This is a genomic window from Providencia sp. PROV182, from assembly GCF_028480325.1.
Classification (GTDB): Bacteria; Pseudomonadota; Gammaproteobacteria; order Enterobacterales; family Enterobacteriaceae; genus Providencia; species Providencia hangzhouensis.
Window position 1 is genome coordinate 1 of record NZ_JAMPOL010000007.1, and the last position, 57,671, is coordinate 57,671.

50 protein-coding genes and 2 pseudogenes (1 of these 52 running past the window's edge) are annotated in these 57,671 nt (G+C 39.3%); 23 read left to right on the forward strand and 29 right to left on the reverse strand.

Annotated elements, in window-relative coordinates:
- The 9 genes from tssD to PR834_RS06075 form a co-directional block, all read left to right on the forward strand.
- On the forward strand, positions 1 to 232 hold a 232-nt coding region (gene tssD / locus PR834_RS06035; protein WP_272536516.1), incomplete at its 5' end, for a type VI secretion system tube protein TssD.
- 84 nt (positions 233 to 316) lie between these two features.
- Positions 317 to 2,458 (forward strand): type VI secretion system Vgr family protein, encoded by a 2,142-nt coding sequence (locus PR834_RS06040; RefSeq protein WP_272525562.1) that lies wholly within the window; start codon positions 317 to 319, stop codon positions 2,456 to 2,458.
- Between the two features lie 10 nt (positions 2,459 to 2,468).
- On the forward strand, positions 2,469 to 3,527 hold the full coding sequence (locus tag PR834_RS06045) for a DUF2169 family type VI secretion system accessory protein (protein ID WP_196725207.1): 1,059 nt from the start codon (positions 2,469 to 2,471) through the stop codon (positions 3,525 to 3,527).
- A complete protein-coding gene (locus PR834_RS06050; RefSeq protein WP_272536517.1) occupies positions 3,517 to 8,403 on the forward strand; it encodes an RHS repeat-associated core domain-containing protein in 4,887 nt (1,628 codons plus the stop codon). Before PR834_RS06045 ends, PR834_RS06050 begins: the two co-directional genes overlap by 11 nt.
- An 8-nt stretch (positions 8,404 to 8,411) precedes the next feature.
- The gene (locus PR834_RS06055; RefSeq protein WP_165879831.1) at positions 8,412 to 8,927 is read left to right on the forward strand and encodes an SMI1/KNR4 family protein; all 516 of its coding nucleotides are present in this window, start codon (positions 8,412 to 8,414) and stop codon (positions 8,925 to 8,927) included.
- A 374-nt stretch (positions 8,928 to 9,301) separates the two neighbouring features.
- Positions 9,302 to 9,715, forward strand: coding sequence for a hypothetical protein (locus PR834_RS06060; RefSeq protein WP_272536518.1), 414 nt, complete (start codon positions 9,302 to 9,304; stop codon positions 9,713 to 9,715).
- Positions 9,716 to 9,745: 30 nt separating this feature from the next.
- Positions 9,746 to 10,144: a GAD-like domain-containing protein gene (locus PR834_RS06065; RefSeq protein WP_272536519.1), complete on the forward strand. Its 399-nt coding sequence runs from the start codon at positions 9,746 to 9,748 to the stop codon at positions 10,142 to 10,144.
- 23 nt (positions 10,145 to 10,167) lie between these two features.
- Positions 10,168 to 10,374, forward strand: a complete 207-nt coding sequence (locus PR834_RS06070) for a T6SS immunity protein Tdi1 domain-containing protein (RefSeq protein WP_272536530.1) — start codon at positions 10,168 to 10,170, stop codon at positions 10,372 to 10,374.
- An 18-nt stretch (positions 10,375 to 10,392) separates the two neighbouring features.
- A complete protein-coding gene (locus tag PR834_RS06075) occupies positions 10,393 to 10,572 on the forward strand; it encodes a GAD-like domain-containing protein (protein ID WP_144140139.1) in 180 nt (59 codons plus the stop codon).
- A 501-nt stretch (positions 10,573 to 11,073) separates the two neighbouring features.
- Here PR834_RS06075 and PR834_RS06080 read toward each other — a convergent pair.
- Genes PR834_RS06080 through tssB form a run of 16 tightly spaced genes read right to left on the reverse strand, consistent with a single transcriptional unit; the run spans position 11,074 to position 32,413 of the window.
- The gene (locus PR834_RS06080; protein WP_272536520.1) at positions 11,074 to 12,810 is read right to left on the reverse strand and encodes a type VI secretion system baseplate subunit TssF; all 1,737 of its coding nucleotides are present in this window, start codon (positions 12,808 to 12,810) and stop codon (positions 11,074 to 11,076) included.
- A complete protein-coding gene (locus tag PR834_RS06085) occupies positions 12,803 to 14,146 on the reverse strand; it encodes a VasL domain-containing protein (protein WP_272536521.1) in 1,344 nt (447 codons plus the stop codon). Before PR834_RS06085 ends, PR834_RS06080 begins: the two co-directional genes overlap by 8 nt.
- Positions 14,147 to 14,191: 45 nt before the next feature.
- Entirely contained in the window at positions 14,192 to 17,740 is a 3,549-nt protein-coding gene (tssM, locus tag PR834_RS06090) for a type VI secretion system membrane subunit TssM (protein WP_272536522.1), read from the reverse strand.
- On the reverse strand, positions 17,740 to 19,188 hold the full coding sequence (gene tssA / locus PR834_RS06095; protein WP_272536523.1) for a type VI secretion system protein TssA: 1,449 nt from the start codon (positions 19,186 to 19,188) through the stop codon (positions 17,740 to 17,742). Before tssA ends, tssM begins: the two co-directional genes overlap by 1 nt.
- 5 nt (positions 19,189 to 19,193) lie before the next feature.
- Positions 19,194 to 19,844 (reverse strand): type VI secretion system-associated protein VasI, encoded by a 651-nt coding sequence (gene vasI / locus PR834_RS06100; RefSeq protein WP_004256010.1) that lies wholly within the window; start codon positions 19,842 to 19,844, stop codon positions 19,194 to 19,196.
- A gap of 1 nt (position 19,845) precedes the next feature.
- The gene (locus tag PR834_RS06105) at positions 19,846 to 20,634 is read right to left on the reverse strand and encodes a helix-turn-helix domain-containing protein (RefSeq protein ID WP_004256008.1); all 789 of its coding nucleotides are present in this window, start codon (positions 20,632 to 20,634) and stop codon (positions 19,846 to 19,848) included.
- Positions 20,631 to 23,252 (reverse strand): type VI secretion system ATPase TssH, encoded by a 2,622-nt coding sequence (gene tssH, locus PR834_RS06110; protein WP_206277517.1) that lies wholly within the window; start codon positions 23,250 to 23,252, stop codon positions 20,631 to 20,633. Before tssH ends, PR834_RS06105 begins: the two co-directional genes overlap by 4 nt.
- 8 nt (positions 23,253 to 23,260) lie before the next feature.
- Positions 23,261 to 24,016 carry a type IVB secretion system protein IcmH/DotU gene (gene icmH / locus PR834_RS06115; protein ID WP_196725215.1) on the reverse strand — a complete coding sequence of 252 codons (756 nt, stop codon included), beginning with the start codon at positions 24,014 to 24,016 and terminating at the stop codon, positions 23,261 to 23,263.
- The gene (gene tssK, locus PR834_RS06120; RefSeq protein ID WP_004908045.1) at positions 24,009 to 25,367 is read right to left on the reverse strand and encodes a type VI secretion system baseplate subunit TssK; all 1,359 of its coding nucleotides are present in this window, start codon (positions 25,365 to 25,367) and stop codon (positions 24,009 to 24,011) included. The genes icmH and tssK overlap by 8 nt, the downstream gene beginning before the upstream one ends.
- 1 nt (position 25,368) lies before the next feature.
- Positions 25,369 to 25,920, reverse strand: coding sequence for a type VI secretion system lipoprotein TssJ (gene tssJ / locus PR834_RS06125; RefSeq protein WP_004908047.1), 552 nt, complete (start codon positions 25,918 to 25,920; stop codon positions 25,369 to 25,371).
- A 1-nt stretch (position 25,921) separates the two neighbouring features.
- Positions 25,922 to 27,187, reverse strand: coding sequence for a type VI secretion system-associated FHA domain protein TagH (gene tagH / locus PR834_RS06130; RefSeq protein WP_004908049.1), 1,266 nt, complete (start codon positions 27,185 to 27,187; stop codon positions 25,922 to 25,924).
- 5 nt (positions 27,188 to 27,192) lie between these two features.
- Complete coding sequence (gene tssG / locus PR834_RS06135) at positions 27,193 to 28,230, reverse strand: type VI secretion system baseplate subunit TssG (protein ID WP_036957881.1); 1,038 nt, start codon at positions 28,228 to 28,230, stop codon at positions 27,193 to 27,195.
- Positions 28,194 to 29,969 (reverse strand): type VI secretion system baseplate subunit TssF, encoded by a 1,776-nt coding sequence (gene tssF / locus PR834_RS06140; RefSeq protein WP_272536524.1) that lies wholly within the window; start codon positions 29,967 to 29,969, stop codon positions 28,194 to 28,196. The genes tssG and tssF overlap by 37 nt, the downstream gene beginning before the upstream one ends.
- A gap of 7 nt (positions 29,970 to 29,976) precedes the next feature.
- Complete coding sequence (gene tssE, locus PR834_RS06145; protein WP_094960750.1) at positions 29,977 to 30,408, reverse strand: type VI secretion system baseplate subunit TssE; 432 nt, start codon at positions 30,406 to 30,408, stop codon at positions 29,977 to 29,979.
- A 5-nt stretch (positions 30,409 to 30,413) separates the two neighbouring features.
- Positions 30,414 to 31,892 carry a type VI secretion system contractile sheath large subunit gene (tssC, locus tag PR834_RS06150; RefSeq protein ID WP_036957880.1) on the reverse strand — a complete coding sequence of 493 codons (1,479 nt, stop codon included), beginning with the start codon at positions 31,890 to 31,892 and terminating at the stop codon, positions 30,414 to 30,416.
- A gap of 20 nt (positions 31,893 to 31,912) precedes the next feature.
- Positions 31,913 to 32,413 carry a type VI secretion system contractile sheath small subunit gene (tssB, locus tag PR834_RS06155; protein ID WP_004255987.1) on the reverse strand — a complete coding sequence of 167 codons (501 nt, stop codon included), beginning with the start codon at positions 32,411 to 32,413 and terminating at the stop codon, positions 31,913 to 31,915.
- 1,045 nt (positions 32,414 to 33,458) lie between these two features.
- On the opposite strand from tssB, the gene PR834_RS06160 reads away from it, so the two are divergent.
- From PR834_RS06160 to PR834_RS06180, 5 genes are all read left to right on the forward strand, one after another.
- Positions 33,459 to 34,142, forward strand: coding sequence for a hypothetical protein (locus PR834_RS06160; protein ID WP_187367839.1), 684 nt, complete (start codon positions 33,459 to 33,461; stop codon positions 34,140 to 34,142).
- A 204-nt stretch (positions 34,143 to 34,346) separates the two neighbouring features.
- A complete protein-coding gene (locus PR834_RS06165) occupies positions 34,347 to 34,625 on the forward strand; it encodes a GNAT family N-acetyltransferase (protein ID WP_409373453.1) in 279 nt (92 codons plus the stop codon).
- Between the two features lie 27 nt (positions 34,626 to 34,652).
- Positions 34,653 to 35,546: a pirin family protein gene (locus PR834_RS06170; protein WP_096864199.1), complete on the forward strand. Its 894-nt coding sequence runs from the start codon at positions 34,653 to 34,655 to the stop codon at positions 35,544 to 35,546.
- Positions 35,547 to 35,737: 191 nt separating this feature from the next.
- On the forward strand, positions 35,738 to 36,496 hold the full coding sequence (locus PR834_RS06175; protein ID WP_110591491.1) for a YnfC family lipoprotein: 759 nt from the start codon (positions 35,738 to 35,740) through the stop codon (positions 36,494 to 36,496).
- A gap of 16 nt (positions 36,497 to 36,512) precedes the next feature.
- Positions 36,513 to 36,941, forward strand: a complete 429-nt coding sequence (locus PR834_RS06180; protein ID WP_004255976.1) for a TOBE domain-containing protein — start codon at positions 36,513 to 36,515, stop codon at positions 36,939 to 36,941.
- 50 nt (positions 36,942 to 36,991) lie between these two features.
- On the opposite strand, the gene PR834_RS06185 is transcribed toward PR834_RS06180, so the two are convergent.
- Entirely contained in the window at positions 36,992 to 37,660 is a 669-nt protein-coding gene (locus tag PR834_RS06185) for a Crp/Fnr family transcriptional regulator (RefSeq protein ID WP_181489573.1), read from the reverse strand.
- A gap of 135 nt (positions 37,661 to 37,795) precedes the next feature.
- Between PR834_RS06185 and add the strand changes: the two genes are divergently transcribed.
- Together add and PR834_RS06195 are read left to right on the forward strand one after the other, a co-directional pair.
- Positions 37,796 to 38,824: an adenosine deaminase gene (add, locus tag PR834_RS06190; RefSeq protein WP_196725223.1), complete on the forward strand. Its 1,029-nt coding sequence runs from the start codon at positions 37,796 to 37,798 to the stop codon at positions 38,822 to 38,824.
- A 311-nt stretch (positions 38,825 to 39,135) separates the two neighbouring features.
- The gene (locus PR834_RS06195) at positions 39,136 to 39,426 is read left to right on the forward strand and encodes a putative quinol monooxygenase (RefSeq protein ID WP_004255970.1); all 291 of its coding nucleotides are present in this window, start codon (positions 39,136 to 39,138) and stop codon (positions 39,424 to 39,426) included.
- A gap of 65 nt (positions 39,427 to 39,491) precedes the next feature.
- On the opposite strand, the pseudogene PR834_RS06200 reads toward PR834_RS06195, so the two are convergent.
- Both PR834_RS06200 and PR834_RS06205 read right to left on the reverse strand, forming a co-directional pair.
- Positions 39,492 to 39,894 (reverse strand): annotated as a pseudogene (locus PR834_RS06200) (NAD(P)H-dependent oxidoreductase); the annotation flags it as partial.
- Between the two features lie 27 nt (positions 39,895 to 39,921).
- Positions 39,922 to 40,106, reverse strand: a pseudogene (locus tag PR834_RS06205) (LysR family transcriptional regulator); the annotation flags it as partial.
- A gap of 322 nt (positions 40,107 to 40,428) precedes the next feature.
- On the opposite strand from PR834_RS06205, the gene PR834_RS06210 reads away from it, so the two are divergent.
- The 5 genes from PR834_RS06210 (at position 40,429) to fdnI (ending at position 46,088) form a co-directional block, all read left to right on the forward strand.
- Positions 40,429 to 40,695 carry a DUF2798 domain-containing protein gene (locus PR834_RS06210; protein WP_094960756.1) on the forward strand — a complete coding sequence of 89 codons (267 nt, stop codon included), beginning with the start codon at positions 40,429 to 40,431 and terminating at the stop codon, positions 40,693 to 40,695.
- Between the two features lie 63 nt (positions 40,696 to 40,758).
- On the forward strand, positions 40,759 to 41,082 hold the full coding sequence (locus PR834_RS06215; protein ID WP_004255956.1) for a YnfA family protein: 324 nt from the start codon (positions 40,759 to 40,761) through the stop codon (positions 41,080 to 41,082).
- A 411-nt stretch (positions 41,083 to 41,493) separates the two neighbouring features.
- Entirely contained in the window at positions 41,494 to 44,541 is a 3,048-nt protein-coding gene (gene fdnG, locus PR834_RS06220) for a formate dehydrogenase-N subunit alpha (protein ID WP_137019095.1), read from the forward strand.
- 10 nt (positions 44,542 to 44,551) lie between these two features.
- Positions 44,552 to 45,439, forward strand: a complete 888-nt coding sequence (gene fdxH / locus PR834_RS06225) for a formate dehydrogenase subunit beta (RefSeq protein WP_272536525.1) — start codon at positions 44,552 to 44,554, stop codon at positions 45,437 to 45,439.
- Complete coding sequence (fdnI, locus tag PR834_RS06230; RefSeq protein ID WP_004255903.1) at positions 45,432 to 46,088, forward strand: formate dehydrogenase-N subunit gamma; 657 nt, start codon at positions 45,432 to 45,434, stop codon at positions 46,086 to 46,088. Before fdxH ends, fdnI begins: the two co-directional genes overlap by 8 nt.
- 91 nt (positions 46,089 to 46,179) lie before the next feature.
- Here fdnI and PR834_RS06235 read toward each other — a convergent pair whose 3' ends face one another.
- Together PR834_RS06235 and PR834_RS06240 are read right to left on the reverse strand one after the other, a co-directional pair.
- Complete coding sequence (locus PR834_RS06235; protein ID WP_196725224.1) at positions 46,180 to 46,734, reverse strand: GNAT family N-acetyltransferase; 555 nt, start codon at positions 46,732 to 46,734, stop codon at positions 46,180 to 46,182.
- Positions 46,731 to 47,177 carry a GNAT family N-acetyltransferase gene (locus tag PR834_RS06240; RefSeq protein WP_272536526.1) on the reverse strand — a complete coding sequence of 149 codons (447 nt, stop codon included), beginning with the start codon at positions 47,175 to 47,177 and terminating at the stop codon, positions 46,731 to 46,733. Before PR834_RS06240 ends, PR834_RS06235 begins: the two co-directional genes overlap by 4 nt.
- A gap of 221 nt (positions 47,178 to 47,398) precedes the next feature.
- On the opposite strand from PR834_RS06240, the gene agp reads away from it, so the two are divergent.
- Both agp and PR834_RS06250 read left to right on the forward strand, forming a co-directional pair.
- Complete coding sequence (agp, locus tag PR834_RS06245) at positions 47,399 to 48,652, forward strand: bifunctional glucose-1-phosphatase/inositol phosphatase (RefSeq protein ID WP_164455791.1); 1,254 nt, start codon at positions 47,399 to 47,401, stop codon at positions 48,650 to 48,652.
- A 90-nt stretch (positions 48,653 to 48,742) separates the two neighbouring features.
- Entirely contained in the window at positions 48,743 to 49,237 is a 495-nt protein-coding gene (locus tag PR834_RS06250; protein WP_226617109.1) for a GNAT family N-acetyltransferase, read from the forward strand.
- Between the two features lie 194 nt (positions 49,238 to 49,431).
- Here PR834_RS06250 and PR834_RS06255 read toward each other — a convergent pair whose 3' ends face one another.
- The 8 genes from PR834_RS06255 to mdtG all read right to left on the reverse strand — a co-directional run.
- Positions 49,432 to 49,869 (reverse strand): universal stress protein, encoded by a 438-nt coding sequence (locus tag PR834_RS06255; protein WP_004255887.1) that lies wholly within the window; start codon positions 49,867 to 49,869, stop codon positions 49,432 to 49,434.
- A gap of 198 nt (positions 49,870 to 50,067) precedes the next feature.
- Positions 50,068 to 50,637: a tetratricopeptide repeat protein gene (locus tag PR834_RS06260; protein WP_272536527.1), complete on the reverse strand. Its 570-nt coding sequence runs from the start codon at positions 50,635 to 50,637 to the stop codon at positions 50,068 to 50,070.
- Positions 50,638 to 51,151: 514 nt separating this feature from the next.
- Entirely contained in the window at positions 51,152 to 51,559 is a 408-nt protein-coding gene (locus PR834_RS06265; RefSeq protein WP_004255881.1) for an acyl-CoA thioesterase, read from the reverse strand.
- A 207-nt stretch (positions 51,560 to 51,766) separates the two neighbouring features.
- The gene (locus PR834_RS06270; RefSeq protein ID WP_004255879.1) at positions 51,767 to 52,123 is read right to left on the reverse strand and encodes a hypothetical protein; all 357 of its coding nucleotides are present in this window, start codon (positions 52,121 to 52,123) and stop codon (positions 51,767 to 51,769) included.
- 110 nt (positions 52,124 to 52,233) lie between these two features.
- On the reverse strand, positions 52,234 to 53,652 hold the full coding sequence (locus PR834_RS06275) for an NAD(P)/FAD-dependent oxidoreductase (RefSeq protein ID WP_004255876.1): 1,419 nt from the start codon (positions 53,650 to 53,652) through the stop codon (positions 52,234 to 52,236).
- Positions 53,653 to 53,926: 274 nt separating this feature from the next.
- Entirely contained in the window at positions 53,927 to 54,715 is a 789-nt protein-coding gene (locus tag PR834_RS06280) for a PhzF family phenazine biosynthesis protein (protein ID WP_272536528.1), read from the reverse strand.
- A 153-nt stretch (positions 54,716 to 54,868) separates the two neighbouring features.
- On the reverse strand, positions 54,869 to 56,398 hold the full coding sequence (locus PR834_RS06285; protein WP_004255871.1) for a peptide MFS transporter: 1,530 nt from the start codon (positions 56,396 to 56,398) through the stop codon (positions 54,869 to 54,871).
- A 383-nt stretch (positions 56,399 to 56,781) separates the two neighbouring features.
- A protein-coding gene (gene mdtG, locus PR834_RS06290) for a multidrug efflux MFS transporter MdtG (protein ID WP_004255869.1) crosses the window boundary here: on the reverse strand, positions 56,782 to 57,671 show its 3' portion. The gene runs 337 nt beyond the window's last position; only the last 890 of its 1,227 coding nucleotides appear in the window; its start codon lies off the right edge, out of view; the stop codon is at positions 56,782 to 56,784.

Sequence of the window (57,671 nt, forward strand, 5' to 3'; positions counted from 1 at the left end):
GAAATGGTACCGCACCTCAGTTGAAGGTAAACAAGAGCATTTCTTCACCACCACGTTAACCGATGCAACCATCGTCAATATTGACTGCCAAATGCCTCACTGCCAAGACCCTGCGAAAGCCGATTTTACGCAGTTAATCGAAGTATCTCTGTCTTACCGCAAAGTGGACTGGGAGCACACGGTTGCAGGCACATCGGGTGCTGATGACTGGCGCGCACCGCTCGAAGCGTAATACCTTTTTGACGGGCTCTTTTGGGCTCGTCATCGCTTTTATTTCGTTCCCCGCTTCTTATCCATTTTGTCATGGAGACTAGTGATGTTTAGCAAAGACCCCAAAAAAACCACCATTGACCCCGTTTCTATTGTCAAAGATGAAGCGGTAAATCAAGTTAAAAATAAAGTGCAATCTAAAGTCAATGAGTTGGTGTCCAGTAAAGTACAAAAAGCGGCAGCATTAGCCCAGCAAGGGGGGGCTTTGGTATCAACAGCGGCATCTATGGCAACTCAGGCGACATCCCAATTGAACAGTGTAGCCAATAACCCGCTTATCCATGGCGGTGGATTTGGTGGTGGATTAAAACTTGGTGGTGGACAAACTTTTTCAGAAAGTCAGGCATTACAAGCCGCTCACGGGGCATTGTTAGATGCACTAGGCATGGGAAGTCTGGAAAGTGGCTTGGTGTTTACATGCTCAATTGCTGGGCTACCCGATGAAACTTTTCAAGTTACCGAATTTAATTTAACGGAAGGGTTGTCTTCGTTATTTTCCCTTTCGATTAGTGCTGTTAGTGCCTTACCGTTTATTGATTTTCAGAAACACCTTGGCGTCGCCTCTTCTTTAACCGTCAAGCGTGATGGTGTCCAAGTCCGTAAAGTGAATGGCATTTTAGCCGGGGCGGTTCAAGGGAATACGGATGACGTAAAAACGTGGTATCACTTTGATATTCGTCCAGAAATGTGGGTGATGACCCTTAATCAAGATAGCCGTATTTTTCAAAATCAAAACGTACCGACCATATTAAAAACCTTGCTGGACGAAGCGCATGTGAAATCGGACTGCAAGTTTTACCGTGATGACTTACATCCCAAACGTATTTACACCACCCAAAAGCGAGAATCCGCCTTTGATTTTTGGTGTCGTCTCGCCTTTGAGGAAGGGATTAACTTTTGGTTTGAAGAAAACCAATTGTTTTACAGTGACGAACACATGGGGATGACGGCGGGAATTAACCTGATGTATAACCCGCAAGCGGATACGGATATCAGCGACAGTACCGCCATGACATGGCAGTATGGTGAATACTTGTGTGTGGATGAAACCATTCATAAAGACAATAATTTCATTCGCCCTTCCTACCCACTTCAACATGAAAATAAATTGGAAAAGGGTGGGCAGCACAGCATCTTTGAAAGTTACGGCCGTTTTCAATTGGATGAAGAGGGCAAACCACTCACCCAAATTCGTTTTGAACAGTTACGTAATGGGAGCAAGGTGGGTAGTGCCACAACAAACTGCTTTGCCTTGATGCCGGGTAAAATCTTTACCTTATCGAATCATCCGTATCTTCCGATGAATAACAGCTGGCAAGTCATTAGCGTGAGTCATCATGGTGTCCAGCCTCTGGCAGATAATGGTGGCGGAGAAGGTACTCAGTTGTCGAACAGTGTTTCTTTTATCCCTGGTACGCAAGAGTGGCGGCCACCTTATCGTTATAAACCCACCGCGGATGGTGATGAAGTTGCGACTGTCGTGGGCCCTCCGGGTGAAGAAATCTATGTCAATGAACATGGTGCGGTGAAAGTCCATTTTCACTGGGACAGACGTGGAGAGCCTGACCACAGTGCTTCGTGTTGGGTGCGTGTTGCGATGGGCTGGAGTGGCGGCGGCTATGGTTTTTCTGCGGTACCACGCATCGGAACGGTCGTTCAGATTAGTTACCTCAATGGGGATATTGATAGGCCGATTATCACGGGCTGTACTTATGATGGTCGCAATGCGACTCCAATCAGTTTTCCTGAAAATAAAACCCGCACCACGTTTCGGACGAAAACCCATAAAGGGGAAGGATTTAACGAGCTGCGCTTTGAGGATGAAAACGGCAAACAGGAAGTGTTTATACATGCCCAGAAGGATATGAATACCAAAGTGTTGAATAATCGGACTACGCATGTGCTTCATGACCATGTAGAGGTTATTGATAACAATCAAGCCATGCTGGTCAAAGGCAATCGAACTGAAAATATTGATAAAAATAATACGGAAACGGTGGGGCAACACAAGAGCATCACGGTGGGGAATACCCTATCAATCAATGTGGGCGATGTGATTGAACTGCGTTGTGGCGCAAGTGTTCTACGTATGGACAGTGGCGGTCATGTCACGATTAATGGCACGGAATTTAAGTTCGAAGCATCAGGCCCAGTGCAGATTACGGGTAAAGATGTGGATATAAATTAAGGAATAACCGATGTTTGAGGTGATGAATTATACGCCATTCCCACATTTGCTTTATCAAAAATACGGTAAACAAGCTGCGTTATTTAATGTACTGGCGTTTCGGCAAACGTTTCGACTTAAAACTGGGGGACATTATTCCGATTTAAATAATACACAGTTTCCACTCGTTATGGCGGATGATTACTATCATACTTCGGAAGACAGCAGCCTTATTGATGAAACTGATTTAGTCCTTGGGCGTCCTTGTACTAATATTCACATTCGCGGTGTGGCAAAACCTAAAGATGGTATTCCTACAGAACAATGGAGAGCGGGAATCAGAGTCAAGGATTTTTCTCGTACATGGACTTTAACGGGCCCATCCTATTGGCAATATGAAAAAGATAATTGGCAGTTAACCGCTCCTTTATTGACTGACGGAGTAAGTTTGCGCCATGAAATGGCATATGGTGGTCGTTGGATAAATACCCAAGGAGAAACTGACGCTTACGCAGCAAATCCGGTTGGAATAGGTTTTTATCCTGATATTTCCGCATTAGATAAATCTAAGCGATATCCAGCTCCGCAAATTATTGAGGACACTATAACGACACCAAGAGAACATCACGTCATTAATGAAGAGCAATTGACATTGGGTTCTGGCCCAGTATCCCGTTGGTGGATGGGGCGTCTTGAGTATGCTGGAACCTATGATAAACATTGGGAAGAAACGCAGTTCCCTTTTTATCCTGATGATTTTGATGAGCAATTTTTTAACTCTGCACCTGTCCATTTACGTTACCCCGGTTTTTTAGCGGGTAATGAACCCATTTTATTGGAAGGGTTGTTACCCGAATCTTCAACGGTCGTCACAGCTTTGCCCGATTACCAGTACCTTGTATTGCTTCAGGATATTGAGGGGGAGTTGTTTCCTGTTACACCTTTACTCGACACGTTAACCATTGACCTTGATAACCGATTTATTTCGGTCGTTCGTCGGGTGCGCATTCCTGCTGAATACCCCATAAAACAAGCTGTCATTTCAGTTGTTGTCCCTTCACAGACAAAAGGAGCATGTCATGTCGGATAAACACATAGGTGATGCAGAAGGCGGTTTTAAAGCAGTCAGTAGTGCGCCTGATGTTTGTAAGGTGGGCAATGCCGTAGTGCCGTTTGATAGCTATCAAAGCCTCAATCATATCAAAAAATTTGCAACATCCGTTAGAGCTAGGGGGGCTCTCACGTTAAATGTGGGCTCTATCATTGCAGGCTCTCAAAGTAATGCGGGCTCAGGAGTGATGTCTGGCACATCTCAAGGGAGTGGTGACTGCATAATACTGACGGGTAGTACTTCCGTACGTATTGAGGGGCAGCCAGCGGCGATGCATGGTTCGCTTGTCGCCATGAACAATAAAAATACGTTAGGGACATTAATCACGAATGAAGCGTCCCCTGGTAATCCTGTTGAAAGTAATAAAATACCGTGTAATGACCCCCCAGTAATTTCTGATTTATTACGAAACTTGGTCACGGAAAAAGAAGCGCTACAGCAAAGCTTTGTCAGTCAAGCAATAGTTGCAAAAGAGAATGCGGTTAATCAGGCGGATAAATATCTTGATGAGAAAATTGACAGTATTCGGTCTGAGCCTGTTGAAGGATGGGGATGGGCGGGGGATGCGTTTAATTTTTATCGGGATGTTAGAGATGGAGCAAGGCGGGCTACGCTAGGGCTTGTGAAAGACACGGGTATCGGTTTAGTACATATGTCTGATGCTATCCCAATAAACCCCATTCAAATGGTTAAAAATGCTGAAAATACACTAGATGCTTTAATCCTTCTCGAAAATACTCGTTTAGGCAATGTTTGCCAAGAAAGTATGTCTGAGAGTGCTAAAGAGGCATGGGAAAATACCAAAAAAGCAGTAAGTGACGCGATGGAGCGTTTGGAGAATAAATGGGATAAAGGCACCAGTGATAAAGCGGAGATCGTGTCCCGAGGAATATTAGAAATTGCGACAATATTATTACCTGCGAGCAAAGCAGGTACGGTAGGTAAAGCTGGGGAAGGTATAAATGCCATCAAAGGGGCTAGGGCTCTTGACGCGGTGGCGGATACGTCAAAAGGCATTACAACCCTGAAGGAGCTAAGAGCGGCTGAGGCCGCTATTGCCGCAAAAGAGGCGCAAGTTGCTGAAAAATCAATTCAAGCAATCACTGAGATCGCGAAAGATGCGGAACGAGCATTACCTGCGCCAGGACCCCGTATTTCACCGAAGGTTGAGGCTGCAGCTGAAAAACCATTAGGGACACCTAAAAATACCGATGTGAAAGCTGAAAACCCCGCACCGAAGAAAAGTGATGATGTAGGGGGGACTTGTACTGCTGGCGCAACATGTAAAGGTGAACCTGTTAATGTTGCAACAGGGGATTTTATTCAGCAGTGGCAAGTTGTTCGTATTCCCGGGTTATTACCCATTATCTTGCATCGAACATATCAGTCAACATCTGCTGCCAGTGGTCTTTTTGGTCCAAAATGGACGGATGAATGGTCACGTTGTTTACGAATTGACAACGACAAAATTATTTTTAAAGACAGCGATGGCGCTCAATTTGATTTTATTGCTAAAGAAAATACCGTTCGCTCCCGAAATACTCACGCACCGCATTATTTGTTGACGGGGTCTAAAAATGAATCATTGACGATTTTTGATAGCATACAGCAACATACCTTATCTTTTGCTCACATTGACGGTGACTATCGCCGTTTAAGTGCTATCACGGATCGGAACCAAAATAGCATTCATTTTATTTATAATGACACTCACCAGCTAGTCGAAATAAGAAGAAATGATGGCTTCCTTTTAGAGCTTGAATATCAAAAAGGTCACTTGCAGCGTATCATTGGAGGCAAACAGAAACATGAGCAGCATGTTTTTGCTGTGTGTGCGTATGATCCCCAAGGGTATTTATCGGAGTGTGATGCCTATCAACAAAATCACCTTTGGCACCGCTATACCACTGATGGCTTAATGGTTCAGTGGGGGGATACCGATCAAACTGAATTAACACTCACTTATGATGATAAAGGCCGTGTCATTACAACTCACTCCTCTTCAGGGTATTGGCATGATCGTTTTATCTATGATGATACCCAACGAATGACCACCTATATTGATGGAGAGGGCGGCTATTCACGCTATTATTATAATGAAGATAATCTAGTTACTCGGGCGATTGACCCTCTTTGGCGTGAAACCCATACGCAGTGGAAGCAGCGTCAAAAAAAATCAGAAATCAATTCATTAGGTGAGAAGACAGAGTATGGCTATCATTTTGATGGCCAATTGGCTTACCTGTTCCTTCCTGATGGGCGTCATGTTTATTATGACTATAATGAGATGGGGCAATTGATTTCCTACACGTCGCCATCGGGAGAAAAATGGCTGCTTGATTATGACACTCAAGGTAACCTAACGACCCTCACTGACCCTCAGGGTCACATTCAAGCCTACGAATACAGCCAACACGGTGAACTGCTTAAAGCCATTCACCCCAATGGGGCGCAGTGGCAATATGAATACAACAGCACCCATCAATTAATCAAAACAACGAATCCGTACCAAAACAGCACCGAATATCAGTTTGATGAGCTGGGGCGCTTGCAAGAATATACTGATGCACTGAAACACACGACGCGCTACCACTATAGCCAAGAGCATGCCAGTGAAAACGGCAGTGTCAGTGATATTCTTTTACCTGACGGTGTTCACCAACATATCGAGTACGACAGCGAACGCCGTGTGGTTGCTGTCACGGACGGTGAAGGCAAAATCACCCGTTATCGTTATGGCCCCTTTGATTTACTGCTGGCGATGGTACGTCCCGACGGTACAGAAGTCCGTTTTGAATATGACTCTTTGACGCGTTTAAAAGCGGTGATTAACGCTACAGGGGATAAATACACCTACGAGCGTGACCGCGCGGGGCAAATTATTCGTGAAACCGACTTTACAGGGCGAGTGCAAGAGCACCGTTATGATCAGTTAGGTCGCCGAATAGCAACACGTTATCCAGACCAACACGAATTACGTTGGCGTTATGATGTATCTGGGTTGGTTGTTGAACAAAGTGAATGGCTGGATAATGGCGTTGAAAATAAATGTTTATCGACCACGACCTATGAGTACAACGCACGTTTGCAATTGGTGAAAGCCACCAACCCCGATTCAGTGGTTGAATTTGAATATGATGAGCAGGGGCGTTTAACGTGTGAGCGAATCAATGGTCAAGAAATCAAATATGATTGGGACAGCGACCATTCGACGTTAGCGCGTACCACTTTCGGTGATCGTGAACTTCATTATGCCTTTGGGCAGCTCGGCGAACTCACCTCACTACAAATCAACCAACATGTGCCACTGCAATACAGCTACAATGCGGTCGGGCAAGAATACCTTCGCCGCAGTGACGCGGGGTTTGTCAACTCTAGCCATTACACCGCCACCGGGTTACTCGCCCATCAACGGGCGGGGCGTGGCAGTGAAAACTTCTTGCAATCACTGCAACAGAATCCGCAGCAGCCGCCATTTTGTACTGATGTGCATCGTTCTTATCAATACGACCGTGCACACAATGTGGTGCGTATTGAAGATGACCGTTGGAAGCAAACAACTTATCGGTATAACGCGAACGACCAAATCACCGAAACCCAATACAGTAACCAAATTGGCAATCGTGATGAAAAGTTCCTTTATGATGCGAACCTGAATCTCACCGAGCACATGACATTACCGTCGGATGCGCAAGGGGCGATGTTGCAGTTATTCCAGCAACAACAAGCAGGACGTGTTACGCGGCGGGATACGGCAAGGGGGTATCAACTTTACCATTACGATGTCAACGGGCGGTTAGAGAAAAAGGTTGTTTATGAACATGGCTATCGACCAAAAGAGTGGCGCTATCTGTGGAACACTCAAAACCAACTGACCGCATGCTTCACACCAAAAGGGGATTGTTGGCGCTATACCTACGATGCGTTTGGGCGACGGCTGAGTAAAACGCAAACCGTGGATAGCCAAGCGGCGCATGTCAATCCACTGTTTCCCCAACTTAAGCCCAAAGTGACGGCATGGCACTATTTGTGGTCGGGCGACCAAATGGTGGAAGAAACACCGATTTATGCGGATGGGACAATCGCTTATGACTCGCAAGTGCAATGGCTGTACGAACCGGGTGCTATCACACCGACGGCGCGCTATCAAAATGGCAAATTGCATTATGTGGTGACTGACCACCAAGGCACGCCCCGAGAGATTTTTACCGAAGCGGGCAAGGCGAGCTGGGCAGGGCGGCTGAATACGTGGGGACAGATGCAGTTTTGGCAATCCCGCGATGGTCTTGCTGACAATGACCCCAATTATACGGAGTGCCACTTTCGTTTTGCGGGTCAATATGAAGACCGAGAGACGGGGTTGTATTACAATCGCTTCCGCTATTATGATAAGGACAGTGGGCAGTATATTAGTCCCGACCCGATAGGGCTACTGGGTGGTGTGAATCCGTACGGGTATGTGCACTGTCCGACAGGTTGGGTTGATCCGTTTGGGTTGGTAAGGGAACCAATTGTTTTTTTACCTGATGGTGGTGATGTACTACACCCTAAAACAATTACACCTCAAAATCCTGAAGGGTTGTTTACAATAAAAGCAACAGGTACTCATGCTGGTGATAAATTAGCACTCTATGAAGCAGCTGGAATTAAAGAGCCTGTAACAGCAAAATGGATTAGCCACCATGTTAGTTATAATCCAGCAACGAATGAAATGACAATGCAGTTGGTAAATCCAAACTATCATTCATATCCCCATGTTGGAGGTGTTCATGAGTTTGAAAAGCAAACAGGTCTAAAATATAATACTGATGAGTCTATATCTGCAGCAAATAAATTAAACTGTAAGGGTAAATAGGTGGTTAAATGAAAATTTCAAAGCTATTTCATGATAGTAATTTAGTTATTGAATATTCTTTACCAGGAATATCTGAAGACGTGTTTAAGCAATGTTTACCTTTTGATTTTTTAGGAAAAAATGAGCTATTTAATTTATATTCATCAATGAATGGCGGATACTTTAGCAAGGGTGCATATTTTTATCGTGATATTTTTTATGACATCCCTCATGGTTATTATAATGCAATGGAAATTGAAAGTTTTTATTTTATTCCTGAAAAAAATCTGTACTCAGACGCTCTTAGATCTATACCTGAAGTTTGGCAATTACGGAAAAACAATTTAAGTGCCATTACGGATTTTTATGATTGTCGCATTCCGTTTGCTGGTGATGCTGGAGATCATGATTTTTGCTTAAATATAAACTCTGGGAAAATAGAGTATTTTAAGCTAGGCCTTAACAAAGAAGAAGATGAGTGTGTAATTGTAGCACCATCTTTTCGTGATTTCTGCACGAACATACAATCCACTAGAAGAAAATAATATTTATATAGTAGCCAAAAGGTCTTTAAATCTTCTGGCATCTTCGTTTTTAAGAGCCGCTCAGTTCCGCTAACATACTCCATCATCAGCTTGCGTATCGCGTACCATATGGAACTCAGTTGCGCTTGCTGTTGTTGGTTCTGCTGCTTTATTGCTCTTATGTCTTTGCTGTCGGGTATCAAGACCAAACAGCCGTTTAAATCATCACGGAGAACGTGAAACCTATCTCAAAAACTGCGTCTTTTAGCCACTGCCCTTTAAGGTGAATTGCGGGCGGTGGGCTGGTTTTTCTGAGAGTGAGCCTTGTCCATCGATTAAATCTAGCCATTACACCGCCACCGGGTTACTCGCCCATCAACGGGCGGGGCGTGGCAGTGAAAACTTCTTGCAGGCACTATAACGGAGAACAATGGATTCCCTGTGGCTTTCCCTCCAATGAACAATTAAGCGCCGTGCTGTGCGCGCTGGATGGTTATGTGTATATCGGTGGTGAAGGCAGCAGCTTATGGCGTGGTCGTAAATTTCAATGGGAAAAATTGTACCACGGTGGCTCGACGATTTTACTGAATCAGCTGCGCTGGTTTGAAGATAAAGTTTGGGCTTGTGACGACTACCGCTTGCAATGTTGGGACGGCAATGAAATGGTACGCCCGATGGATGGTGATGAAACCGTTCTTCTGTCTGGTCATATGGATGTGCGTGATGGCATTTTAGTGGTAGCGGGTGATTATAGTGTAGACCTTTATGATGGGACGGAATGGCATAAGATTGTTAGGCCTTATAGTTAATAGAAGTCTGCCGAGGAAAAGGAAAATAAGATGCGCGATGAAGCTTTTGAATTATTTGTTGAAAAATTTGGAGAAGCCACTATATCTCGTTTTGTTTCTGAGGAAGAAATCGATAAGTGGCGAGGAAAGTTACCTGAATTACTTTTGACTTATTGGCACAATGAAGGATGGAGTAGTTATTATAATGGATTATTTACAATTGTAGATCCTGATGACTATGAGGATATTGTCGATGAGTGGTTGGAAAACACCTATTTAGAGGAAATTGATAGTTTTCATGCGATTGCCATTAATGGATTTGGGAATATCTATTTATGCGGTGAAAGAACAGGTCATTGTATAGATATAAGTTCAATTTATAATACGATTTTTGTGCAGAAAAAACGATCAATAATATCAATACGGAGAAATTTAAAAATAACACAATAGAGTCACTATTTGTTTTATCTGAAATTGATGACTATAACAAAAAAGGCCTATTTGAAAAAGCGGTAAAAAAATTTGGGCCTCTTGGTGATAATGAAATATTTGGTTTTGAACCTGCGATTATTTTAGGTGGGGAACTTGATATTAAATACATACAAAAAGTCGATGCACGTATTCATTTGTCTATTTTAGCCCAATTGGCTGAACCAGAAATTAATGAAATTAATATTTAGATTCAAAGAGAAAATATAATGAGAGATCTTTACTTCGCATCAATAATCGATAGTCTTGGTGAAGCAACAACTTCTCGTTATGTTTCACCTGAATATATTGTGAGATGGAAAACTATTTTACCCGATAACTTACTTAATTGTTGGGTAAATGAAGGTTGGAGTCGTTATCAATATGGTCTTTTTTCTTTCTTTAGTTGAAAAATATGGGGGATTAAATGAAAATGAAATTTATTGCTTTGATCCCATTATCCAAAAACTAGAAACATTAAATTTTAATGCATCTAACAAAGTAAATGCTATTGATTATTTATTAGAATTAAGGAAAATAATTACACCTGTAATCAAGTTTATCTAAAATATCATTCTTATTTTCTATGATATATTTACTGAAATAATATAAATTAAATAATAGACTGAGTTCTTGTGATTGCGAGCTGAACAATGAGTTTGGGCAAGAATACCTTCGCCGCAGTGAGATGGGTTTTATGAATTCTAGCCATTAAACAGAGATAGGATTATTCGCCCGTTACAACAGCGAGTCACTGCAACCTTGAAACTTTAAAAGCAGGCAACGCTGCCTCATAGGTTCATGGGGTGGGGATGCAATTGAAGCGTTTTTGCGCCACACTTTTTATGCTCCCCTTTACTATATTGAGGTAGTCTTTGGGATACTTTAATTAGTTACTCATTAAGAGATAGTTAAATCATCGACTTATGTCCTTTTAGGGGGGATGGGGATAAATGCCACCTTGTTTTTTTCTCGTTATTCAGTGTCACCGACATCTCTAATAACATATTCGCGGATAGGCAAAATGGGAAAAAGTGATAGAGGTGAGTGGTAAATACAAAGGCTTCACCTTCGCTTTCATATTGAGCGTTATCAAGTAGTAGAGATAAAGATAAGCACCGGTAGGGTTTACCTTTTAAGATATGGTCATATAAATGTGTTTTCAGCTCAATGAGCCCAGATAATAATCGCTCACATCTTCGTGTCACTTGCCTATCTGTATCTCGATAGAGAATATAATCAGCAATTAAGTGTTTTACGCTTTCTAACGACATTAGCATTGAGGCATTAGCACTGTAATGGGATAGTAATTGCCAAAAATGGTGGTTATTAACGATGGGAGGATAGCAAGGTGACAATAATGTGATATTTCCTGTTTTAATTCCGTCAGGCATTTTTTCACTGTGTTGGTTTAATAAGCCAATTTCGTTTTTTTGGTTACGTTCAAAGCCTATATAAACACATGAAAAATGTAAGCTGGGCGGTGTTGCCATAGGGGCGCCTTTATTATCAAAAAAGTTTAAATAATAAAGGGTATGCCCCGTGATATTTTTCTCCATCGTTAAGGAGTAAAAAAGGGTTTTATGGTATTGAGGCATAAGGCGTGAAGATGCCGTCAATTCTGTCGTAGGATAAAAATGACAATATATGCCTCTCTCTTGTTCATGTGGCTCAAGTGAAAGTTGAATTTCAAAGAGGTCAGCCAAGTAGTGATGGCTAGGGATAGGAAGCAAATAACTTGATTTATTTTCTTTAAAATCAATTAGCAAGGTGTGTTGTGCTTCGGTATCCATTGCCGGAGCACAGTTTAAATAAAAGCTATTTTCACATTCCTCTTGTGTCAAAGGAAGCTGTTGATTGAAATAGATGTTAACTGTAAAACGCCTTTCTTGCTCCCAATCTAACTCAGTGACAACTTGGGGAATATTGAGCTCAACAAAATGATGAACATGAGGTAAATAAAGGCCTTCCAATAATTGCTGTGGAGCACTGAGTGATGCATTTTCTTGTGGGAAAATTTTATAGGGTTTTCCGATTTTGGGCTCGAAAGCGTAGTTAAGTGGATCTCCCTCATAGCGAATATGATTATGGACGACTTCAATTTTTTCAAAATACTGGCTAAATGCGAGTAGTAAGGTTTCTGATATTTTTTTATTGGCTCCTAAAAAAACATCAAGTGAACTTGTTGAATGAAATTTAGTTTCACCTCGATACTGTAATTCAAGTGAAATACAAGAACGATTTGGGTGCTGAATCACTTTTCTAGCGAGAAGGCTATAGGGTGCTACGACGAATTCATGACAAAAACTAAAGCGAGCCCCATTATTACCTAAGACAAGATGGTCTTTATTTATCTCTACTGGAAAAGAAAGCAATTCACTTTGGTCAATTTGTACAATAGTCGTTGCTGGAAGCCCTTTTATAGCTTGGGAGTCTAGTCGTTGCAGTAGGGGCAATGTAATTTCAGGAAATGCATCGTCAATTTTATCCTGTAAACGCGCAGATAAAAAAGCAAACCCTTCTAATAGGTAGCTTGTCTGCGGATCTTGAGGATCTAATACATCAGCTAAATGTGGCTTTTTATCTGCATATTCACTGTATAGCTTTTGTAAGTATTGCTTTTCTTTAATATATTTTATTTCACTCATGACTTAATCCAAAAGATGAATATGAGCTGGGTTTTAAACCTTTTTGCTCTGCTTGTTTTTGTAATTCATAGTAACGAGCTAATAATCCATTAATTTTATTATCAATATTGATGAGTGTGGCAGGGGGAACCGGTTGCCCATTTTTAATTTGTAGCGATAATTGACGGAGCTTTTCTTCAATAGGCTCCACTTTATTGTGCTGCTTTTGAATGTCATAGATGGCAGTTTTTAAATAGGATAATGTAAAACTACCTCGGTTTTTTTCTTGTTGAATAATTTTATTTGAAAGTTGCTGCAACAACATTGCTGTTTCAGACCAACTATCATTAATAGGCATATTTTCTAAACGCGCCTCATATTGGTTTTGCCAATTTCGGCTGAAGTAAGCCTGATCAGCATCCGCAGGCCAATAAGATTTTGCTTTTTCTTGCATGTTCTCGATCAGTTTCAAGTTAGCGAGAGGGGAACGCTTTTCGAGCAAAGCTAAATGATATTCATAGGTATTTATTTCGGGTTTAAATAACCATTTGGCAACAGCACCTTCAGGAATGGACGTTATAGCCTCCATCTCATGTTTAAAATAAACATAGGCGCTAAATCCACTGACTAAAAAGAGTGCACTACTGAGCACACAACCCCATATAAAACCACGGGTAGCGCTCATTTTTTTAGTTGTTACTGTTAATGTTGATGCGGGCTCTGGGGGTTCAAAAATAAATGTTGGTGATGGTTGCTCTACCTGTTTAGCAGGTTGTTGGATATACACTAAAGGCGGGAGCGTGACAGATTCGGATGTATTCTGTTTTGCATATTCTTCCTGTTTTTCAAGTTGTTTGGCTAAATTTTGAAAGAACCATAACAAGTTTTCAATTTTAGGCAGTTTTTCCCACGTTGTTTTAGCCAGTTTATCAATGATTAATTGTAGCGCGCGTTCTGAGCGGTAAACCAAACGGAGGTCTTTTGTTTCATAGGTTTGCTGGCGTAGTAGGGCGCTAGCCTTTGTATTAAACCAGTTGAGTGCTTCTGTTCGTTGATTCGGTTTTTCAGGCCATAACGCATCCCAATGAGTAACAATAACATTCGCTAATAATTCGCAGCCTTCAGTAAAGCCACTGAGTCCATGGCGTTGTAGTCGTGCAATTGTGTAATAAGCACCGCTTTGTAGGTCAATACCATGATTTTTAAAAAGAGACAAACAAAGTGATTCAATAAGCGTCCAACTGACCTCCGGACGTGCAGGATGACTTAACTTGTTAAATTCTGTTTTAAGAGCAATAAATTCAGGAGTATCTAAAGGGGAGCTCCCGATTTTAATGACTAAATGTTCTGATTTCATCTCGTTGAATATCCTATGCCCCCACATAAACTGGAGGCAATCACATTAGTAAAGGGTTTCAGGTAAACGGAACTTTGTGAATAATCCTCCGAAGAAAGGATTATTAGACTCATCAACGAGTACTCGATAAGTCATATCTCCGCTATCAATCGTGAAACGAATATCGAATGAATTGGATTTGATATTCATTAACTTCGCACTGTCGACTAAGCGCATTTGTGCCCACGGTCCTGAGAAACTAATTGAACGAGGCGATTTATCGCCGGAAAGCGGAACTAGAGTCAGTTTACTTTCAATATTTGAACGCATCGAGTTTGGCCAAACGAGATGCGTGACATGGCTGCGGCTATGGGCATAATCAATAAGCTGACCGTCAAGATTTAAGATACTACGGCGTTTATTGCCACTTAATGAAAGGGGTTCAACTGCAAATTGTGCTTCTAAATTACCTTGTGCATTAAAGAAGGTTTCTCTTATGCGATTTGCAGTTTCAATTTGCGCTAAAACATCAGAGCGGATCAGTGATTGACTATCCCTATTATCGACTAAGTTATTTTCAACAAATAAACGTAAGTTCTGTTGATAGAAGCTATCGAGTGTGCCATTAGGTTTAAAGAAGCGTTCGAACTCACTTAATGGAACATCTTGTTTTGAGTTTGGATTAAACGGATAGCGACCAGCAATATAGGTATTATATTGTTTTACAACATTTTCATTCCATTCAACTTCCATATGTCGAATAGCTTCTTTCTGGACAACATTCCAGGCTTGTTCTGCAAGTTCATCTACCCAACGATTGAGCGGTTCAGGCAATGTTTTAGCCATTTGTGATAGTTCAAATATGGCATCTTTATTATTATCATTGAGTCGCATGGAAACTGCTTTAAGTGCCGCTTTGCCCGGTACTGGAGAGTTTTGTATTCCCAACAAATATCGATGCAAATCATTCAATTTTTGATTGAGATTCTGTAAGTTTTCTCCTTGATTACTGACCAGTATTTCTGTTTGGGGTGTGAATTCTCTATCTAAACGTGTTAATAAACGGTAAGAAGGTTCTGCCATCAAGGCTTTTTGTTTCTCAATAGGTAAGTTTTCATCAATGGATGGAATGACCGTATTATCACGCAAAACTTGTAAGGCACGACGTAAAGGCTGCTCTCCGCTGATGATTTGTTCAAGAGCGATGATTTCATCTTGGATTGAGTCAAATTCACGAATTTCTAAATTACTCATTCCGTTACGCCATTGAGCGATATAATCACTGATATATTGCTCACTGATTTGACGTTGAATTTCTTTACGGTCATTCTCACTATATTGGGTATTTGATGTGAGATTGAGCACCCAAGCATCAAGCAACGTGAGTTCAACTAATTTGTCATTTTGGCGAATAAAATAGTTTAATAATCCTGAACGTGTTAAAAACTGTGGGATTTCTAATTTATCCTCATCAATAGCGGTAAAAACAGTATTAAAACTTGGGCCTATCTGATATTGCAAATTTAAAGGCGCTGAAAGTTCTTGGTTGGCTTTTAGCCGTAATGCCTGGTACACACGTTGATAAAGCGATAACACACTGAGTTCTTTCTGGGCATTTTTAATGGGGATCGCAAAAGGCGTGAAGGCCTTAATCGCAGTCATCAGACCGTTGTCTCGTTCCGCTTTCCAATCCGTGTGTTCAAGCGCATAACGTAAGTGTGCTTTTAATAGCATTTGTTTTTCACGTTGCCCAGTGAAGAGATGGCTCCAATAATTCGCCATAAAGTCTTCAACCATGCCATTATTGCGCCCTGTTTTATCTTCTAACATGCGCATAATGCGTAAAATTTCGAGTTTATCTTCACTGCCCTTATCTGCATTATTAAGTTCAATTAAAAGCCCTGACATAATTGCGGGTAAGAAACGTTCGGTCAGTAATTGCAGATAAACTTGCTCAACTTGTGGGCCGACTTTTTGGCCTTGATACAGCCCCATATCAGAAAACAGCGCATTTTTATCGCGGTGGTTCCCATAGGCAAGTGTCGCTTCACGCAATGGGTTGAGGACGGGAAGTTGTAAGCTACCATCAGTATCTTTTTGGACGTTATTATCTATCGTTCTAAAGGCTTTAACCTCATTAAGCACACTCTCACCGGCGCGGTAGTTTTTATCATAATAGTGATTCCAACCACTCCAAAGCGCAATTAAACCGGCAAAACTGGCCAGTGTTGTGACTAAAAGACGAGAACGGTGTTTTTTGACCCAATATTGATTTTCAGCTGCTAAATTGGGCTCACTGAAAAGGACTTGGTCAAATAAATTATGTGTAAAGTAAGGGTGGCTATCATTGATTGGCCAAGTTGTTAGTGGGGCTGTCGGTAAATGGTATTGCACGGATGCCGTTTGGCTAAAGACATCGTCTATTTGGCCAATCTGTAATGCAGAGGTGAGATAAACACCCCTTAAACAAATGTTATGTTGTTCGTTATTAATCAACAGTGCATTAATTAATGTTATAACGTGGCTCTGTAACCCTTCTATTTGACGTACAAAGCTGAATAAATCACTACGTTGATTACCTTCCGCTCGTTGTAGCATCATTTCAGGTAGTGCGCTATTCATTTGGTTAACCCACTGTAACCAGAAGTGCGTTAAACCCGTCTTCCAATCTTTTTGGGATTTAAGGTCGAAAGAAACACCCAATACTTGGTTACGTTGTTGCGCATCCAATGACTGGTACATTGAATCGAAACCACGTAATAAATCGAGCTTCGTTAATACGATATATAATGGTAGTTGACTATTAAAAGTCATTCTAATTTCTTCAATACGCATTTGCAGGTCGGCAATCAATTGGCTATTTTGCTCTTTCGTATTGGTGAGTAGGGATAAGGTATCTACCGTTAAAATAATCCCGTTCATGGGTTGTCTTGAGCGATTAGTCTTTATCCAATTAAGTAACTCTTCCCACAACCGATGATAGAGTTGAGGTTTCTCATTATGTTCATTTGGTTGAGTCAATAGCTTGCCGTTAGGAACAAAAAGAACGGCACTATCCGTTAACAAGCACTCAATATTTAAAGGCAGCTTTTGTTCATTAACGATATTGTCACTTGGCGCGATATCCAATGGATTCAGCGTATTTTTCAATAAGCTATGTTTTCCGCTTTGGTTTGCACCTAAAACAAAATACCAAGGGCGCAAATAAACAGCCTTAGAATGGCCATTTAGGTGACGAGTAAATTGAGATTTCCAATAGTCTAAATAACGATTTTGGAAGTCAATATCCTGCCTAACGGGGTCAACAACGGCTAACTCAACATCGAGTTTTAACGCTTCAAGTTTTTTTACTCGACGCCATGTAACTAAACCTATCCAACTGACGACAAGCAAAATAATAATTAGCGTAGCAAGCCAGCGTGAGGTGAGTGTACTAAATGGCATTGAGTCTTGATAAGTGAATGTTGGCCCCCACCACCAAATCCACACAATGACGAGCGCAGGGAGTAACGCTAATAAAAATAGGAAAAAGGAGGCAATTTTTGGCCTATCAGCAAAAAACAGTTTTTTTACCGAATTGGTTATGTTTGAAATGGAGAAAAACGGTAATTTCATTATTGTAGATCCCTATCCATAGTCATTGTTGTTTCTGGTATTTTGTCTGTTTTTTGAACGAGTTGTCTTACGAGGCTGGGTTCCCAATCCTCGAGTGAAAAGTGTAAAGTAGCGGTATAAAGTTGCTGATATAAGTGGGCCGCCATATAGCCCATTCCTGAGAGCTCGAATAGTTGCGCTGACAATAATTGCCCATAAAATTTATCTCTAGGCTCTATTGCAGCTACAAGGCTTGATTCAATGAGCTTCAATGCGGCTTCAAGCCCTTGTTGTTCATAGCACAGTAAAACGTCTTGCTGTAATAATGTGGTATTTGAATGAGATAATTGGCCACTCTCTGTTTTGCGACAATCTTCTAACCATTCTTTCACGCTGTCGGGGACGAAAGGGCTCATATCAGAAAAATGCAAGTTGACGAGGTTTGGAAGGCGAGCTAAAAAAAGACGTAACTCTTCTGCGATACCATCCGCGACTTCTGAATAACCCAGTTTAGCTGCTGCTTGTGCTGCGAGCATGTGGCCTTCTAGCCAATAAGGCGATAGTGATAAGCTTTGCTCTACATTATTTAATAGGGAGTTTGATGGTTGAGAAAGTTGGGCTCTGTAATCCATTATGCGATCCATCGAAACCGGCGCTAAGGGGGTTTTACCTTGACGATCGGCTTGGGGCAACATTGTAATGGAATGCCAGATAGCATAACGTCGTAAGCGATAACCAACTGAACTTTCAGGCATTTGTAAACAAATAACTTCTGAAACTTGGAGTAGCGTTTGCTTCCATTGTCTTTCGTCATGCTGATTTATATTGATTGCTGGCATGACAAAGCTATTTGCTGGTGGTTGTACAGTTTCAGTAATAGGCATTGCGGCTTCTTTTGGTGCTGAAGCTAACACTATGGGCTGTTCGCTTTCTTCAATTCGCTGATAACCTCGGCTCAATGCATCAATTTGTTCAGAAAGTTCGGGGCTCTGTTCATGCCAAAATTGAGCTAAATAGGCAAAAGATCCCAGGATATCATCACGCATTTTGCTATTAGCAGAACGGCAAAAAATATCGTTTACTGACTCGAAGCGTTTTATAATTTGGTTCGCTAAGCGTAGCTTGAGCTTAATATTCGTTGGATAGCAGACATGCCAATACTGGCGCGTAAAATCAGAAAGGATCTGCGCTGCTAAAACTAATTCTTTAGGTTCACCTGCATGCTGTAAGGTACGTAATAAGTGAACGATTAAGCGGAAATCCTTTGTCTGTGTTTCAAGCAACCGCAAACACCGACGTTGAATTTCTTTAACATCTAATTGGCTGTGACTGAGAGAGCCGAATTTTATCATTTCACTATCGATATACTCCCAGTCGGGGTCACTATCGTTCACAGCACTACACACCAGCTGTTCATCAAGATGGGCAAGTAACTGTTCTTTCCAAGAATAAGGGGTATTGTTTGTCATTATTTTTACCAGTGGCAAGCGGCTCTTAATGGTTTAATTTCTTGGGACATCCCTGAAATATTGAACGTTAGTTTTTCGTTATTAGTTAATTTTAAAGTCAATTTTTCGCCATTTAATAAACGCTTGATTTCATCTATGCCAGGTAAACCACGGCTTGATTCCAATACATAGCCATTTTCGCGTAAAAACCATTCTGCAGTGAATTGCGTTCTATCAGTCGAGACCATGACACTGCCTGCATCTTGTTTATTGGGTAAAATAATCTGCATACGGGTAATGTTGTCGATGCAGCTCAACATGAGAACAGGGCGCGGAGGTTGAAAACCAATGGCAGGGATAGTCATAATGACGGGGTAATCACCATTTTCAGGTACTGAGACTAAGAAACCCGCACTATTTTCGACACGTTTCATTTCGTGTTCATAAGCTTGGCGCCAAGTTTTCCCCATTTGAGCAATATTAGGTGAAGTATTTGCTGCAGGCGTCGAGGACAGCGCTATTTTGTCATAGCAATCTAAGCGAATAAGCTGAGAAGATTCTAGACGACACTGGGTGAGTTCTTCAGCGATCTTCTGGCTAATATTGCTTTCAGCTTTTCCAGACAAAGCGAAGAAAACTAGCATCAAAGAGCAAAAAAAGAGTTTCAGTATTTTCATTTTATACTCCGTACTTCTTCAATTTATATATCAGCGCACGCTTAGATATGTTGAGGTGTTCTGCCATTGCGTTGATATCTCCCTTTAGCTCACGCCGCTTGTTTAATAAAATTTCTTTTTCATAGCTCTCTACAGCAGCCTCTAAATCATTAATATCTTTTGGGTTATTTGTTATTGGTTCCATACTTGTGATTGATGCCGTTAATATGTTTAAGGCCTCATTGAGGCTTACTTCCTTTTCTTTCTGCAACTGATTGAGATATTGCAAGTGCGAAATTTTTTGTTGCGTATTTGCCAATTCAAGAATGCGTTTTAATTGCTGATGAAAGAGCTCGCAATAAATAGGGAAAATGCCTTGTTCGAAATTTTCTAACTCTTTGGCCTGCCCTAAAAGAATAATGGCACCGCATGGTTTATGGTTCAGATCATGCAGTGGTAAGCTATACAGCCCAGTATTAACAGGAAGCTGCGAAATAAAATCACGTAATGACGCGTTATTAATGTAGCTACCTTGCTGTAAATTCTTCCAAAATGTGGGTTCACCCTTTAATACAAGTTGAATTAAAGGGTGATCGGCATCAGTAATATCAGTGTCTAAAAAATGGCTTTGAACTTGGAGTGAGTGGTCAATGTTCCAGCTTTCTAATCTATTTTCGGTTTTATTGACCAATGAAATAATTAGCCCGCTGAATACGCTACGCGAAAAACTATATGTCAAAAATTGAACGGCTAGCGCTTCTACGTCACGGCACTCAAGAAGAGCAAGTGCATTTTTTAGTCTTGCTTTCATTTTTCTTTGTTAACCTCCGCAATAAATTCATCATTTTCCGTTGTTAAACGAATATGGGAGATGGTTTCATTACGGGCACTGAATTGAAGGAGCAACAAAGAAAGAGGCGGTAATAAGGCACCGTCAATAATTGATTCTAAGATACGAGCACCATTTTCAGCGCGAGAAGCTCGACGTAAAATTTCATTAGGGACGCTATCTTCTAACTGGATTTTTGCATTAAAACGTTGTTTCAATAAGATCATAAGACGCGTCAGCTTACTATCAACAATTTGCCGTAAAATATCAGCCGAAAGAGGTAAATAAGGAACAATTTCCATGCGGGCCAGTAGGGCGGGTTTAAAAAATGTGGTGAGCTCAGGATAAAGTGCATCTTGCAGCTCATCAGGCTTGTCCGCATACGCGGTAATCACATGGTCACCTAAATTAGACGTTAGGAAGAATGCGATATTTTTACAATCAATGACTCGTCCTTCACCATCGGCTATCTCGCCTTTATCAAATGCTTGATAGAACAAATTTAGAACGTCTGGATGGGCTTTTTCGACTTCATCAAGTAGTACAACAGAATAAGGCTTCTGACGAATAGCTTCTGTTAATATCCCCCCCTCACCATAGCCGACATAACCTGGTGGCGAACCGATGAGACGAGATACCGTATGCTTTTCTTGAAACTCAGACATATTAATAGTCGTTAGGTATTGAGTTCCACCAAACATTAATTGTGCAATTTGGATCACGGTTTCTGTTTTACCGACACCACTTGGCCCTGCCAATAAAAATGCACCAAGAGGGCGACCTGGGCGGCGTAAATCAGCGCGTGCCGTTAACAAATGTTTATGTAAGCACTGTATTGCTAATGATTGCCCTTTAATGCTTTCTTCTAAATAGCAGGGAAGGTCTGTAACAATAGATAAAGCATCTTGCGATAATCGGTTTAATGGTACGCCTGTCCATTCTGCGATAACGGCTGCAATTTGTTTTTTATCGACGTGTGGCGAAACAAGCAAATGTGTTTCATGTAGTTGAGCAAGTTGCTGGTCTAATGTTTGCAATTCCTGTTTCAGCTCATCAACTTGGCAAGTTTCTTCAGATTGGGGCTCAGTATTCTCATCGTCTAATAACGTTGAGCGCAAAGTAATAATTTGCGAAACAAGCGCTTGTTGTTGTTCCCATGCTTGTTGTATATCGGAAGCTTTTTGCTCAATCTCATTTGCTTTTGATGCTAATTCCTCAAGGCGTTCTGAGTGATTATCCAAGCCAAGATGATGTTCTCTTTTTAATATCGCTGTCTCCATCTCTATTTGCTGGAGATCTGTTTTTAATGAAGAGAGCATTTTTGGCGGCGAAGATAAATTGATCGCTGCCCTTGCACATGCAGTGTCTAATACGTCAATGGCTTTATCAGGTAATTGACGTCCTGAAATATAACGTTCACTGAGTTCAGCGCTAGCTCGAAGTGCCTCATCATCGATAAAAACATTGTGTGCTTTTTCATAAATAGCGCGTAAACCACGCATAATGATAATTGCGTCTGCAGATGTGGGTTCTTTAACTTGAACTAACTGAAAACGGCGGGCTAGTGCAGCATCTTTTTCGAAGTATTTTTTATACTCACTCCAGGTGGTTGCGGCGATTGTTCTCAATTCACCGCGCGCTAATGCAGGTTTCAATAAATTGGAAACATCTAGGCCACCCTGTTGATTACCTGCACCAATCAATGTGTGCGCTTCATCAATGAATAGAATTATGGGGTGAGGAGATTGAGAAACTTCTTGCATGATGCCTTTAAAGCGTTTCTCAAATTCACCTTTAACCGCTGCACCAGCTTGCAATGCACCTAAATCTAAGGTTAGAAGTTCACATCCTCTTAATTTTTCAGGGATTTCACCGGCGATAATACGCAATGCGAGGCCTTCAATAAGCGCGCTTTTCCCAACGCCTGGTTCCCCAACGACGACAGGGTTATTTTTCCGACGGCGGCAAAGGATATCAATCATAAGGTCGATTTCATGATCGCGACATAAAACAGGGTCGAGCTCATTATTTCGAGCTTGTTCGGTCATGTTTTGCGTAAATTTTGCTAACAATGAGTCCGACGCGATTTTGCCGTTATTTTGAGGTGCTTGTTCGTCAAAAGGCGATTCAGCAGATCCTTCTGTCCACTTATCAAAACTGAGTTTTAATTGCTCTCGATTAACTTGCGAAAGCATGTCTGCAACCGGTTTTGGGAGGTAACGTAACGGCATTTGTAATAATGTGAGAAAGAGAACTCCTGAGCGAAGTTCACTGTGGTTGAATTCTGTTGATGCAAGTAACCAGCTGTCTTTCATCCACTCTACCAATAAAGGAGAGAAGCTCGGATAGCTCTGTGTAATGGCTTGATGAGGTGGAATTTGAATATCTAATAATTCTGACAGCTTATTAATATCCAAAGTGCTCTTCTGGCTGATTAGGCGAATGTCAGTTAATGGCGTTTCAATGAGTTTCTGAAGAAACTGAGCAATCGTAATTTCAGGTTGTTGATGGCTTACACAGTAGGCTGCTGCGCTTTCTAACGCATGCTTAGCAATCGGGTGTAATCGGTTAACAAGTGTTGAGAGATCAATTTGGATCATAATGCGTCCTAGCCGAGTAAAGTATTAAGTTGTTCCACAATTCTGAGTGTTTGGTAATTCAGTTGGGATGAGTAAATCTGATAAATAATAAATGCTAATATTACCGCACCAATGATGATGTAACGTACGCTTAACCGCTTACCTAAACGGTAACGGCTCTGCTTGTTATCCCCTTTTTCAAACAGGATAATCGGTTTTGCATCGCCTTTAAGTTGTTGTATTTGTTTTTGTAAGCGTCTAAGCAAATGGTTGAATTCATCATTTTGCCCCGCAGATACTTTGTAACGACCTCGGTATCCAAGACAGAGACAAAGGTAGATAAACTCAATGAGGTCGAGGTAACGTTTGGGCTCACCTAATAATCTTTCAATTAAGATAAAGACCTTTTCGCCACCCCATGACTCATTATGAAAGTGGACAAGTAATGACTGTTTTACCCAGCCATTTTCTTGATCCCAGCCCAATCCAAGCGCTGTTTCATCAATGAAAGTGCACAAGACATAACGAAACGAAACAATGGCCCCAGGCTCGTAACCTTGTATTTGCAGTTGCTGTTCAATAGACGTGATGTCCATGACCACTTGCTGGTAAAGTTTCTCTGAAAGTGGCGTTTCAGACATCGCTTTCATTCGTAAAACCATACCTAAAAGTGGCGTTGCAGCATCGATCATTGGGTTAATGTTGTTACCCCTAAGTGGGATTTGGTAATTCTTCTGTGAAATACCGCTATCAACATCGTGATTAAGCAAAATATTATCAGTCATAGAGTGCTCCATCTCTTATTGCCCATAACTGAATATCTAAATCAGGGAAATTGCCAGAAACGTGGAAGGCGATATTGCCATCCTGCTGGATCCCCTTCCATTCATTACCTTGTTGATCAAAATGGAAGTAGTTATACCCAGAATGATAAGGTAATTGCCGTGGAGCAGTTGAAAGAGGGGATAAAGGGACTCCCGGTATTTGAACACTGACCAAGCTACGAATATTATTTACCGTGGTCACTTTAGTTTGCTGTGGGAACTGCCGGCGTAGTTGTTCCTGTGGCATCTGTGACTTAACTGCAATAATAAATTCCGCTTTTTGGAGTAGTTGTTTGTCATGAATAGTCGCCACTCGAATACCGTGTTCTTGGATTTGTAACGGAATAGGAATTGCACGCGGCGTCAAGACAACACTTAATGCTTCACGGATACTTTTTATTAATGGGAGAAAACTATCTGTTAAATCAAAGTGCTTATATTTTGCAATGGTATCGGGTAAGCGAGACGAATTCGTGAATGTTTGTAGCTCGCCACAAAGTTCCAATAAATCCCGAAAAAGCTTTTCAGGGTGAATGACTGGCTCTTGCGCATAATGTGAATAAAGTGGATAGGTACGGTTGAGTACTTGTAGCATCATAAATTCAGCGACATCCGCAACACCTTGCTGGCCAGGGGCACCAATTCGGGAGGCTATTTGTTTACCTCGTTCATACAAAGTGCCTTCAATCTCAGTAAGAAATTCATTGAGTAATAGCGATGCCCGAATATTCAGGAGGCTTGGAATATAATCGTTATCAAGCGTTAAGCTTCCGTTGGCATTACGTTCTCTAATACGGCATATGGGCAATGCCACGTAAGCGTCTAAGCCACTTTTACCTTGCTTGAGGATAGGGTTTAATCGTGCAACGTGGATAGTACTTAAATCACCATTTTCAGTATGTAAATCACGAACATTTTCTGTACTTTCACTATAACGTGAAAGTAAACGGCTCCCATTATGCTCATTTGAGATTTCACCAACGTTCCCATTAGCTAAAGGAAAGGCAAGGTAGATGACATTACTATCACTATCAGTAATGTTTTTTATATCAATTGGTTGTGGTGATAAATCTTGGTTTGGAATAGAGAAAATTGTGCCGTCTGGCATAACGCCAGAAGCTTCTTGAATACCAATACGACCTAACGAATATAAATCGTTACTTAACGATAACGTACTGAATCCCCAAAAATGAGAGATAAAGCTCTTTAAAATACTTTCAGTAACGTAATCTTGATGACGTTGCTGTTGCTGAAAATGTTGAGGTTTGATAAATAGCCCTTCACGCCAAATTACTCTATTTTTAGTCGACATATTAATCATCCTCTTCTTGTCTAAATTCGATTTCGTTTTCTCTAATGTGAGCTAAAATAAAGTAGTGTCGTCCTTTTCCTCGGGCTTTAACTATTTTTTTCCATTCCGCATTATCAGGGTCTGAATAATAGGCAATAATGCCGATATAACGATTAGATGCCTGTAGTGTCATCGTCGGGAAGGGCTTATATTGGCCCGGCAAGATAGTGTAATCTTGGTGGTCTATATAATTTTTCTTCAGAACTTTCTCTAAGTCCCCATCTTTAGCTTCTATCTGGTCATGATCTAAAGAGCCAAATAAAGAATCTTCATTAAGATAAACAATTTGGATATTTATCGGTGCAGCTTCATCTTCCTGATTAGGATTAATATAGGGTTCAGCGAGGATGGTTAAATCAACAGTGGATGGCTGATCTTTTGGATAGCCAACGGGAATCGACGGGTCCAATAGAATTTGCCCCACTTTTGACGCTGTCTGTAACGTTTTACTGCACCCACTCAAAATGAAAAATGAGGCAAATAACAGTAACACTGAGAAAGTTCTAAGCTGCATTTTAAGCTTCCTCTAGGCCTTTTCTTAATGCTCGGTCATAAGCATGGGAATAAACTTCATAGAATAATTTTTCAAAACCCTGCTGCCGCGATGAAGAAAGCTCTTTGTAATAGTTACTGTACATTTCCCATGCCCAGCCATCAGTCATTGGCGTGTTATCTGAAGCACGTCGGTATTGGGAAAAACGGTTTAATAAATGTTCTGGAGAAAAAGCCGCAAGCATTGTTGCTAAAGCTGTCGATATCGCTTCTTGATTTGCATGGTAATGTAACTGCATATTGTGCAGACTTTCAGTGACGGCGGAAGGTGCTGAAAGGTGAACAGGGCTACGTTCATCTGTAAACATCAATTTCATCGTATCTTCATAACTACTGTTTAGACGTAGCGGGTTATCTTCAATAGGGCGAAGTTGCTTATCCTGTAAACTCTCCTGCTGTTGCTGCAAAGCGAGTAAACCTTCAACAGCAGCTTTCATTGTTTTACCGAGCTCTATGAGAAAGTCATTAGCTTGTTGAGAGCTCGCTAAATTAAGATGGATACCTAAACCATTCATGAGAGGGTTAATGGCAACATGATCAATATCGGTCATGTGTTCATCTTCGAAAGGTGTAATTTTGGGTAAATCAATAAATTCTTGTACCATGGTATTCTCTTGATTATCTGATATCGCAAGGGCAGGTGAATAAGAGAGTGGGTCACTCAATAAAGAAGGTTCTGAGACGACGGATTGACTCTTAGAAATTAAACTGAGATTTTCATTTTCTAGCGCTTGTAAGGGATCTGTAGTGAGAGCACCTTGAACAGTTGGAACAAATGGGGACTCTTTGTTTTCATTATTTACCGTATCAATATCAAATAATGAATCTAAAGGATTATGATCTTTTGCAACAATAGATTGCGGTGTCGCTGCCATCATATTTTGTACAGGCTGCCCAGTTAAACTAATATTGGTTGTAATAACCAGTTTGCCCACTCTAATTTGATCTCCTTGGGCAAGCTTCACCGCATCAAGATGTAACGGTATAATCGCGTGATTAATGTAAACAGAGCCTGAGTTTACTTTTAAGCAAAAATGCTGATCTTTCCAGAAAACAGTAAACTGGCTGGCAGAGATAGCACCATCACCGTCTTGAATTTTCCAGTCACATTGATTGCCACTACCAATTAGGCCGCCATGTTGGGTCAATGTTGCACTCGGTAGGTAACCACTTTCTAGTTGTTCACTATTCGTTATGCTAAATGAAATTGTTGGCTGATGTTTATCCATGTCTTTTATTCCAATACCGTAATGGTGACACTTGGCTTTTTAGCCGGTTTCCCTAAAAAGCTTTGCCAACCTAATTGGTTATGATTTTTTTTACCTAAACAGAAACCTTCAGCTTGATCTTCGGCAATACTAAGACGTAAATCCCAAGCTAATTGCTCATGAAAAATGTAAGAAACGAAGGCGACGAGAGGAGCGAAATCACTACCGTTAGGTAAAAAACGCATATAACGCTCTATAGTTAACTCACTGATTTCTATAGTGCATTTTCCGTTGCAATCATGTATATGAGATCCAAGACTAAAATTTTCACCTAATAACATTCGAGGGCGAGATTTTTGTCCCGGTTGATGAGAAATAATACCTAACTTATTTTGTTGTGATTCTGGGATAGGAACACGGCGCGTTTCCCAACCAATAACCGATACATTTTCTAAGTCAAAACAATGGGATATTAGACTGCTAATGACATCTGCTGAACGGCTCGGACTCGCTAAAAGCCCTGCATAAGCGAGCATTTTGCTGTGATTGATTTTAATCCGTCCGCGATTAACTCCATTTCCTAAACCAACAAGAGAAAACATATATTGGGAGAAGGAATCTTGGCCTTCATTCTCAAAACAGATGTAGTAGCGATATTTTCGCCAGATACGATAGAGCAATGAGAGCAATCGATGATTAAAGATATTTAAAAAATCAGAAATCCCTGGGATTTGCTGTGCATCTTCCCAAGCAAATTCATCAAGGTAATAACCAGGAAGTGGTGACTGGCTTCCTTGTAGCCCGAGAAAAGCAACTTCTAGCTCATATTGATGAGTGGCATTTTTTTCAAAAGACACGACATCTCTCGTTGGGAACGCAACATTAGAGTGTGATTTAAAGCGAATAATATCGCTACTATCACGAGTGATATCCATGTTTTGATGAATCATTTTATTTAATAATTCAACAAGTTGATAAAAATTATACTCTGTAACCGATGGGCCAGCTTGTTCCAGCCAGCGATCGATTATTTCAGTATGTGCTGGTTGATTTGTGCTGGCCACTGATAAATTTCCTTATTATCAAGGTTAAGAACCTCTAACTCATGGAACATATTAATGCTGGTATACAAGGTAAAAAATTGAGCAATAACAGTGCAAAACAAGAACAAGCTTCCCTCAGAAAGAAAAGCGTTCTGACGTACTACCAAGGTTGTTTTTAAACCACGAACTGGCAGCCCTTTGTAGATACGTTCGATATGCTCTGAATGTAAATCAACTAATGCATCTAAACGCTTTTGGGATTGCCTTGCGGTCTGCTTGTCATAAACTGAAGGTAAATCATAAAGTTGTAATATTTTTTTTAATGAATCTAGGTTCAGTAAAGATTGATAATTTAGGGATAAATTAGTTAGTTCTGACCAATACAACGTTTTATCGAGCAGTGGGTATAAGGGAACTGTTGGTTTGAATAAATTTTTAGCTGATAAAGGCCCATAAGGCATAAATGAACGGTCTAAATCAATTGAGCGTGTAGATAACTGGGATGCGATATAGCGATTAGTACAATTGAGCGAAATCGAAACCGTTTCTTCGCATTGTTGTAATTGGTGTTCGTGTTGACGAACAAAAGAAAGCCGATGGGCGTAACCATAGGTACGCTCTTTTTGAGTTATTTTTAAACGATAATATCCATCATTTTGCTCGTGATGGTTTTGATGATAAAAACTTTCAAATGCGGTATAGGTGACCGGGTAAGCTTTAGCTTCAGATGGATAGCGTAATCCATAAACTTCATTAACGGAAAAAATATCAAAACAGTGGGCGTATTGGTAATTAGGGCTTAATACATATTCCTCATCTTTTCCTGTGAGATTGATTGCTTCACTGTCAGCACGGAATAAATTCACTATGGGAGTGCAATTCAGTTTAATACTATCGTTATGAAGAATAACCCCATCGGGGATTTCTTTATTAAAGTTAATAACAAGTTTGAATTGCTTGGTTTGGATAGCTAAGGGAATATCATCCATTCCTTGAATATCCAAAAATAGAAAGGCTTCAGGAAAACAGAAAAACTCTTGTAAGATGCGGTAGCCATCATAACTATTTTTTGGGTAAGGGAGTAATGCATCCTGTTTTTGAAAACCTACAGGTTTCACTGCAAACTGGTTAAGTGGCAATACATGCTCATCTGTGACTAGTGAGGCATTCTGTATATGCTGACTTAATAAAAAATAAAGCTGATTTGTTGTAAATGGAGAACCATTTAAATAAAAACATAATTTATTTAAACCAATGTTTGCGAGAGGTTGTATTCCATCCAATTCAAATGTTATTTCAATGGCGGTTGTTCTTTGTAAAGTTTGCGTAATTTTCGCTGGTATTAACCAGAGATCACGACTTTGGCTAAATCGACATTGAAATAAAGTTTCTTGGTTGGTATTTTCATTTTGTACATAAATAGGTGTTGCATTAAAGAGTTGGCCTGCTGAAATTTTTATCGCGTGGTGGCATTCAGAATAATTAGGCTGGTATTCAACAATTGTCATACTAGGCACAGGACGTGCGTAATTTGGCCATAGCATATTTGCTAAGCTATTGGTTAATTCAGGGAATTGCCTATCGATTTGCTGCCGTAAATTACCCGATAAATATGATAATCCGTCGATAATACGGGCACTATCAGGATCTTGAATTTTATTGGATAACAGATTAACAAGCTGCGGTTTTTCTTGCGCAACTTGTTCTGCCAAATCCTTTAAGTATTCTGATTCATTCGTAAAATAGTTTTTTGATGACATAAGAGTGTTACTTTAACTGATATCTACGATTACTATCCAAATACATATTAAACTCAATGAGTTGCTGTTGATTATCTAAGTCAATACAAGCATTAATACTGAATTGTAAAGATAAACTATCTGCATCATTTTCAATGAATTGCACATCAACACTTGTGATCCTAGGTTCATAAGTGAGGATACAACTTGCAATGCTATTCTCTAATTCGGTTTTAAAATCAACCGCAGATTGAGTCGCATCATTTAAATCAGGTATCCCTAGACATGGTGAGCCTTGGCAACCATTCGGCCGACTATTCAGGACATAATTTAAATTTTGTTTAATTGATTCAATGAGTGTATTTGTGCGTGAACGAGAGGAAAAACTCGCATTTTTCCTCTTAATTCGATCGAATAAGCTGGCTCCGCTGTTAGGGGACCAGCCATGATTGAATGACATCACTGTTACTCTTTATCAAGGCGACCAACAAGTGATAATTCAAAGTTTGCGCCCATATATTTGAAGTGTGGACGAACTTGAATTGCGACTTGATACCAACCTGGATCACCTTCAACATCAAGCACTTTAATTTCAGCTGAACGAAGAGGGCGTTTACTACGAACATCTGCTGGCGGGTTTTCTTGGTCCGCAACATATTGTTTAAGCCAGATATTCAGTTCACGCTCAAGGTCTTGGCGCTCTTTCCAAGAGCCAATTTGCTCACGTTGTAGCACTTTAATGTAATGAGCTAATCGGTTGATAATAAACATGTATGGCAGCTGGGTTCCTAACTTATAGTTAGTTTCTGCCATTTTACCCTCTGGGGTATTTGGGAAGGTTTTGGCTTTTTGAACTGAGTTTGCAGAGAAGAATGCCGCGTTATCACTACCTTTACGCATTGTTAGGGTAATAAAGCCTTCTTCTGCCAGTTCAAATTCTCTACGATCAGTAACTAAAACTTCGGTTGGTATTTTAGTTTGTAACTCACCCATCGCTTCGAACATGTGTACAGGGAGGTCATTGACGGTACCGCCACTTTGTGGGCCAATAATATTTGGGCACCAACGGTATTGTGCAAAACTATCATTGATACAGCTTGCGAGTAAGAATGCGGTATTACCCCATAAGTAGTGCTCATGGTCTTGTTTAACATTTTCGGAATAGTTAAACATTTTCACTGGGTTTTCTGTTGGGGAGTATGGTAAGCGTAATAAGAAACGTGGTGCCGTTAATCCTAAGTAACGCGAATCCTCTGCTTCTCTCAGAGAGCGCCACTTCGTATGTGCAGGGCCTTCGAAGACAGATTTAAGATCTTTAATCGCAGGTAATTCAGCATAACTATTAATGCCGAAGAAATTAGGGGAAACAGATGATAAGAATGGCGCATGTGCCATCGCTCCGACAGTGCTGACATATTGCATTAACTTCATATCAGGCGCTGTGTTGTTAAATGCATAGTTCCCAACAATTGCTGCAACTGGCTCGCCGCCAAATTGTCCATAACCTGAAGAATAAACGTGCTGATAAAAACCAGACTGAACAATTTCAGGAGAAAATTCAAAATCTTCTAATAACTCTTCTTTTGTTGCATGAAGAATATTGATTTTGATATTTTCTCTAAAATCAGTACGGTCAACGAGTAATTTCAGGGAGCGCCATGATGCTTCAATTTCTTGAAATTTAGGCGCGTGAATAATTTCATCAACTTGGGCGCTTAGTTTGTTATCAAGCTCAACCAGCATTTTATCAATTAATAATCTATTGATTTGTTGGTCTTCTGATTCATTTGCGAAAAGATTACTAATGAAAGCTGCAACGCCTTGCTTTGCAATATCATACGCTTCAGTCTCAGGTGACATACGTGACTGAGCCATGATTTCATCTAAAAGAGAGCCGTTAGATGCTGGGGCTTGTTGGCCTAGAGCTTCTGTATTTAGTGACATGAAATAATCCTCTATAAACATTATTTTTGATTAGCGGCAATATCGAGTTCTTTTAGAAGTTGTTCGCGTGTTTCTTTATTTTCAAGTAATTCTTGAAGACGCTTTCTAAAAGCAGGGACATTGCCTAGAGGACCTTTTAATGCAACTAAAGCTTCTCGTAATTCAAGAAGTTTGTTTAACTCAGGAACTTGGCGAGCAATATTATCTGGTGAAAAATCTTGCAGAGATTTTACATCTAGATTGACATTAAGCTCAGAATCATTGGTGTTTTCAAGTGTATTACGGACGTTGATATTTAAATTAATACCTGCACTTTCCATAACTGAATTGAAATTGTTTTGATTAATTGAAATTGCTTTTCGTTCTTCTATTGGGGTATCTTCAGTTTTACCTGTCATATCACCCACAATCAGCATATTTAAAGGAAGTTCAACTTCAGCCTGAGCTCCACCTGTATTAGGTGTATATTTGATATTAATTCTTTCTTTAGGGGCAACACTACCGAGATTTTTCTTACTCATTTAAGTGAATCTCCTTGTATGAGTATACGATAACTTCATTCCATAAATTCAAATGCCTAAATTAAAAATTAATAATAAATTTAGAGCATACAGTTCCCTACACAGAACAGATTCTATGTTAAGAATTTTTTTCCCAGAAAGGTGTTTAAACTATCAAATTTTTATGTTGTATTTTTTAGTTTGTTAATAATATACAAATTTAACTTAGGATCAACATGTAAATTGTTATTTGAATATAATTTCGTGATATTTAGTTTGAAATGTATTCTATTTTCATGGGGTATTTTAGTTGAAAATTTTACTCATAATCTAATAATGCGTATTCATAGTGTATATGGCGATTTTTTTATCAGAATAATGATAAGTATAAGTATTTTTGCACGCTAGATAAATCTTGTTTAAGAAAATTAAGTATGAAAAGTCTGTGATGTAAATCAATTTTTTACAGCATGTAACATATTCATATATTTTTCTTACATAATTTAATTTGATTATCTATTTAATTTTATTAAAGAGAAATGAGATTTATTTTTTTACAAAATTAATATGAAATTTATAGGGGGATCATCTTATGTTTTTATATGAAAAGTTTGAAAATGAACGGAAGTATTAATGTTGACATGATGAAGTCATAATTACCTCTTGATTGAGTAAGAAATGAAATTGTAAATCACATAAATTAGGATGATTGGGAAACTCTATGAGGTAAAAGACAAATTTCAACAAGTTATAAAAATAAATATTTTATTATTTGTAACAAACCCTATTCAGCCAATGGAAGAGCCTGGACTATAAATTCAATAACTCTTTTTTTTTTAACACCTTAAGGTAAATTTATTATCACAAATGATTATCATAATCATTTGTGGGCAATGTATCAGTTCTATTATTGTAGTTGTCGGCTTCATTAAAATGGAAAAATTTCAAAGTGAATGATAAGCCGAAGGTTTCCTATCTATTAGCTAGCAGGAACATAATTAGTAACTTGTTGAAATTGTTTTATAAAGATAATATTTAATATCTTAATGCCATGGATTTTATCAAGATGAATAAATTATTAGTTCCAGTTTTTTGTATTGTTTCTTTATCTGGATGTGCAGTGACTGAGTATAACTATGTTCCTGAATCACAGAAAATTAGTGAACCCCGAATAGGTCAGGTGAACCATATTACAGTAGGGCAACCCTTAGTAAGAGAAGGCAACATTAGCGAAATAGACGGAATTAAAATATTAAACCCTGTGCAGATAGATTTGGCTTACAAAATTATTCCAGGTGTATTCAAAAAAGTGGGGTCAAGTGATAAAGGCGATTTTTATATGCCAGACCAAATAGTTGACTCTGGTTCGGTCGTTGTTGAGGTTTTAGGGCAGCCTTGGAATTCACTTTTAATTAAAAAAGACTCTACTCCTAATGAGATTTGTATCGTAACAGATGTTAATGTTGCTGTTTGTAGTGATAAAGCACAAATCGAACAAGTAAAACTAAATAATACTGATGGTAACTCATTTGAAGAAGCCTTAATTTTCAATGGGATAAATGGCCATGTTGTTGATGTTAGTTATCAGAAAATAGGTTCGAATATTGAGAATCAAGGGTTTGGCGATACTATTCAGTATAACCTCAAGAATAGCGATATTATTTCTTATCGAAATGTAAAATTAAAAGTTATCGATAGTTCAGAAAACTCATTAACCTATACAGTGATAAGTAATTTTTCTGAAAACTAATGTGATGAACATTAATTAACCAATTGAAAAACAGCGTTAAACTAAATTTAATCTCTAGTTAAGCGCTGTCGCAACATTTTTTCTCCTTTTATCCACATTCTAACTTCAAAATATTTGGATCACATCGACAATTGTAGAATATTGTCTTTTTAGCATACGTTACATACTCTAAGTTAAATTGATTTAATTTAGAGGGCGTTATTTATGATGAATATCCAATCTGATCACCATAGCTTTTTTATTTTATCTGATGACAAGCAAACTCGCATTGCTGAGATAACCTTTGTTTATACTGGCGATGAGCTGGTGATTATTGACCATACAGTGGTTGATGAAAGCTTAAAAGGACAAGGCATTGCAAAGTTACTAGTTGCTAAGGTTGTTGAGCGAATGAGAGAGGAGGGTCGAAAAATTATTCCGTTATGCCCTTTTGCAAAAGCAATATTCGATAGAACACCTGAATACAATGATATCCGCCAATAATATTTACTAATTACTGATGAGGTCAGCATGAGTATTCAAAATAATGATAAAATACTTAATTTACAGTTAATTACAGCACGCTCAAAAGATGTTGGTGGGCTTCCTGTTGCACGAGTTTTACCGACAAGAGAACGTAGACTAATAGGTGCTTGGTGCTTTCTTGACCATGCTGGACCTACGGTTTTTAAAGGAGATTCAGAGGGAATGAAGGTATCACCTCACCCTCATACCGCTTTACAAACATTCACTTGGATGATTGAAGGTGAAGTATTACATCGAGATAGTCTTGGTTATGAACAGGTTATTCGGCCAGGACAGGTCAATTTAATGACGGCAGGTTATGGGATCAGCCATTCCGAAGATACCTACGGAGAAAGTCGCCAATTACATGCTGTACAACTGTGGATCGCTTTACCGGAAGCAGTTAAAGATATTTCTCCACGTTTTGACCATTATCCTACGCTACCTCGATGGTCTGAAGGAGAAATGCATTTCAACTTATTAGTTGGGGAATATGGTACTTATAAAGCACCAACACTGACATTTTCCCCTTTGGTCGGGCTCGATATTATTGCTAAGAAAACCGCTCGACAAGTTTTAACGTTATGCTCTGAATTTGAATACGGTATTTTTGTTGTAAGTGGAAGTGCCGTTATTGAAGGGCAGCAAGTGAATAGTAATGAATTAATTTATTTAGGCAAAAGTATCACTGAAATTTCTGTAGAGCTAGCTTCAGATAGTCATATTTTATTGCTCGGTGGTGAGCCTTTAAATGAATCTGTACTAATGTGGTGGAATTTTATTGGTCGAACTAAAGCTGATATTCATGCTGCTGTTGAGGAATGGAACCAAGGAAACCCACGTTTTGGCCGTGTTTTTAATGATGAACGCAACCCTACACTGGCTCCAATTATGCCATAATCAATTTAAGTAACTTCTTTGTTATTTATTTTAAGCAAACCGAGAATGGCCTTAAATTTAATTTAAGGCTCGTTTTTAGTACTAAGTTTATGAGTTCATAACCTGACTTTTATCGAAAAACTGATAATATGTATACAAAAGGCTATTTTTAAGTCAAAACAAGCCGTAGCCGTTAGAGGTAGACGATAAAAATGAGTAAAAAATACCTATTGGGAATCATTTATTTAAGTTTATTCCCTGTTTCTTTTGCATCATTAGCGTTTCAAGAACAGCAATATAACCCAGTGGTGTTTAATCTGGCTCAGCTTTATGATTTCAATCCTGTTAGAGGTGCTGTTAAGCAAATAAAATCAGTTGTTTATAATGAGGATAAATCAATTAATTATGAATCAATGTTAAAAATTGGTCATGATGGTTGTGTGGAAAGTTTTTCTTTTGATCAAAAGAAAGATGAGTATTTAAATGGTGCTCATAACTATCTTTTTGTAAAGCGAGTTAAAAATAAATTGATTGGTCGAGATGTTAGTGGGCCTGTCGAAATGGTGATAGGTGATAACTGTCAAATAATGTCTAAAAAAGATTCGAATGGTGAATTAATCTACCAATATAACCAAGATGGCATTATTGCTGGCTCACTGCTTGCTGACACGAAAAAACAATATAGCAAAAATGATTATAATGAATTTAAACTTCCAACAACGATAAAATATTTTAAAGATAATGCAATCATATCAGAGACTATAGTAACTTATGGGAAAGATATGAGTAAGCCGTTTGATCACATGATGGACATACGCGCGTTGGGGCAAACAATATTACTCGTCAATTCTAAGTGTGATTATAACGCTAAGAATATTGCCTATAAATGTGACTTTATTTTAAGTCTTAATTCGAATGGCAATGAGATTAAACTACTAAAAAACAGTACTACTGAAGTCGACTTTTATTAAGTATAGGAGATATTCAATGGCTATTTCTGCAAGAAACCAATTGTCAGGTGTTGTTGATTCAATTGTAATGGGAGCGGTAAATGATGAAGTTATACTCGATTTAGGTCATGGTGAAAGCATTGCGGCAGTGATTACCAAAAATAGTACTAAACAACTCGGTTTAGAAAAAGGTAAACTGGCGACAGCAGTAATAAAAGCGCCTTGGGTTGTATTAGTATCTAACGCTGAAGAGTATAATTTCTCTGCTCGTAATCAATTTAATGGTGTAATTGAATCCATTGAAAAAGGAAGCGTTAATTCTGTGGTAAATTTAAAAACCACTGCAGGAACTTTGTTATCTGCGGTGGTGACAAATAATAGTACCGTAGAGTTGGGGTTAAATGTTAAAAGTAAAGTGACTGCGATTATCAAAGCTTCTAGTGTTATTTTGGCAACTAAGAAGTAGTGCAAAATATTGAAGGGCTGTCATGGCAGCCTTTTGTAATTCGTTTGTAATCATGACGCGCTTTCTAGGTCAATAATTTTAATGTGTTTACCTTTAAGTTCAATAAGTTTCCTTTCAATTAATTTCACTAGTGTACGGTTTAATTGCCTGACAGATACACCGAGCATAGCAGCTAATGAATCGCGATTTTCCAATTTAAATTCAGAACCATACTGGCTTTCGGCAAAAATTAAATAGCGCCTCAATTTATATTCAGCAGAGAATGAAGAGGAAGAGTGTAGCTGTGATGCATTAAAAAGCTTTTTGCTAAGATGTTGACAGATAAACTGTAAAAAAATAGGGGAGTTAAGCTCTTTTTTCTGAATAACCTGTAACGGAAATGCCAGTAAATAACACTCAGTAATTGCCTGTATTGTACTATAGATACGGTTTTTTTTGCTGTCATTATTCTGAAATAACTCTAAATCACCAATAACTGAAAAGGCATTTTCAAATGAAAAAATAACATGTTCACCGTTTATTTCATAACGTTCAACCTGTAGTTTTCCCGCAACAAGAAAGTAAATAAAATTAATTTTGTCATTTTGTGATATTAAGTATTCAGACGTATCTATTTTAAGCAGTTTTGCAGACTTTATTGTTTCCTCAGATAGAATTTTATCAAGCTGATAGAGAGTAAAATATTCTTCAATTTTTTCAGAAGAGGTAATTTTTTTCACTATTTATTCTCTCAGTATGGGTCTTTTCGGAGAACAGTATGACATAAATTGGTGTATGCAATAAAGGACATATGTCCTTTTTAAAATGGCAATAACTCTGCAAGCTTATTCAAAAATAACTCGCAGGATACTAACATGAAAGCGTCTTTAAAACCTTTAAGCGGATTTACTAAAAGTATAAAAACAGCAATTAACGCTATGCCAAAAGTGGAACTACATGTGCATTTAGATACGTGTTTAAGTTTTTCTTATGTTAAACAAGCTATTCCGACACTCACGTTTAATGAATTCAAACAAGGTTTTATTGCGCCAACGAGATGCGAGGATCTTGGCGATTTTCTACGTTGTATTGAACCGCAACTTAATATATTACAGACAAAATCTGCAATTGTGCTGGCTGTTGATGATTTGTTTGAGCAATTCAAAATGGATAATGTGATTTATGCCGAAATTCGGTTTGCTCCTTTATTACATACTCAGCAAGGCCTTTCAAGCCGAGAAGTTGTTGATATAACATTAGATGCGATTAATTCAGCAGTTAAAAAGTATGAAATAGAAGCGGGCTTGATTTTGTGTACCTTGAGGCATTTTACTGCCTCTCAAAGTCTTGAAACGGCAAAGTTAGTTGTGGAGTATCAATATCGTGGTGTTGTAGCACTAGATTTAGCAGCAGATGAGGCCCGTTTTTCACTAGGTAATCATGAAATGGCATTTAAGTATGTCAGGGAACATGGAGGGAATGTTATCGCACATGCTGGTGAGGCTTTAGGCTATGAAAGTGTGATTGAAACATTGGATATATTAAAAGTGTCACGTATTGGACATGGGGTAAGAAGTATTGAAAATTCAAATACGATTAAAAAGCTCAAAGCGTTAAATGTATTACTTGAAGTTTGCCCAAGTTGCAATTTAGTGTGCAATGTCTTTGACAGTATTGAAAACCATCCTATTAATGAGTTGAAGAAGCAGGGCGTTAAATTAAATATAAATACTGATGCGCGAACAGTGGCGAATGTAACATTAAATAAAGAATACCAATTATTGCATGATATATTTGGTTGGGGTATTGCTGATTTTACTGAGTGTAATATAAATGCATTACAGGCAAGCTTTATTGAGGAAGAAAAAAAAGCCCTATTGATTAAAAAGGTATTAAATCAATAGGGTAGAATGAAAGAGAAGGAGGATTTTATCTTCCTTCTCCGATTAGTATCAGATAATAATGAGCATAAATTAAAATTTGCCACATTACGATTGACTGAGACTTATCCTATGCTCATTATTAGGATAAAATATAATGTAATTAAAAACCAATCATATTATATTTTGATTTTACACTATTTTTGCAATATGGTGATATAATTGAAATTAGAAAAATATTTTCTAATTTATAGAATAATAAAGATTAAATTCTAACTTAGAATTATGTTATAAATAGATGAGTTGAAGTTATCTATTTATAACAGGATGAGCTTATGCCAGAAATAAGAATTGTTGCGACAGTAATTGCAAAAGATAATGAAGTCGAATTTGTGAAAGCAGCAACTAAATCAATCGTTGAGCCAAGTAATAGGGATGAAGGTTGTCTTCAATATGAATTACATCAAGATAATGCTAATCCAAATATTTTTATTTTCTTTGAAATTTGGAAGGATCAGGAGTCATTAGATAAACATAATGTTACAAAGCATTTGCAAGATTTTATTAAGAAGATAGAAGGTAAAGTCGATTCATTAGATGTGAAATTAATAAGTAAAATTGCATAATGTTAATTAATGATTACTAAATAATAATAAAAAGGAATACAAATGTATTCCTTTTTGAATATGGATTAATTAAAAATTTCAGTGAGATGTATTTTATAATCATTGATATATTTTTCAATATTAGGTTCTTTGATCACGTCGTTAACCATAAAGGTTGGGAATTTTTTCAATCCGAGAAATTGTTGTGATTTATGAAAGGCAAAATAGACACCATCTACACCTCGACCGTCAAAAAATTATCAAATTCATCAAATGCATCGATAGGGGCATTCCAAGTCACTGAAAGAATATACTTTTTCCATGAAGTAGGCCCCCGGTACCATATTGCTTGCTTGGATTTTGGCGGGTACGGCCATCATTTGCATATAAATGACCGTGACGGAGAGTATAAACGTCATCCATATATTTTGTTACCGTCCAAGGCATCATCATCCACCAGCCAGGTATTTGGTAAATAATCGCATCTGCCTAAAGAAACTTTTTAACCTCATTCTCCTCAGCAGTTAGGTCAATTTGCCTTGTGGTACGGTTAAGTAAATTGACACCTAGTTTTCTTCCAGTTTTTTGACGATTCGGCTTACCGAGGAATTTGCTAAATTAAGTTTATCAGCCGCTTTACTAAAACTTTTTTGTTCTACCACTTCAATAAATACACGGGCTTCTTCAGATGTTGCTCTCATAATAATTTTGTTAGCCAATAAGGTGATAGAAAAGGTGGTTATTATAATAACAAAGATAGACATTAAAATTTAAACTAAAAGTTTTAAAAGATGGAGTTTTATTAGGCTTTTAACCTAATCATATTGGAGTCTGATCTATCGCTTTTCTTAAAAGAACTTTTAATGCTTCTATTTTGTTAAATTTTGACAAAAATCTTACAAATTATAGAATAAGAAGGAATTGGTCATAGGACTCGTAAGCGTTTACGTTAACCAACGCATATAACTTTTGGCCACACATAGGTTATGTGCTTTGTGTGTCTGTTAACCTTGGAGTTTTTTTATGCCACATCGAGACCGTAATTATATTTTAGGTATCCCAAAGTTACCTGCTCGAGCGATGATTTTTCTTGTTCCTTTCTTTTTATCCCTTGTCATGAGTGGAATTGTTTCGCTGATTAGTACCATAAGAGCCTTGGGCTTCACGAGTGACGTGTTTTCACCCTGGTTGAGCTCGTGGATGCTTTCTTGGATGATAGCTTTCCCAACCGTATTTTTTGTTTTACCAATTGCAAGGCGTATTTCATTGATGTTAGTGAAAACCACATAACCGTGTTGATAAAAGTTGCTAATATAATAGTGAATTTATGGGTATTATTTTGAATGGGTTGCTATGTCGATAAAAATTATTGGTTTGTTCTTTATCACAGCGTTGGCTGAAATTGCAGGCTGTTACTTTCCTTATCTTTGGATGAAAAAGCAAGGTGGGGCTTGGCTATTGATCCCGGCAGCCTTAAGTTTAATGCTATTTGTCTGGTTACTCACATTACACCCAGAGGCAAGCGGACGAATTTATGCGACTTATGGTGGAATTTATATTGTCACGGCATTAGCTTGGCTAAAAGTGGTTGATGGTGTTTCTCTTACCGTGACTGACTGGGTTGGTGCTTTAGTCGTACTGATCGGAGCCGGTATCATTATTAGTGGTTGGAAATAGAATTCAGTGTTATCACGTCACCTTAAAAAATTAATTATTTATTTTAAAGTGACGTGGAATTTAAGCCGACAACAGAATTATTCCTTTATGTGGATTTCAGTAAATGATTACTAAATCCATAGTTAAATTTTAAATTAAATACAAGGGTTATTCTTTTCTAAGAAATAACATTATTTTCTTTTACGAAATGTTAATTGAAATGATGTTTAACTTAAATTTTTAAAATGTAACATTTGATCCAAATCAATTTAACAATAAATACTCTATTGGTAGTAATTTTAATTGATGTTTAACTACTCAGTTAATATTAATTAAACTTTTATTTTCACTTTCATTGATTTTAGGCAATATCTAATCATATTAGGCTGCTATTCTCTCACCGATTTATACAAAAAATATAAAGAGGTAGCAATGAACGTTAGTCGCAGAAAGTTTTTTAAAATCTGCGCTGGCGGGATGGCAGGTACAACTGTAGCTGCGTTAGGTTTTATGCCTGGAATGGCAATAGCTAATGTACGTGAATATAAATTACTTCGTTCTAAAGAGACGCGTAATACCTGTACTTACTGTTCTGTCGGTTGTGGATTACTAATATATAGCATGGGCGATGGCGCCATGAATGCTAAGTCCGCGATATTCCATGTCGAAGGTGACTCAGACCACCCGGTAAACCGTGGTGCTTTATGCCCTAAAGGGGCTGGCCTACTCGATTATATCCAAAGCGAAAATCGTTTACGTTATCCTGAATATAGAGCACCAGGCTCTGATAAATGGGAACGCATTAGTTGGGATGATGCTTTCACACGCATTGCACGCTTAATGAAAGATGACCGCGATGCAAATTTCATTGAAAAAAATGCGGAAGGAACAACCGTAAACCGTTGGTTATCAACAGGGATGCTTTGTGCATCAGCTGCCAGTAACGAAACGGGAATGTTGACGCAAAAATTCGCTAGATCGCTAGGAATGCTAGCAGTTGATAACCAAGCGCGTGTCTGACACGGACCAACGGTAGCAAGTCTTGCTCCAACATTTGGTCGCGGTGCGATGACCAACCACTGGGTTGATATCAAAAATGCCGATGTTGTCGTCGTAATGGGCGGTAATGCTGCGGAAGCACACCCTGTTGGGTTCCGCTGGGCAATTGAAGCGAAAAATAATAATGATGCCACACTGATTGTCATAGACCCGCGTTTTACGCGTACTGCATCAGTTGCTGACCATTATGTGCCAATCCGTTCAGGAACCGATATTACCTTTTTATCGGGCGTTTTGCTGTACCTGATTGAAAACCAAAAAATCAATGCTGAGTATGTTAAGAACTATACCAATGCGTCATTGATTGTTAGAGACGATTTTGACTTTAACGATGGCTTATTTAGTGGTTATGATGCTGATAAGCGTAGCTATGACAAAACCAGCTGGAACTATAAGTTTGATGAAAATGGTCACGCATTACGCGATGACACATTACAAGATCCGCGTTGTGTGTGGAATTTACTTCACAAACATGTATCACGCTATACGCCTGATATCGTTGAGCAAATTTGTGGAACGCCAAAAGCCGATTTCTTGAAAGTCTGTGAAATTTTAGCAACAACAAGTGCAGCAGATAAAGCTGGGACTTTCCTGTATGCATTAGGTTGGACACAACATACTGTTGGCGCACAAAATATTCGCACTATGGCGATGATCCAGTTACTGCTAGGTAATATGGGGGTTGCTGGCGGCGGAGTGAACGCGTTACGCGGGCACTCGAACATTCAAGGCTTAACCGATTTAGGGTTACTATCAACCAGTTTACCGGGTTACCTGACATTACCTTCTGAAAAACATCAGAACATTGATAGCTACCTGTCTGCGAATACACCAAAAGCGACCTTGCCAAATCAGGTGAATTTCTGGAGTAATTATCCTAAATTCTTCGTGAGTTTGATGAAGTCTTTCTATGGGGATTCAGCACAAGCAGAAAACCAATGGGGTTATGATTGGTTGCCTAAATGGGACCAAGCTTATGATGTGATGAAGTATTTTGACATGATGAGCAAGGACCAAGTGACGGGTTATATCTGTCAAGGATTTAACCCTGTGGCTTCATTCCCTGATAAGAATAAAGTGGTTAGCTGCCTCAGTAAATTGAAATACCTGATTGTCGTTGACCCATTAGTCACTGAAACAGCGAACTTCTGGCAAAATCATGGTGAGATGAATGACGTTGATACGGCTTCGATTCAAACCGAAGTGTTCCGTTTACCATCAACTTGTTTTGCAGAAGAAGATGGTTCGATAGCCAACTCAGGCCGTTGGTTACAATGGCACTGGCAAGCCGCAGATGCCCCAGGCGAAGCGCGTAACGATGGCCAAATCTTAACCGGTATTCTGTATAAGATCCGGGAATTGTATGAGAAAGAAGGTGGCCAAGGCCAAGATCCTCTGATGCAAATGAAATGGAATTATAAACAACAATTCCATCCTGAATCAGAAGAAGTGGCGAAAGAAAACAACGGTGTTGCACTGGTTGATCTTTATGATGCAGACGGTAACTTACAAGCGAAAAAAGGCGAGCTGCTCAGCTCATTTGCCTTATTACGTGCGGATGGTTCAACGGCATCTTCTTGCTGGATTTACACTGGTAGCTGGACCGAGAAAGGCAACCAGATGGCTAATCGTGATAACAGCGACCCATCCGGTATCGGTAACACATTAGGTTGGGCATGGGCATGGCCTTTGAACCGCCGTGTGATTTATAACCGTGCTTCTTGTGACACCCAAGGTAAACCGTGGAATAAAGACCGCGTGCTTATCGAGTGGAATGGTAAAAAATGGGTCGGTAATGATATCCCTGACTTCAATGCTTCTGCACCTGAAGTGGGAACAGGGCCATTCATCATGCAACCAGAAGGTTTAGGTCGTTTATTTGCTATCGATAAGATGGCAGAAGGGCCATTCCCTGAGCATTATGAGCCATTTGAAACACCACTTGGCACTAACCCGTTGCACCCGAATGTGGTTTCTAACCCAGCAGCGCGAATTTTTGATGAAGACAAAAAACGTCTTGGCGACCACAAAGATTTCCCTTATGTAGGTACCACATACCGTCTAACAGAGCATTTCCACACATGGACCAAGCATGCTCGCTTGAACGCGATTGCTCAGCCAGAGCAATTTGTTGAAATCAGCGAAACACTAGCGAAAGCCAAAGGAATTGCGTTAGGCGATAAGGTCAAAGTCAGCAGTAAACGTGGTTTTATCAAGGCAGTTGCGGTTGTCACTCCTCGATTACAAACGCTGATGGTGGATGGAAAACCAATTGAAACTGTTGGGCTACCGATTCACTGGGGCTTTGAGGGCGCGACTCAAAAAGGGTTTATCACCAATACGTTAACGCCGTCTGTCGGCGATGCTAACTCTCAGACACCTGAGTATAAGGCATTCTTAGTTAACATTGAGAAGGCGTAAGGGAGGGAACATGTCCATGCAATCTCAAGACATTATTAAACGTTCCGCGACCAATAGCATTACGCCTTCGCCACAAGCGCGTGATGATAAGCTTGAAGTCTGTAAGCTCATCGATGTGTCATCCTGTATAGGCTGTAAAGCTTGTCAGGTGGCATGTTCTGAGTGGAATGATATCCGTGACGAAGTTGGCCACTGTGTTGGGGTTTATGATAACCCAACGGATTTAAGTGCAAAATCGTGGACGGTGATGCGTTTTAGTGAAACCACTGAAATGGGTAAGCTAGAATGGTTGATCCGTAAAGATGGCTGTATGCACTGTACCGACCCTGGATGCTTGAAATCTTGCCCATCAGCAGGAGCAATCATTCAGTACGCAAATGGTATTGTGGATTTCCAATCAGAGCACTGTATTGGTTGTGGTTATTGTATCGCAGGTTGCCCATTCAACATTCCTCGATTAAATCCGAAAGACAATCGAGTGTACAAGTGTACCTTGTGTGTTGATAGGGTGAGTGTAGGCCAAGAGCCAGCATGTGTGAAAACCTGTCCAACGGGTGCTATCCGTTTCGGTACGAAAAAAGAAATGTTGGAATACGGTGCAGAGCGCGTAACGAAATTGCAAAATCGGGGTTATGCGCAAGCGGGAATTTATGATCCTGAAGGCGTTGGTGGTACGCATGTTGTTTATGTACTTCACCATGCTGATAAACCTGAACTGTATCATGGCCTGCCTAAAGACCCACAAATTGATACGCCAATCAATCTGTGGCAGGGCATCTTGAAACCACTTTCTGTCGTTGGATTTATCGCGACCTTTGCAGGGTTGATTTTCCACTATGTGGGAATTGGTCCGAACAAAGAAGTGAGTGATGAAGAGGAGAAAGATGACCATGAGTAAGAAAAGCAAAATGATTGTGCGGACTAAGTTTATTGACCGCGCGTGTCACTGGACGGTTGTCATCAGCTTCTTCTTGGTTGCTTTGTCGGGGATCGCGTTATTTTTCCCAACACTGAAATGGTTGACGGAAACCTTTGGTACACCACAAATGGGGCGGATTTTACACCCTTTCTTTGGCGTACTCATTTTCGTCGTGCTGATGTTTATGTTTGTTCGCTTTGTGAAGCACAATATTCCAGATAAGCAAGACTTACCTTGGATCAAAAATATTGTCGAAGTATTGAAGGGCAATGAACATGAAGTGGCTGATGTCGGTAAATATAACGCCGGCCAAAAAATGATGTTCTGGAGTATCATGAGCCTGATTTTTGTGCTCTTGGTCACCGGTATTATTATTTGGCGCCCTTATTTCGCACATTTATTCCCAATGTGGATGGTGCGTTGGGGGCTGTTGATCCATGCTGTTGCTGCGATTGTCTTGATCCATGCTATTTTAATTCATATGTACATGGCATTTTGGGTTAAAGGTTCAATCAACGGAATGATCGAAGGGAAAGTTAGCCGCCGTTGGGCGAGAAAACATCACCCTCGTTGGTACCGTGATGTCGAAGCGAAAGAAGCTAAAGCGGAAGCTGAAAGTAAAAAATAATTTACGCAGCAGACGCTAAATAACTTAAAGCCATCACATTGTGATGGCTTTTTTGTGGGGGTTTTTGCGAGTTTAGTTTTTATTGATGAGGCTATTTTAAATAGTCACTTGCCTTTATGCGATACAGCACATGTTCTTGTAACCAATGGCCATCAGGGAGTGCAGGGTGATAAAAATTATTTGGGTGTTTTATCATTCCAAGTCTTTGCATTACGGATTCTGATGGTAAATTGACCACTGCGGTGAACGCAACGAGCTCTTCTAGCTTTAGTTGTTCAAATGCAAATTTGATCGCGGCGTGAGCCCCTTCAGTCGCATAGCCGTGACGCCAATACTCGGGAAGTAAACGCCAGCCAATTTCAACACAAGGGGAAAAGGGCAGATTAGCAGCAGGAATATTTAAACCAATAAACCCAATAAATTGTTTGTTGGATTTCAATTCCACAGCCCATAGTCCCCATCCTCCTTGTTGAGCAAATTTATCTATGATGGTTTCCATAAATTGTGCATTTTGCTGCTCATTTAGTACTGAAGGAAAATAGCGCATGACATCGGGGTGGCTATTCATTTGGTAAAGTGGTTGCTTATCTTCTTCTTGCCAGCCACGTAACCGCAAACGTGCAGTTTCTAATCCAGTGATTTTCATGCCGACTCTTTATTAAGGCGCATGTGCAGAATAGGGAATGGATTGCCTTCACCATCTAATTCAGAACGTGCGTATTGTTTAAAACCCATATGCTGATAAAACCCGATAGCTTGAGGGTTTTGTTCGTTAACGTCCAACTCAGTAATACCTAAGGTATCAATAGCATATTGAAGAAGTTTCTTCCCTGTGCCTTGGCCTCTATTTTCTTGGGAAATAAATAACATTTCAAGACGGTGTTTATCGTACCCTAGAAAACCGGTCATATTGCCTGCGCTATCGAATGTCACAAAAACAGCTAAATGTGGTAAATAAATATCTTTGATAGCAATTTTTAGTTCAGCAATTTTTTCTTCAGTTAAAAAATGGTGAGTTGCCCTCACTGAAGACTCCCAAACACGAATAATATCATCATCGTGTGCACGTGTAGCGCTTTGGACTATCATTATATTGTCTCCGTATATTGACTGGAAAATATTAACTTTTGCTTTTCTTATGTCAACCGCTGGTTTTAAATTTACTTTAAGGTTGTTTTTGAGATATTTATCGCAGAAAAAAAAGTCAACTTCGTCATTATTAGATAAGTTACGGCGTAATTTTCTCGCCAAATTTTTTATATAGCGATAAACGTATTTTTCTTTGTTGATTTAATCGTAGGGGTATCTTAATGAAATATAAATTACTAACTCTCTGTTTATCCGCGGCATTATTAACACCTATTGCACCTGCATTGGCGGATACAGAGACCAAAGCAGATATGGTTTTGGATCAAGTTTTAGTCCTTAGTCGCCATAATTTACGTACACCTATTGTAAATACCGGTATTCTTACTGAAGTAACTGATAAAAAATGGCCTGCTTGGGATGCACAAAGTGGATATCTCACAACGAAAGGTGGCGCACTTGAAGTCTATATGGGGCATTATTTTAGGGAATGGATAGACCAAAATAAATTACTTGCAGATGAACTGTGTCCAACGAGTAACGAAGATATATACCTTTATACAAATAGTCTACAAAGGACGATAGCAACTGCCCAATTTTTTGCAGCAGGAGCCTTTCCAGGATGCAAAGTAAATATTCATCATCAGCCTGAAATTGGTAAGATGGACCCTGTTTTTAACCCAATTATTACGAATGCCTCTCCTGAATTTAAGCAACAGGCACTCGCTGAGATGGAAAAATATTTTAAAGGTTTATCACTAACTGCGGGTTATGAAGAATTAGATAGTGTATTGAATATTAAAGATTCTCAAAAATGTAAAACAGATAAGCTATGTAATTTAAATAGTCAAAAAAACAGTTTTATTATTGAAGCAGAAAAAGAACCGGGCGTCAGTGGTCCATTAAAAATTGCAAATTCAGCGGTGGATGCAATAGACCTTCAATACTATGAAGGTTTTCCTGCAAATGAAGTCGCTTGGGGGCTTGTGAATACCCCTGAAAAATGGAAAAAACTGAATACGTTAAAAAATGCTTACCAAGAAACGTTATTTACACCAAAAATTATTGCCAAAAATGTCGCACATCCAATATTAAATTATATCGATAAAGGTTTTGTTTCGGTCGATAAAGGAGAAACCGCAAAATTTATATTCTTAGTCGGTCATGATTCGAATATTGCGTCATTGATGTCAGCAATGGATTTTAAGCCATATCAATTACCAGAGCAGTATGAGCATACCCCGATTGGGGGGAAATTAGTATTCCAACGCTGGACGGATAAGCAAGCTAATAAAGATTTTATGAAAGTAGAATATGTTTATCAAACAGCAGATCAGCTGAGGGATAACACCTATTTATCATTACAGACCCCTCCTAAACATATCACATTAGAGCTAAAAGGGTGTCCAATTGATAAAAGCGGCTATTGTTCTTGGGAGGATTTCCAAAAAGTCATGGCGACAGCCCTAGAGCAGTAATAACAAAGCCTAAGTGCCCCGCTAACTTGAGTGGGGCATTATTTTTTGGGATGATAGCTAAATTATATTTTCGGTTTATGAATCTCTTATGTGGACAAAACAGTCACGATGCCTATTCAGTTTTTACAGCTAAATCAAATTAGTATTGCAGATCTTATCGCATTAAATACTCATCCAGCCGTACTCGAACATATGCCTTTAGGGAGTAATCAATTCGATGAACAGGCCTGCCGTCAGTGGGTCATAGGAAAAGAGCAGCATTGGGAGCAATATGGCTATGGCGTATGGGCCATTATAGTTGATGGCCAGTTTGCTGGTTGGGGAGGGCTACAAAATGAAGCGGGCGATGCGGATTTAGCTTTAGTTTTACATCCTAAGTTTTGGGGAAAGGGAAAATATATTGTTAATAATATAATTAATAAGGCATTTACATCATTGAAGGTTGAGTCAGTCACGATACACTTACCGTTAACACGTAAGAAAGTATCAGCAATTTTGCGTTATGGTTTTATTGAGGAAGCCATCGTTGATTTTGACGGTATTCCTTTTAAGCGTTTTAGATTAAAACATTCATCAGTTTTATAGCATAAAAAAACCCTGCTAAAAAAGCAGGGCGTGAAAGTCACGAAAATGTTTATGAGTCTTTAATTTACCCTAAATGAGTGCATAAATAGCCTCATAAAGTGTGTGTCTTTGCTGTTTTTTGTAACAATCATTAAGGCTAAACCTTTTATTTGTAAAATGCGTTTATTTGGCAGCAAATAGCACTTTAGCCTTTATTATCGAACGACTAATACGCTAGTTTTCGCATAGCGAACTACTGATGCGGCATTAGAACCGAGCAAATAGGTTGACATACTCGGGCGGCGCGAACCTAATAAAATTATATCGGCGTTAATATCTTCTGCTGTTGCCAAAATTTCGTCTTTAACAGAACCGACGGTTGCTTTTGCCTTTACTTTATCTGCAGGGATATCAAATAATTTAATTTTTTCTTTTAACTCGCTAAGAATGATTTCAGCTTGTTTTTCATCATCAGGGAAGTCCCCTGGTAAGATTGTGCCACCGTAGCGCAAATAATTTGAAATTGGTGCGGTTACGGCAAGAAAGTGTACTGTTGCATCGTTCAATTTTTGTAGTGAGTTAACATGAGGAACTAATAAATTAGTGAGAGCATCTTCGGTTACATCGATCGGTACTAAAATTGTATTGTACATAATATCTCCCTTTTTCTTTTATATTATAAGCTTAGACCAATATCATACATTGTGAATTTGATTATTAATAGTAATGAATTTATTGGTGAAAGGGTGTGAGCAAGTAGCCGTAATAAGATTTTTTATCAAAAAATAGAAGTGCCCGATGTCATTATAATGAGCGACATCAGGCAAATGGCGGGAAATACTAAGTCAGATTTATTTTTTTACGCAGGCTTCTTTTAAACCAGCTTTACAGGCTTGAGCTAGATATTCAGCTGCAGATTTTTCGTTTATTTCAATTCCTTCACCACTTTCTAGCATTTTACCTACTTGATATTGCGCTGGTGGGAATTTTTTATCAGCAGATCTTTTGAACCATTCAAAAGCCGTAATATAGTTTTGTTTTACACCAATACCTTGATAGTAAAATTGGCCCATATAATTCTGAGCTTCAACATTGCCTTTATTGGCTGATTTCTCAAACAGATCCATGGCAGTTTCGAGGTTGGCTTCAACACCATTACCGTTTAAATACATATCACCTAAAAATAACTGAGCATCAGAATTACCTTTATTTGATGCCATCGTTAGCCATTTTTTTGCTTTACCATAGTCCTGTTTAAGCTCATTCCCAAGGTAATAGCCAATTCCCAACATGACTTGCGCTTTTATATCCCCTTTTTGTGCCTCCTGTTCGATACGTTTGATGGTTTCTTTGGGAACTGCAGCAACACTTAGGTTAATTGAAAAAGCACATAAAATAATAAATGAGAGAATTCTAAGCATGATTGATGTCTTATATTAGCGTTGTTTATTTCTATTTTTTAATAAAATGTCTCGATGAGATTTACTGTCAACAAAGTATATTATACAAAGAGAATTTACATCAAAATACGTAATGTAAAATAAGCTACACGCTCATCTTTTTACGCATTTTTAGGATAATTGATTACTTCTATACTCTACGATTTTAATTGAAAAATATCAATATGTAATAAAAATTACAATATATTGAAGTATGAAATTTAATGTTTCTTAGTCATTTTATGTGTTTATCGTAACAAGATCTTAATAAAGAAAGTGGTTGAAAAATCATATAAATCAGGTGGTAATATAAGTAAGCTTTGGGCGATTATTTTAGAAAAATATCTTATGCTAATAAAATCTCAATATAAAACACATAAAAAGTGAAAAAATAAATTAAATAGTATGTGCTATAAGAAAGGTGTGAATCGAAATTTACAGAATTCACACCTTCAGCAATATGCGAAAAATTTTTACTTTAACGGCTTAAGAAAGCTTATGACTCAAATAATGGCGTGGGTTTTCCGTTGTCATCAATTGCAACAAAATTAAACTGGCCATGTATTACTTCTTCACGACCATCTGAATACATATCTTCTAGAAAAATCGATACGTTGACCGTTAAACTGGTTCTTCCGACTCGAATAACTTTACCTACTAACTCAACAATGGTCCCTGAAGGGATTGGGTGGGTAAAGTTAATTTTCTCAGTTGATACCGTAACGAGGCGTTTACGGCTAAACCGTGTTGCGGTAATAAAAGAAACTTCATCCATCCAAGCTAGGGCGGTACCACCAAACAAAGTACTGTGGTGGTTAGTCGTTGTTGGAAATACGACTTTAGAGACGCGAGAAATGGATTGCTCAATTTTTTGTGCGATGACATCGTCAGCGATGGAGCTCATGGTCTGCCTTACAATTGTTACTGGGTGTATTAGAAATGTTAAAGACCAAGTGTAATACTCCTCTCAATTTAATTCAGCAATAAATGTGAAGTGAATCGTTCCAGTTGAAAAGTTTTTTCATATTTTCGTATTTAGGAAAAATAGGGGGAAATATTAAAGACTCAAAACTAGACAATGAGCCTTTAAATTGCTGAAAAAAGATGGGGGTTAATTATCTAAATATTCGGCGCTCATGCGAACTGCTTTTGCATTGCTGCCATTTTTAACGCAAGAAACTAAAAACGCATTAGATTCAGCCCAAATAGTGGCAGAAAAATCTTCGCCATCAATATCTTTTTCAATGGTAACAGGGTATTTTTCAACGCCTTCAAGCCACTCGATTAACCCTGATTTACACGTTGGAAAGTCGTCTTTTGCTATTGAGCCATTTAAAACCGGCACGGCAATTTGTGGTTTATTGTTGTCAGCAATCATGTCCTCTAATTGCTCTACGGTATACGTTTTTTCAGCGAAAGCAGTGGCGCTTAATAGTGAAATCGTTATTGCTAATAGTAATTTATTCATAATCACTCCATTTGATTTAAGTTTCGAATACTAAGCAATAGAGCCACAATAGGCAATAAAAAAACCCTTCATATAGAAGGGTTTTTGTGAGCAAATTTTACAAACATGTATTAACTAAATCTGTACAGACTAAATGGTTTCACATTCAGTGAGGGTTCTTTGCCTAATAGCAAGTCAGCTGTGAGCTCGGAAGAAACTGGGCTTTCGGTCATCCCCCAGCCTGTGGCAGTATTGATAACTAGACCAGGATATTCATTGACTTGAGAAATGATTGGGTGCTCATCTGGTGCGATGGCCATAGCACCACTCCATTGGTCAATCAGTTTAGAGTCCTTAAATGCAGGGAATTCTGTTTTTAATTTCTCAAATGATGCATTCAGCTCTGGTAAATCAGGTAATGCCGTCATATTTCTGTGTTTTTCAAATGGTGAAACTTCATCCAGTTTCCAGCTTGTTGGCTCAGTAAATGAATTAATTAATTGTTCATTTAATGAAATATGCACAGGGAAATCAGGCATAGATAGCAGTGGAATGTATTTATAGCCATAGACGAAGGAGTCTTTAACAACCGGTGCAACAATCACACGAGGGGATGTTGCATAGGTACCATCTGCTTGTTCACGGAAGAAAATATTACCCGGTAAAGCAACGTTACCCCCCGGTGCAGTTGGTGAACCGGTGATCAGTTGTTGAGATTGATAAGCCGGTAATGTTGGGACATCCACACCTAAGTTTTGCATAAACAGCCTTGACCAGACGCCACCAGCCACAACAACACGTGAGGTCTTGATAGGCCCTTTCTCGGTGACGACATCAGAAATTACGCCTGCTTGAGTTTCTAAACCTCTTGCTGCACAGTTAGTATAAATTTTTATTCCTAATTTTTTCGCGTAATCAGCCATGACGAAGGTTGCAATTTCAGCATCTAAGCTACCAGAGTCTTCTTCAAAACCTGCGATTGTCCATTTAGACTGTGCACCGTTTAAACGTTGGTTGAGTTCAGCACCTTCGATAATGCGTGTTTTGAATGGAATATCTGAACCGACATTTTTACTGCGAGTATCAATCCACTCTCTAACATTGACAAGATCTTCTTCATCGAATGGCACTTCAACGCGGCCTTGAGTACGGTAGCTTGTATCTGCACCGACTTTCGCGTTCATCTCTCTCCAACGTTGTTTGCCTAAGTGGTGGAGTAAGAAGGTTTCATCTGGCATTTTATAAGTGATAACTTGGCCGTAGAAGCGGGATGATTGCTCGCCTGCGATGTTACCTTTTTCAACAATAACAACATCTAAACCACGTCCAACCAGCTCAATTGCGGTCATGATCCCCAGAATTCCAGCACCAATAACAACGACGTCAGCTTGCTGTGGTAGAGGGCCTTCAGTTCCTGCAACAAAGCCATGTCGTGGCTTACCAGGAACAAATCGACCTTCACGAGTTAACATTGGAGTTAAAATTCCAGCCCCTGCAGCAACGGCAACAACACCACCGCCAATCAAAAATTTTCTTCTAGTTATAGCCATCTTATTAAGTTCCTTATATCGAATGAGTTTTTAACAATTGACCAAAGCTTCAATTAGAAATGTTTATAATTGTAATTATATCTTTAATAATAATTATAATTGTAAACCAAATTGAGCTGAAATTAAAAGATTTGTTTAAATGTTAAAAAAATTTATTTTTAGATAAGGAATGGACGCCAATATTTCGAGAAAAATAATGGCGCTGGTAGAATTCGGATAGAGAAACAGATAGGAAAATAAATAGTTTTGCACCTATCTCTTTGACTTGTAAGATTTAAATGTGGATTTGGCCTGTTAAAAATAAAACGGCTTTACCTGTTAATTTTACTCGGTCAGAGGTTAGCTCACATTGAACTACCCCTCCGCGCGATGAAATCTGTTGGCCTATTAACTGCGATTTATTCAGCTGTTTGGCCCATATTGGAGCAATGGCACAATGTGAGGTGCCTGTTACAGGGTCTTCGTCAACCCCTTTGGCGGGAGCAAAGTAACGAGAAACAAAGTCACAATCGCTATTAGCACTTTCTGCTGTAATTGCTAACCCGGGTAGAGAAAGCTGCGCAAGTTTTAACATGTCTGGCTGACAGTTTTGAACGTGCTCTGCACTTTCAAGAAAACACAGATAACGGTCTTTTGCTATCCAAAGATCTTTGATTTTGACACCAAGGATATCGACGAGGTGTGGGTAATGGTTTGGATGACTTTGTTCGGATTCAAGAATTGGAAAATCAAGTGTAAATCCTTGTGCATTCTGTGTCACAACGAGGTCACCCGACAGAGAATTAAATGTTAAAGGATGAATGTCTTGCTGGAGCACTTGATTTAACACAAAAGCAGCGGCAAGTGTTGCATGGCCACAGAGTGTTACTTCAACTTTAGGGGTGAACCAGCGAATATGATGGCCGACTAAAAATGCGGTTTCTGACAAGTTAACCTCTGCGGCAATGGCAATGAGCTGTTCATCTGGTAACCAGTTATCGAGTAATACAATCGCTGCTGGGTTACCGCGAAAAAGGGTATCTGTAAAAGCATCAACATAGTAAATAGGGGCGGAAAGGCTCATTGTATGATTTCCTAAAGTCATTATGGGATGATGAGAGAGCAGTATAGCGCCTATTTTATCAGAAATAATAAGCAAACTATTAAGTGGGGAATGATGCAGAGGATCCGGTAGCGTGTGGGCTGCTACCGGATAGAAGACAATTAATCAGCGCTATTAAGCATTAGCTTCATTTTTGTCTGCATTTTTAAGCATTTTTCTAACAGGGATAATTAACGCTGCTAATACGACCGCACAGATTACCAGTGCAATAGAGACGTGGGAGAATAGCTCAGGCATCGAATCTAATTGGTCTTTGCGAATGTTACCCCCCATGATACCAGCTGCAAGGTTACCCAATGCGCTAGCACAGAACCATAACCCCATCACTTGGCCGCGCATTTTTTGTGGTGCGAGCAAGGTCATGGTTGCTAACCCGATAGGGCTTAAGCACAGTTCTCCTAACGTCAGCAATAAGATACTGCCAACTAACCAGAAAGGTGAAACGCCACTTTGGGTTGCGAGTACTTGGTTTGCTGCCACCATCATGATAGCAAAGCCGCCCGCAGCAAATAAGATACCAATCACGAACTTGGTCATACTGCTTGGGTTCATATTGCGTTTAGCCAACGAAGGCCAGAACCAGCTAAATACTGGGGCTAACAATATAATGAACAAGGCATTGATTGATTGGAACCAAATGGTTGGAATTTCAAAACTCCCCATTTGGCGGTCAGTATAGTCCCGAGCAAAGATATTAAATGAAGTGGGTTTTTGCTCAAAGGCTGACCAGAAGAATGCGGCTGCAATCAGTAAAATCAAGCATGCCAGTAAACGAGAACGCTCGCTGCTGTTTAAACCGCCAAGGAAGAACATAAATAAGAAATAGATGCCCACACAGGTCGAGATAACATAAGCAGAACTTTTCGCAATTATTGAGGCATTAAATGGGATCGTACCATTATCAATCAAGATAACCAGTATGGCTAATAGCACCATAGCAAAGGTAACCCATTTCCCCACGTTTTTGCGCTCAACCGTTGGACGGTTCCAAGTAGAATCAAGGCCAACTTCTTTATCATAACGGCGCATTTGAGGAATGGCGTAAAAGCGGAAAATTAACAGGGCAATTAACATTCCTAAACCACCAAGGCCAAAACCTAAATGCCACCCATATTTTTCATGAAGTGGGCCAATAATTAACGGGGCAATAAATGACCCCATATTGATACCCATATAGAACAGGGAGAAACCGCCATCACGGCGTGTATCTTCTTTCTTATACAGGGTTCCTACCATCACGGTAATACAGGTTTTAAATAACCCTGTACCTAATACGATGAGCAATAAGCCGACGAAAAAGAAAGTATTTGATAAAAACGCAGACATTGCGATGGATAAATGGCCAAACGCAATAATTAATGAGCCGTACCAAACGGCGCGGCGTTGGCCTAACCAGTTATCGGCTAACCAACCACCCGGTAACGAGGTGATATAAACCCCTCCAGCGAAAATACCGACGATAGCCGAAGCTTGTTCAATAGGTAATTCCATTCCGCCTTGTAATAATGCCGCACTCATAAATAAGATAAGTAACGGTCTAACTCCGTAAAAAGAGAAGCGTTCCCACATTTCTGTGAGGAAAAGCGAACTCAATGGGTATGGATGCCCAAAAAAAGTTTTTGTTTTAGTCGCAGAATTATTCATCTGTGAACTCCCATAAATACTCTCTTGAGAGGTTGTGCATGATATAAAACACCAAGCCGTGCGCCTGAGTGCCAATTGTTATTGATATGTTAACATGAATATATGAAACATATTTTTAACATACATTATTATAGAATCACCTATATACAGAATGAATTTATTGTAAAAGGTGTGTTTTTAAGGTGAAAAGTCGATATAACTCTCATTTCTCACGATAAGCTAGGGGAAGATACAGGATTTTAGTTGACAATAAAAGAAAGAATTTTGAATCGATTAAGTTATTTAAAATCAAGTGGTTAGGTGTATTAAAATTTGATTTTAAGGAAAGTAAGGCAATAAAGCTTATAAATCATCAGGTTTTTGTACAAAAAATAGCAAGAAGCTTATTGGTCGGTAGGGGAGGCTCGCAGGCCATCGGATTGGCGCCTGATGACTAACCATGAATAAATTAAGTTGAAGAGAACTAACGCAGCGGTGAAAAAGAATACGGCTCTGAAACCGTAAGTTGCAGCGACAAACGACCCCATCAATGGCCCTGTCACATTCCCAACATCTCGCAATGCTTGGTTATAGCTGAAAATACGTCCCGTTACTTGATGGGAAATATTATAGATAATTAACGTTTGTACTGCGGGTAATAGCGCAGCATTCAGAGCCCCAAGCATAAATCGGAGAAAGCCTAGCTCCCAATAACTACTTACCAGCCCCATTGGGAATAATACAAAAATAGATGCTCCCAGCACGGCGAGTAAAACTTTTTCAGGGCCTATTCGGTCACTGAGTTTACCTAACATGGGCGCACTGATTAAAGCCGCAACACCAGGAATGGAAGCTATCACACCACTGACAAAGGCCAAGTTTTCAAGGGAATCAGATAAGTCACGTACATAAAGCGTGATGACAGGGTTGATTGAGCCCATAGCAGCTTGAATAATCATGGTGGTAAAAAAGAGGCTGATAACTAAATTTTTATTACGTAAAGAGGCAAAAACTTGTTTGCTCGTTAATGCATCTTTGCGAGAAACAGGCGTGAAGCGTTCTCTGACATAAAAAAGCGTGACAAAAAAGCAGATAAACAGCACCGTTGCGGTAATAAAAAAGACGGGACGTAAGCCATACTGGTCAGCAAGAAAACCGCCAATGAGTGGGCCAATAAGTGCGCCACTTACTGCACCAGTAGCGAGGACACCCATAGCCCAACCACTTTTTTTCACGGGAACTTGAGTTGCAATCAGCGCGTTAGCATTGGGAACAAAACCCCCCAATAAACCTA

Bases quoted from the DNA above. Each gene is read 5' to 3' on its own strand.
- PR834_RS06040 (WP_272525562.1), top strand. From the start codon at position 317: ATGTTTAGCAAAGACCCCAAAAAAACCACCATTGACCCCGTTTCTATT.
- PR834_RS06045 (WP_196725207.1), top strand. From the start codon at position 2,469: ATGTTTGAGGTGATGAATTATACGCCATTCCCACATTTGCTTTATCAA.
- PR834_RS06050 (WP_272536517.1), top strand. From the start codon at position 3,517: ATGTCGGATAAACACATAGGTGATGCAGAAGGCGGTTTTAAAGCAGTC.
- PR834_RS06055 (WP_165879831.1), top strand. From the start codon at position 8,412: ATGAAAATTTCAAAGCTATTTCATGATAGTAATTTAGTTATTGAATAT.
- PR834_RS06065 (WP_272536519.1), top strand. From the start codon at position 9,746: ATGCGCGATGAAGCTTTTGAATTATTTGTTGAAAAATTTGGAGAAGCC.
- PR834_RS06075 (WP_144140139.1), top strand. From the start codon at position 10,393: ATGAGAGATCTTTACTTCGCATCAATAATCGATAGTCTTGGTGAAGCA.
- PR834_RS06080 (WP_272536520.1), bottom strand. From the start codon at position 12,810: ATGAGTGAAATAAAATATATTAAAGAAAAGCAATACTTACAAAAGCTA.
- PR834_RS06085 (WP_272536521.1), bottom strand. From the start codon at position 14,146: ATGAAATCAGAACATTTAGTCATTAAAATCGGGAGCTCCCCTTTAGAT.
- tssM (WP_272536522.1), bottom strand. From the start codon at position 17,740: ATGAAATTACCGTTTTTCTCCATTTCAAACATAACCAATTCGGTAAAA.
- tssA (WP_272536523.1), bottom strand. From the start codon at position 19,188: ATGACAAACAATACCCCTTATTCTTGGAAAGAACAGTTACTTGCCCAT.
- vasI (WP_004256010.1), bottom strand. From the start codon at position 19,844: ATGAAAATACTGAAACTCTTTTTTTGCTCTTTGATGCTAGTTTTCTTC.
- PR834_RS06105 (WP_004256008.1), bottom strand. From the start codon at position 20,634: ATGAAAGCAAGACTAAAAAATGCACTTGCTCTTCTTGAGTGCCGTGAC.
- tssH (WP_206277517.1), bottom strand. From the start codon at position 23,252: ATGATCCAAATTGATCTCTCAACACTTGTTAACCGATTACACCCGATT.
- icmH (WP_196725215.1), bottom strand. From the start codon at position 24,016: ATGACTGATAATATTTTGCTTAATCACGATGTTGATAGCGGTATTTCA.
- tssK (WP_004908045.1), bottom strand. From the start codon at position 25,367: ATGTCGACTAAAAATAGAGTAATTTGGCGTGAAGGGCTATTTATCAAA.
- tssJ (WP_004908047.1), bottom strand. From the start codon at position 25,920: ATGCAGCTTAGAACTTTCTCAGTGTTACTGTTATTTGCCTCATTTTTC.
- tagH (WP_004908049.1), bottom strand. From the start codon at position 27,187: ATGGATAAACATCAGCCAACAATTTCATTTAGCATAACGAATAGTGAA.
- tssF (WP_272536524.1), bottom strand. From the start codon at position 29,969: ATGTCATCAAAAAACTATTTTACGAATGAATCAGAATACTTAAAGGAT.
- tssE (WP_094960750.1), bottom strand. From the start codon at position 30,408: ATGTCATTCAATCATGGCTGGTCCCCTAACAGCGGAGCCAGCTTATTC.
- tssC (WP_036957880.1), bottom strand. From the start codon at position 31,892: ATGTCACTAAATACAGAAGCTCTAGGCCAACAAGCCCCAGCATCTAAC.
- tssB (WP_004255987.1), bottom strand. From the start codon at position 32,413: ATGAGTAAGAAAAATCTCGGTAGTGTTGCCCCTAAAGAAAGAATTAAT.
- PR834_RS06160 (WP_187367839.1), top strand. From the start codon at position 33,459: ATGAATAAATTATTAGTTCCAGTTTTTTGTATTGTTTCTTTATCTGGA.
- PR834_RS06165 (WP_409373453.1), top strand. From the start codon at position 34,347: ATGATGAATATCCAATCTGATCACCATAGCTTTTTTATTTTATCTGAT.
- PR834_RS06170 (WP_096864199.1), top strand. From the start codon at position 34,653: ATGAGTATTCAAAATAATGATAAAATACTTAATTTACAGTTAATTACA.
- PR834_RS06175 (WP_110591491.1), top strand. From the start codon at position 35,738: ATGAGTAAAAAATACCTATTGGGAATCATTTATTTAAGTTTATTCCCT.
- PR834_RS06180 (WP_004255976.1), top strand. From the start codon at position 36,513: ATGGCTATTTCTGCAAGAAACCAATTGTCAGGTGTTGTTGATTCAATT.
- add (WP_196725223.1), top strand. From the start codon at position 37,796: ATGAAAGCGTCTTTAAAACCTTTAAGCGGATTTACTAAAAGTATAAAA.
- PR834_RS06195 (WP_004255970.1), top strand. From the start codon at position 39,136: ATGCCAGAAATAAGAATTGTTGCGACAGTAATTGCAAAAGATAATGAA.
- PR834_RS06210 (WP_094960756.1), top strand. From the start codon at position 40,429: ATGCCACATCGAGACCGTAATTATATTTTAGGTATCCCAAAGTTACCT.
- PR834_RS06215 (WP_004255956.1), top strand. From the start codon at position 40,759: ATGTCGATAAAAATTATTGGTTTGTTCTTTATCACAGCGTTGGCTGAA.
- fdxH (WP_272536525.1), top strand. From the start codon at position 44,552: ATGTCCATGCAATCTCAAGACATTATTAAACGTTCCGCGACCAATAGC.
- fdnI (WP_004255903.1), top strand. From the start codon at position 45,432: ATGAGTAAGAAAAGCAAAATGATTGTGCGGACTAAGTTTATTGACCGC.
- PR834_RS06235 (WP_196725224.1), bottom strand. From the start codon at position 46,734: ATGAAAATCACTGGATTAGAAACTGCACGTTTGCGGTTACGTGGCTGG.
- PR834_RS06240 (WP_272536526.1), bottom strand. From the start codon at position 47,177: ATGATAGTCCAAAGCGCTACACGTGCACACGATGATGATATTATTCGT.
- agp (WP_164455791.1), top strand. From the start codon at position 47,399: ATGAAATATAAATTACTAACTCTCTGTTTATCCGCGGCATTATTAACA.
- PR834_RS06255 (WP_004255887.1), bottom strand. From the start codon at position 49,869: ATGTACAATACAATTTTAGTACCGATCGATGTAACCGAAGATGCTCTC.
- PR834_RS06260 (WP_272536527.1), bottom strand. From the start codon at position 50,637: ATGCTTAGAATTCTCTCATTTATTATTTTATGTGCTTTTTCAATTAAC.
- PR834_RS06265 (WP_004255881.1), bottom strand. From the start codon at position 51,559: ATGAGCTCCATCGCTGACGATGTCATCGCACAAAAAATTGAGCAATCC.
- PR834_RS06270 (WP_004255879.1), bottom strand. From the start codon at position 52,123: ATGAATAAATTACTATTAGCAATAACGATTTCACTATTAAGCGCCACT.
- PR834_RS06275 (WP_004255876.1), bottom strand. From the start codon at position 53,652: ATGGCTATAACTAGAAGAAAATTTTTGATTGGCGGTGGTGTTGTTGCC.
- PR834_RS06280 (WP_272536528.1), bottom strand. From the start codon at position 54,715: ATGAGCCTTTCCGCCCCTATTTACTATGTTGATGCTTTTACAGATACC.
- PR834_RS06285 (WP_004255871.1), bottom strand. From the start codon at position 56,398: ATGAATAATTCTGCGACTAAAACAAAAACTTTTTTTGGGCATCCATAC.